The organism is Streptococcus sp. HF-2466 (assembly GCF_015594645.1).
GTDB classification, from domain to species: Bacteria; Bacillota; Bacilli; order Lactobacillales; family Streptococcaceae; genus Streptococcus; species Streptococcus anginosus.
In genome coordinates this window covers 1-57,671 of sequence record NZ_JADNQU010000010.1, presented here as the reverse complement: position 1 = coordinate 57,671, position 57,671 = coordinate 1, and the positions used below count along the sequence as shown (strand labels likewise).

53 protein-coding genes and 1 riboswitch (1 of these 54 running past the window's edge) are annotated in these 57,671 nt (G+C 40.4%); of the genes, 52 read left to right on the top strand and 1 reads right to left on the bottom strand.

Annotated elements, in window-relative coordinates:
- The 37 genes from pbp1b to IYQ91_RS07980 form a co-directional block, all read left to right on the top strand.
- Positions 1–2,044: the 3' portion of a penicillin-binding protein PBP1B gene (gene pbp1b / locus IYQ91_RS08160; RefSeq protein WP_195673569.1), read on the top strand. It extends 296 nt beyond the left edge of the window; the window shows 2,044 of its 2,340 coding nt (coding positions 297–2,340); its start codon lies beyond the left edge, outside the window; its stop codon occupies positions 2,042–2,044.
- Positions 2,045–2,341: 297 nt separating this feature from the next.
- Positions 2,342–5,908, top strand: coding sequence for a DNA-directed RNA polymerase subunit beta (gene rpoB, locus IYQ91_RS08155; protein ID WP_195673568.1), 3,567 nt, complete (start codon positions 2,342–2,344; stop codon positions 5,906–5,908).
- A 38-nt stretch (positions 5,909–5,946) separates the two neighbouring features.
- On the top strand, positions 5,947–9,585 hold the full coding sequence (gene rpoC / locus IYQ91_RS08150; protein ID WP_195673567.1) for a DNA-directed RNA polymerase subunit beta': 3,639 nt from the start codon (positions 5,947–5,949) through the stop codon (positions 9,583–9,585).
- Positions 9,586–9,716: 131 nt separating this feature from the next.
- Complete coding sequence (locus IYQ91_RS08145) at positions 9,717–10,916, top strand: phosphoglycerate kinase (RefSeq protein WP_195673566.1); 1,200 nt, start codon at positions 9,717–9,719, stop codon at positions 10,914–10,916.
- A 514-nt stretch (positions 10,917–11,430) separates the two neighbouring features.
- The gene (locus IYQ91_RS08140; protein ID WP_003032280.1) at positions 11,431–11,961 is read left to right on the top strand and encodes an FUSC family protein; all 531 of its coding nucleotides are present in this window, start codon (positions 11,431–11,433) and stop codon (positions 11,959–11,961) included.
- Between the two features lie 76 nt (positions 11,962–12,037).
- Positions 12,038–12,397 (top strand): MerR family transcriptional regulator, encoded by a 360-nt coding sequence (locus IYQ91_RS08135; protein WP_003028467.1) that lies wholly within the window; start codon positions 12,038–12,040, stop codon positions 12,395–12,397.
- A 38-nt stretch (positions 12,398–12,435) separates the two neighbouring features.
- Positions 12,436–13,782, top strand: a complete 1,347-nt coding sequence (glnA, locus tag IYQ91_RS08130) for a type I glutamate--ammonia ligase (RefSeq protein WP_106079126.1) — start codon at positions 12,436–12,438, stop codon at positions 13,780–13,782.
- Positions 13,783–13,969: 187 nt separating this feature from the next.
- A complete protein-coding gene (locus IYQ91_RS08125; RefSeq protein WP_195673565.1) occupies positions 13,970–14,335 on the top strand; it encodes a DUF1033 family protein in 366 nt (121 codons plus the stop codon).
- Positions 14,336–14,404: 69 nt separating this feature from the next.
- On the top strand, positions 14,405–15,346 hold the full coding sequence (gene comGA / locus IYQ91_RS08120; protein ID WP_195673564.1) for a competence type IV pilus ATPase ComGA: 942 nt from the start codon (positions 14,405–14,407) through the stop codon (positions 15,344–15,346).
- Positions 15,288–16,310, top strand: a complete 1,023-nt coding sequence (comGB, locus tag IYQ91_RS08115; RefSeq protein ID WP_195673578.1) for a competence type IV pilus assembly protein ComGB — start codon at positions 15,288–15,290, stop codon at positions 16,308–16,310. Before comGA ends, comGB begins: the two co-directional genes overlap by 59 nt.
- Positions 16,307–16,624 carry a competence type IV pilus major pilin ComGC gene (comGC, locus tag IYQ91_RS08110; protein WP_003028473.1) on the top strand — a complete coding sequence of 106 codons (318 nt, stop codon included), beginning with the start codon at positions 16,307–16,309 and terminating at the stop codon, positions 16,622–16,624. Before comGB ends, comGC begins: the two co-directional genes overlap by 4 nt.
- The gene (comGD, locus tag IYQ91_RS08105; RefSeq protein WP_024053128.1) at positions 16,584–17,012 is read left to right on the top strand and encodes a competence type IV pilus minor pilin ComGD; all 429 of its coding nucleotides are present in this window, start codon (positions 16,584–16,586) and stop codon (positions 17,010–17,012) included. The genes comGC and comGD overlap by 41 nt, the downstream gene beginning before the upstream one ends.
- Positions 16,984–17,277: a competence type IV pilus minor pilin ComGE gene (gene comGE / locus IYQ91_RS08100; RefSeq protein ID WP_195673563.1), complete on the top strand. Its 294-nt coding sequence runs from the start codon at positions 16,984–16,986 to the stop codon at positions 17,275–17,277. Before comGD ends, comGE begins: the two co-directional genes overlap by 29 nt.
- A complete protein-coding gene (gene comGF / locus IYQ91_RS08095; RefSeq protein ID WP_195673562.1) occupies positions 17,261–17,698 on the top strand; it encodes a competence type IV pilus minor pilin ComGF in 438 nt (145 codons plus the stop codon). Before comGE ends, comGF begins: the two co-directional genes overlap by 17 nt.
- The gene (comGG, locus tag IYQ91_RS08090) at positions 17,679–18,005 is read left to right on the top strand and encodes a competence type IV pilus minor pilin ComGG (RefSeq protein WP_022525970.1); all 327 of its coding nucleotides are present in this window, start codon (positions 17,679–17,681) and stop codon (positions 18,003–18,005) included. Before comGF ends, comGG begins: the two co-directional genes overlap by 20 nt.
- A gap of 71 nt (positions 18,006–18,076) precedes the next feature.
- Positions 18,077–19,030, top strand: a complete 954-nt coding sequence (locus tag IYQ91_RS08085; protein ID WP_195673561.1) for a class I SAM-dependent methyltransferase — start codon at positions 18,077–18,079, stop codon at positions 19,028–19,030.
- A 46-nt stretch (positions 19,031–19,076) separates the two neighbouring features.
- Positions 19,077–20,276 (top strand): acetate kinase, encoded by a 1,200-nt coding sequence (locus IYQ91_RS08080; RefSeq protein ID WP_022525968.1) that lies wholly within the window; start codon positions 19,077–19,079, stop codon positions 20,274–20,276.
- A 388-nt stretch (positions 20,277–20,664) separates the two neighbouring features.
- Positions 20,665–22,479: a glutamine--fructose-6-phosphate transaminase (isomerizing) gene (glmS, locus tag IYQ91_RS08075; RefSeq protein WP_195673560.1), complete on the top strand. Its 1,815-nt coding sequence runs from the start codon at positions 20,665–20,667 to the stop codon at positions 22,477–22,479.
- Between the two features lie 437 nt (positions 22,480–22,916).
- Positions 22,917–25,049, top strand: coding sequence for an ATP-dependent Clp protease ATP-binding subunit (locus tag IYQ91_RS08070; RefSeq protein WP_195673559.1), 2,133 nt, complete (start codon positions 22,917–22,919; stop codon positions 25,047–25,049).
- Between the two features lie 196 nt (positions 25,050–25,245).
- Positions 25,246–26,703: a PTS ascorbate transporter subunit IIC gene (locus IYQ91_RS08065; RefSeq protein ID WP_195673558.1), complete on the top strand. Its 1,458-nt coding sequence runs from the start codon at positions 25,246–25,248 to the stop codon at positions 26,701–26,703.
- 30 nt (positions 26,704–26,733) lie between these two features.
- Complete coding sequence (locus IYQ91_RS08060) at positions 26,734–27,015, top strand: PTS sugar transporter subunit IIB (protein WP_003032305.1); 282 nt, start codon at positions 26,734–26,736, stop codon at positions 27,013–27,015.
- A gap of 202 nt (positions 27,016–27,217) precedes the next feature.
- Positions 27,218–27,703, top strand: a complete 486-nt coding sequence (locus tag IYQ91_RS08055) for a PTS sugar transporter subunit IIA (protein WP_022525964.1) — start codon at positions 27,218–27,220, stop codon at positions 27,701–27,703.
- 50 nt (positions 27,704–27,753) lie between these two features.
- Complete coding sequence (locus IYQ91_RS08050) at positions 27,754–28,419, top strand: 3-keto-L-gulonate-6-phosphate decarboxylase UlaD (protein WP_049513200.1); 666 nt, start codon at positions 27,754–27,756, stop codon at positions 28,417–28,419.
- A gap of 3 nt (positions 28,420–28,422) precedes the next feature.
- Positions 28,423–29,283 carry an L-ribulose-5-phosphate 3-epimerase gene (locus tag IYQ91_RS08045; protein WP_039677615.1) on the top strand — a complete coding sequence of 287 codons (861 nt, stop codon included), beginning with the start codon at positions 28,423–28,425 and terminating at the stop codon, positions 29,281–29,283.
- 1 nt (position 29,284) lies between these two features.
- Positions 29,285–29,986, top strand: coding sequence for an L-ribulose-5-phosphate 4-epimerase (locus IYQ91_RS08040; protein ID WP_195673557.1), 702 nt, complete (start codon positions 29,285–29,287; stop codon positions 29,984–29,986).
- Between the two features lie 195 nt (positions 29,987–30,181).
- The gene (locus IYQ91_RS08035) at positions 30,182–31,852 is read left to right on the top strand and encodes a BglG family transcription antiterminator (protein WP_195673577.1); all 1,671 of its coding nucleotides are present in this window, start codon (positions 30,182–30,184) and stop codon (positions 31,850–31,852) included.
- Between the two features lie 161 nt (positions 31,853–32,013).
- Positions 32,014–33,105: an L-ascorbate 6-phosphate lactonase gene (ulaG, locus tag IYQ91_RS08030; RefSeq protein WP_195673556.1), complete on the top strand. Its 1,092-nt coding sequence runs from the start codon at positions 32,014–32,016 to the stop codon at positions 33,103–33,105.
- 110 nt (positions 33,106–33,215) lie between these two features.
- On the top strand, positions 33,216–35,192 hold the full coding sequence (gene tkt / locus IYQ91_RS08025; protein ID WP_195673555.1) for a transketolase: 1,977 nt from the start codon (positions 33,216–33,218) through the stop codon (positions 35,190–35,192).
- 95 nt (positions 35,193–35,287) lie between these two features.
- On the top strand, positions 35,288–35,776 hold the full coding sequence (locus IYQ91_RS08020) for a prolyl-tRNA synthetase associated domain-containing protein (protein WP_003026974.1): 489 nt from the start codon (positions 35,288–35,290) through the stop codon (positions 35,774–35,776).
- A 102-nt stretch (positions 35,777–35,878) separates the two neighbouring features.
- Positions 35,879–36,217, top strand: coding sequence for a preprotein translocase subunit YajC (gene yajC / locus IYQ91_RS08015; RefSeq protein ID WP_195673554.1), 339 nt, complete (start codon positions 35,879–35,881; stop codon positions 36,215–36,217).
- Between the two features lie 344 nt (positions 36,218–36,561).
- On the top strand, positions 36,562–37,311 hold the full coding sequence (locus IYQ91_RS08010; RefSeq protein ID WP_106101049.1) for an isoprenyl transferase: 750 nt from the start codon (positions 36,562–36,564) through the stop codon (positions 37,309–37,311).
- An 8-nt stretch (positions 37,312–37,319) separates the two neighbouring features.
- Positions 37,320–38,123 carry a phosphatidate cytidylyltransferase gene (locus IYQ91_RS08005; RefSeq protein ID WP_195673553.1) on the top strand — a complete coding sequence of 268 codons (804 nt, stop codon included), beginning with the start codon at positions 37,320–37,322 and terminating at the stop codon, positions 38,121–38,123.
- 440 nt (positions 38,124–38,563) lie between these two features.
- Positions 38,564–39,835, top strand: a complete 1,272-nt coding sequence (locus tag IYQ91_RS08000) for a M50 family metallopeptidase (protein ID WP_022526850.1) — start codon at positions 38,564–38,566, stop codon at positions 39,833–39,835.
- A gap of 37 nt (positions 39,836–39,872) precedes the next feature.
- Positions 39,873–41,732, top strand: a complete 1,860-nt coding sequence (locus tag IYQ91_RS07995; RefSeq protein WP_195673552.1) for a proline--tRNA ligase — start codon at positions 39,873–39,875, stop codon at positions 41,730–41,732.
- Positions 41,733–41,999: 267 nt separating this feature from the next.
- A complete protein-coding gene (locus IYQ91_RS07990) occupies positions 42,000–42,638 on the top strand; it encodes a CPBP family intramembrane metalloprotease (RefSeq protein ID WP_174721346.1) in 639 nt (212 codons plus the stop codon).
- 66 nt (positions 42,639–42,704) lie between these two features.
- Complete coding sequence (locus IYQ91_RS07985) at positions 42,705–44,006, top strand: bifunctional folylpolyglutamate synthase/dihydrofolate synthase (protein ID WP_195673551.1); 1,302 nt, start codon at positions 42,705–42,707, stop codon at positions 44,004–44,006.
- Between the two features lie 58 nt (positions 44,007–44,064).
- A riboswitch (THF riboswitch) is annotated at positions 44,065–44,154 on the top strand.
- Positions 44,155–44,187: 33 nt separating this feature from the next.
- Complete coding sequence (locus tag IYQ91_RS07980; RefSeq protein ID WP_195673550.1) at positions 44,188–44,757, top strand: folate family ECF transporter S component; 570 nt, start codon at positions 44,188–44,190, stop codon at positions 44,755–44,757.
- Positions 44,758–44,823: 66 nt separating this feature from the next.
- On the opposite strand, the gene pepA is transcribed toward IYQ91_RS07980, so the two are convergent.
- Complete coding sequence (gene pepA, locus IYQ91_RS07975; protein ID WP_195673576.1) at positions 44,824–45,888, bottom strand: glutamyl aminopeptidase; 1,065 nt, start codon at positions 45,886–45,888, stop codon at positions 44,824–44,826.
- A gap of 119 nt (positions 45,889–46,007) precedes the next feature.
- Between pepA and IYQ91_RS07970 the strand changes: the two genes are divergently transcribed.
- From IYQ91_RS07970 to groL, 15 genes are all read left to right on the top strand, one after another.
- Positions 46,008–46,295 carry a DUF4651 domain-containing protein gene (locus IYQ91_RS07970; protein WP_195673549.1) on the top strand — a complete coding sequence of 96 codons (288 nt, stop codon included), beginning with the start codon at positions 46,008–46,010 and terminating at the stop codon, positions 46,293–46,295.
- Complete coding sequence (locus IYQ91_RS07965; RefSeq protein WP_195673548.1) at positions 46,292–46,609, top strand: thioredoxin family protein; 318 nt, start codon at positions 46,292–46,294, stop codon at positions 46,607–46,609. The genes IYQ91_RS07970 and IYQ91_RS07965 overlap by 4 nt, the downstream gene beginning before the upstream one ends.
- A 16-nt stretch (positions 46,610–46,625) precedes the next feature.
- Positions 46,626–47,252: a YtpR family tRNA-binding protein gene (gene ytpR, locus IYQ91_RS07960; RefSeq protein ID WP_106383917.1), complete on the top strand. Its 627-nt coding sequence runs from the start codon at positions 46,626–46,628 to the stop codon at positions 47,250–47,252.
- A 79-nt stretch (positions 47,253–47,331) separates the two neighbouring features.
- A complete protein-coding gene (locus IYQ91_RS07955; RefSeq protein ID WP_195673547.1) occupies positions 47,332–47,727 on the top strand; it encodes a single-stranded DNA-binding protein in 396 nt (131 codons plus the stop codon).
- A gap of 295 nt (positions 47,728–48,022) precedes the next feature.
- Positions 48,023–49,009, top strand: a complete 987-nt coding sequence (locus IYQ91_RS07950; RefSeq protein ID WP_195673546.1) for a sugar ABC transporter substrate-binding protein — start codon at positions 48,023–48,025, stop codon at positions 49,007–49,009.
- The gene (locus tag IYQ91_RS07945; RefSeq protein WP_195673545.1) at positions 49,009–50,322 is read left to right on the top strand and encodes a sensor histidine kinase; all 1,314 of its coding nucleotides are present in this window, start codon (positions 49,009–49,011) and stop codon (positions 50,320–50,322) included. The genes IYQ91_RS07950 and IYQ91_RS07945 overlap by 1 nt, the downstream gene beginning before the upstream one ends.
- Positions 50,315–50,998: a response regulator transcription factor gene (locus IYQ91_RS07940; protein WP_151379934.1), complete on the top strand. Its 684-nt coding sequence runs from the start codon at positions 50,315–50,317 to the stop codon at positions 50,996–50,998. Before IYQ91_RS07945 ends, IYQ91_RS07940 begins: the two co-directional genes overlap by 8 nt.
- Entirely contained in the window at positions 50,995–52,281 is a 1,287-nt protein-coding gene (locus IYQ91_RS07935) for an ABC transporter substrate-binding protein (RefSeq protein WP_195673544.1), read from the top strand. The genes IYQ91_RS07940 and IYQ91_RS07935 overlap by 4 nt, the downstream gene beginning before the upstream one ends.
- A 198-nt stretch (positions 52,282–52,479) precedes the next feature.
- Positions 52,480–52,914 carry a PTS sugar transporter subunit IIA gene (locus tag IYQ91_RS07930; protein WP_049516995.1) on the top strand — a complete coding sequence of 145 codons (435 nt, stop codon included), beginning with the start codon at positions 52,480–52,482 and terminating at the stop codon, positions 52,912–52,914.
- A gap of 24 nt (positions 52,915–52,938) precedes the next feature.
- The gene (locus IYQ91_RS07925; RefSeq protein ID WP_049513158.1) at positions 52,939–53,433 is read left to right on the top strand and encodes a PTS system mannose/fructose/N-acetylgalactosamine-transporter subunit IIB; all 495 of its coding nucleotides are present in this window, start codon (positions 52,939–52,941) and stop codon (positions 53,431–53,433) included.
- Positions 53,434–53,465: 32 nt separating this feature from the next.
- The gene (locus IYQ91_RS07920) at positions 53,466–54,317 is read left to right on the top strand and encodes a PTS mannose/fructose/sorbose/N-acetylgalactosamine transporter subunit IIC (RefSeq protein ID WP_126466456.1); all 852 of its coding nucleotides are present in this window, start codon (positions 53,466–53,468) and stop codon (positions 54,315–54,317) included.
- A 1-nt stretch (position 54,318) separates the two neighbouring features.
- A complete protein-coding gene (locus tag IYQ91_RS07915; protein WP_021001249.1) occupies positions 54,319–55,149 on the top strand; it encodes a PTS system mannose/fructose/sorbose family transporter subunit IID in 831 nt (276 codons plus the stop codon).
- A 13-nt stretch (positions 55,150–55,162) separates the two neighbouring features.
- Entirely contained in the window at positions 55,163–55,453 is a 291-nt protein-coding gene (locus IYQ91_RS07910; RefSeq protein ID WP_106383925.1) for a PTS fructose transporter subunit IA, read from the top strand.
- Between the two features lie 144 nt (positions 55,454–55,597).
- A complete protein-coding gene (groES, locus tag IYQ91_RS07905) occupies positions 55,598–55,879 on the top strand; it encodes a co-chaperone GroES (protein WP_003030877.1) in 282 nt (93 codons plus the stop codon).
- 31 nt (positions 55,880–55,910) lie between these two features.
- The gene (gene groL / locus IYQ91_RS07900; RefSeq protein ID WP_003026907.1) at positions 55,911–57,533 is read left to right on the top strand and encodes a chaperonin GroEL; all 1,623 of its coding nucleotides are present in this window, start codon (positions 55,911–55,913) and stop codon (positions 57,531–57,533) included.
- Positions 57,534–57,671 lie beyond the last annotated feature (138 nt).

The following is a 57,671-nucleotide window of genomic DNA, read 5'->3' as shown; positions in this document are numbered from 1 at the left end:
TGCTGATGGCAGCTCCATTTCAGCCATTGATAGTGATTTGTTGCGAGTGCCAATTAAGAGTAAAGATATTTCTGACAATGTGAAAAAAGCAGTCATTGCGACAGAAGATGAGAATTTTCGGAAGCACAATGGGGTTGTCACAAAAGCTGTTTTGCGGGCGACGCTAGGCTCTGTTGCAGGGATTGGTTCCTCAAGTGGAGGTTCTACCTTAACTCAACAGTTAATCAAGCAACAAGTTGTTGGCGATGCTCCAACCTTTAGTCGTAAAGCATCAGAAATCATTGATGCGCTGGCTTTAGAACGCTACATGAGCAAAGACGATATTTTAACGACTTATTTGAATGTGGCACCGTTTGGGAGAAATAACAAAGGGCAAAATATTGCTGGTGTGGAAGAAGCTGCACAAGGAATTTTTGGAGTTCCTGCCAGCAAATTGACAATTCCTCAAGCAGCTTTTATTGCCGGTTTACCACAAAGTCCGATTGTTTACTCTCCTTATGCAGCTGATGGTAGCCTGAAAAGTGCTAAAGATATGACTTTTGGTCTCAATCGTGCGAAAAATGTTATTTACAATATGTACCGAACAGGTGCGATTAGTAAAAACGAGTACCAATTGTATAAAGATTATGATTTAAAACGAGACTTTTTACCAAGTGATACGACTTCAGCAAGAACACATGACTATCTATATTACGTTGCTATGAAAGAAGCTCAAAAAGCAATGTATGATTACTTAATCAAACGTGACAATGTTTCACAGCAAGAGTTGAAAAATGATGCAACAGTGAAAGCTTATAGAGAACTAGCTGCGAAAGAGTTGAGTGAAGGCGGCTACACTGTCACCACAACTATTAATAAGAATGTGCATAATGCAATGCAAAATGCAGTAGCTAATTTTGGTAGTGTCTTAGATGATGGAACAGGTGCAGTCGAAGCTGGAAATGTCCTCATGGATAATCGCACAGGAGCTATTTTGGGGTTTGTGGGAGGACGTGATTATGCTTCTAACCAGAACAACCATGCATTTGATACAGAGCGCTCACCAGGCTCAACCATTAAGCCGATTTTAGCCTATGGTATTGCCATAGACCAAGGGCTTATGGGAAGTGCCAGCATGCTGTCTAACTACCCTGCAAATTTCTCTAGCGGTGAGCCGATTATGCACGTAGATAGCCGTGGTACAGCCATGATAGACTTGCAGGAAGCTTTGAATACTTCTTGGAACATTCCAGCTTATTGGACCTATAAATTGCTTCGTGACAAAGGAGTTAATGTCCAAGGGTACATGGAGAAAATGGGCTATCAAATTGAAAATTATGATATTGAAAGTCTGCCAATGGGAGGAGGTATTGAAGTATCTGTCGCCCAACACACCAATGGTTTCCAAACTTTAGCCAATAATGGGGCATACCAAGAGCGCTATATGATTGAAAAGATTACGACAAAAAACGGGAAAGTTGTCTATGAACACAAAGCAAAACCTGTTCAGGTTTACTCTAAGGCAACGGCGACGATTATGCAAAGTCTTATGCGTGGGGTATTGAGTTCGGGTGCTACGACGACCTTCAAATCTCGTTTAACGCAGATTAATAGCGGTTTAGCTAGTGCTGATTGGATTGGTAAAACGGGTACGACTAACAGTAATGGTGACATGTGGCTCATGGTATCCACTCCTAAATTAACGTTAGGTGGTTGGATTGGTCATGACAATAATGCTTCAATGGCAGCTTTGACGGGTTACAATAATAATGCGCAGTATATGGCTCAACTAGTAAATGCAATTTATCAAGCCGACCCAAGTCTCTGGGGAGTTGGTGATAAGTTCAACCTAGATTCTAGTGTTATTAAGTCCAATGTTCTTAAAGCAACGGGTGAACGAGCTGGCACAGTAACAGTCAATGGTCGCAGTATGAACCTGACCGGACAGACAGTTACTAGTTACTGGGCAAAAAACGGTGCTCCGATGACCACCTATAAATTTGGAATCGGTGGTACAGATAGTGATTATCAAAAAGCTTGGGCAGCACTTTTAGGCGGACGCTAAATAAAGGTAAATAAAAACACTTTCATAAGTAAAAAACTTGAAAAGCAGAGTTAAATAAGGTATAATATTACTAATAATTTGTCGTCTGCTTTATTTGAAATATTGTCCATATAAAGCTTACAGCAGTTAAATCATACTTTTAGAGTCAGATTTAGCTGCTCTTTTTGTGCCTATTTTTAGGATTTTTGTGGTTTGTTATCAAAACTTAAAGATTCTGAAAATTGCTTACAAAGGACAAATGAAAATTGCTACTCTATCATGTAATAGAGAATGTAGAAAGAAGAAGGAGTAAAAAACTTGGCAGGACATGAAGTTCAATACGGGAAACACCGTACTCGTCGTAGTTTTTCAAGAATCAAGGAAGTTCTTGATTTACCAAATTTGATTGAAATCCAGACAGATTCATTCAAAGATTTTCTTGACCATGGTTTGAAAGAAGTATTTGAAGATGTACTTCCTATCTCAAACTTTACAGATACAATGGAGCTAGAGTTTGTTGGTTATGAAATTAAAGAATCTAAATACACTTTAGAAGAAGCACGTATCCATGATGCCAGCTATTCTGCACCTATTTTTGTGACTTTCCGTTTGATTAATAAAGAAACTGGTGAAATCAAAACCCAAGAAGTGTTCTTTGGCGATTTCCCAATCATGACAGAAATGGGAACTTTCATTATCAATGGTGGTGAGCGGATTATCGTATCTCAGCTCGTTCGTTCTCCAGGTGTTTACTTCAACGATAAAGTAGACAAAAATGGTAAAGTTGGTTATGGTTCAACTGTCATTCCTAACCGTGGAGCTTGGTTAGAGCTGGAAACAGACTCAAAAGATATTGCTTATACTCGGATTGACCGTACTCGTAAGATTCCGTTTACGACACTTGTTCGTGCGCTTGGTTTTTCTGGCGATGATGAAATCTTTGACATTTTCGGCGACAGCGATCTCGTTCGCAACACGATTGAAAAGGATATTCATAAAAATCCAATGGATTCACGTACGGATGAAGCGCTTAAAGAAATCTATGAACGTCTTCGTCCAGGTGAGCCTAAAACAGCTGATAGTTCACGTAGTCTATTGGTCGCTCGTTTCTTTGATCCACATCGTTACGACTTGGCGGCAGTTGGTCGTTATAAAATCAATAAAAAATTAAACATTAAAACACGTTTGTTAAATCAAACGATTGCAGAGCCTTTGGTAGATCCAGAAACAGGTGAAATCTTGGTTGAAGCTGGAACGGTTATGACGCGTAGTGTCATTGATAGCATTGCAGAATACTTGGACGGTGATTTGAATAAAATCACTTATATTCCAAATGATGCAGCTGTGTTAACAGAGCCAGTTGTTCTTCAAAAATTCAAAGTGGTGGCGCCAACTGATCCAGATCGTGTGGTGACTATTATTGGTAATGCCAACCCAGGAGATCGAGTTCATACGATTACGCCAGCAGATATTTTGGCTGAGATGAATTACTTCTTGAACCTCGCTGAAGGACTTGGTCGTGTGGACGATATTGACCACTTGGGAAATCGTCGGATTCGTGCCGTTGGTGAATTGCTTGCTAACCAAGTACGTCTTGGCTTGTCTCGTATGGAGCGAAACGTTCGGGAGCGCATGAGTGTGCAAGATAATGAAGTGTTGACACCGCAACAAATCATTAACATCCGCCCAGTCACAGCAGCTATCAAAGAATTCTTTGGTTCATCTCAATTGTCTCAATTTATGGACCAACATAATCCACTGTCTGAATTGTCTCACAAACGCCGTTTGTCAGCCTTGGGACCTGGTGGTTTGACTCGTGATCGTGCTGGATATGAAGTGCGTGACGTGCACTATACCCACTATGGTCGTATGTGTCCGATTGAAACGCCTGAAGGACCAAACATCGGTTTGATCAATAACTTGTCTTCTTATGGACACTTGAATAAATATGGCTTTATCCAAACGCCGTATCGTAAAGTGGATCGTGAAACAGGTCTGGTCACCAATGAAATCGTTTGGCTGACAGCGGACGAAGAAGATGAATTTATCGTAGCGCAAGCAAATTCTAAATTAACAGAAGATGGTCGTTTTGCAGAAGCGATTGTCATGGGGCGTCACCAAGGGAACAACCAAGAATTTCCTTCAGATCAAGTGGATTTCATGGATGTATCACCTAAGCAGGTAGTTGCGGTTGCGACAGCATGTATTCCGTTCCTTGAAAATGACGACTCAAACCGTGCTCTCATGGGTGCCAACATGCAACGTCAGGCGGTACCGTTGATTGATCCGCATGCACCATATGTTGGTACTGGTATGGAATACCAAGCAGCTCACGACTCTGGTGCGGCGATTATTGCACAACACGACGGTAAAGTTGTCTATTCTGATGCAGCCAAAGTTGAAGTTCGTCGTGAAGACGGTTCCCTTGATGTCTATCATATTACGAAATTCCGCCGTTCAAACTCTGGTACTTCTTACAACCAACGTACGCTGGTAAAAGTTGGCGATACAGTTGAAAAAGGTGACTTTATCGCAGACGGACCTTCGATGGAAAAAGGTGAAATGGCACTTGGACAAAATCCAATCGTTGCTTATATGACATGGGAAGGTTACAACTTTGAAGATGCCGTTATTATGAGTGAACGTTTAGTGAAAGACGATGTTTATACATCTGTTCACTTGGAAGAATTTGAATCAGAAACACGTGATACAAAGCTTGGACCTGAAGAAATTACGCGTGAAATTCCAAACGTCGGTGAAGATGCTTTGAGAGACCTTGACGAAATGGGAATTATCCGCATTGGTGCTGAGGTAAAAGAAGGCGACATTCTTGTCGGTAAAGTAACACCGAAAGGTGAAAAAGACTTATCTGCTGAAGAACGCCTGCTTCATGCAATCTTCGGTGATAAATCTCGTGAAGTACGTGATACCTCCCTTCGTGTACCACATGGTGGTGCAGGTGTTGTCCGTGATGTGAAAATCTTTACTCGTGCAAACGGTGATGAATTACAATCCGGTGTCAACATGTTGGTACGTGTTTACATCGCTCAAAAACGGAAAATCCGTGTTGGGGATAAGATGGCTGGACGCCACGGAAACAAAGGGGTTGTTTCCCGCATTGTTCCAGTTGAGGATATGCCGTATCTTCCAGACGGAACACCAGTTGATATCATGTTGAATCCTCTTGGGGTGCCGTCACGTATGAATATCGGACAAGTTATGGAACTGCACCTCGGTATGGCTGCTCGTAACCTTGGTATCCACATTGCAACGCCAGTCTTTGACGGGGCTAGCTCAGATGATCTTTGGGAAACCGTTCGTGAAGCAGGTATGGATAGCGATGCTAAGACAATCCTTTATGATGGACGTACTGGCGAACCGTTTGATAACCGTGTGTCCGTTGGTGTCATGTACATGATCAAACTCCACCACATGGTTGATGATAAGCTCCATGCCCGTTCCGTTGGTCCTTATTCAACCGTTACGCAACAACCTCTTGGTGGTAAAGCGCAGTTTGGTGGACAACGTTTTGGAGAAATGGAAGTTTGGGCTCTTGAAGCCTACGGTGCTTCTAACGTCCTTCAAGAAATCTTGACTTACAAGTCAGATGACATCAATGGTCGTTTGAGAGCTTATGAAGCCATTACCAAAGGTAAGCCAATTCCAAAACCAGGTGTTCCAGAATCCTTCCGTGTCCTTGTAAAAGAATTGCAATCACTTGGTCTTGACATGCGTGTCCTTGATGAAGACGACAATGAAGTCGAACTTCGTGACTTGGATGAAGGCATGGATGATGATGTGATTCATGTAGACGATCTTGAAAAAGCACGTGAAAAAGCAGCACAAGAAGCAAAAGCCGCTTTTGATGCTGAAGGGAAAGAATAAGAACTGATTCAATAGATAATAAAGAAAGGTAAGAAATAGTGGTTGATGTAAATCGTTTTCAAAGTATGCAAATCACCCTAGCTTCTCCTAGTAAAGTCCGCTCTTGGTCTTATGGAGAAGTGAAGAAACCTGAAACAATTAACTACCGCACACTAAAACCAGAACGCGAAGGACTTTTTGATGAAGTCATCTTTGGTCCTACGAAAGATTGGGAATGTGCATGTGGAAAATATAAACGGATTCGCTATAAAGGAATCATTTGTGATCGTTGTGGTGTTGAAGTAACTCGTACCAAAGTTCGTCGTGAACGCATGGGACATATTGAGTTGAAAGCCCCAGTCTCTCATATTTGGTATTTTAAAGGAATTCCAAGTCGCATGGGCTTGACCTTGGACATGAGCCCTCGTGCTCTTGAAGAAGTCATCTATTTTGCAGCTTATGTGGTGATTGATCCTAAAGATACACCACTTGAGCACAAATCCATTATGACGGAGCGGGAATATCGTGAACGCTTACGTGAATATGGTCAAGGTTCCTTTGTTGCAAAAATGGGTGCTGAAGCAATTCAAGATCTCTTGAAACAAGTAGATTTGGAAAAAGAAATTGCAGAGCTCAAAGATGAATTAAAAACGGCAACTGGTCAAAAACGTGTCAAGGCTATTCGTCGTTTGGATGTTTTAGATGCCTTCCAAAAATCTGGTAACAAGCCAGAATGGATGGTCTTAAACATCTTGCCAGTTATTCCGCCAGACTTACGTCCAATGCTTCAGTTGGACGGTGGACGTTTTGCCTCTTCTGACCTGAACGACCTTTACCGTCGTGTTATCAATCGGAATAATCGTTTGGCACGTCTTTTGGAACTAAATGCTCCTGGAATCATCGTGCAAAATGAAAAGCGGATGTTGCAAGAAGCGGTTGATGCTTTGATTGACAATGGTCGTCGTGGTCGTCCTATTACTGGACCAGGAAGCCGTCCGCTCAAATCATTGAGCCACATGCTCAAAGGGAAACAAGGACGTTTTCGTCAAAACTTGCTCGGAAAACGGGTTGACTTCTCGGGACGTTCGGTTATTGCGGTAGGTCCGACACTCAAGATGTACCAATGTGGTGTGCCACGTGAAATGGCTATTGAACTCTTCAAACCATTTGTCATGCGTGAAATTGTCGCGCGTGATATTGTGCAAAATGTCAAAGCTGCTAAGCGCTTGGTAGAACGGAATGATGAACGCATCTGGGATATTTTAGAAGATGTGATTAAAGAACACCCAGTGCTCCTTAACCGCGCACCGACGCTTCACAGATTAGGAATTCAAGCATTTGAGCCAGTCTTGATTGACGGGAAGGCTCTTCGTTTGCACCCACTTGTGTGTGAGGCTTATAATGCCGACTTTGACGGAGACCAAATGGCTATCCATGTGCCCTTGTCAGAAGAAGCTCAAGCAGAAGCACGGATTCTCATGCTGGCAGCCGAACACATCCTCAATCCAAAAGACGGGAAGCCAGTAGTAACCCCTTCACAGGATATGGTCTTGGGGAACTACTACCTGACTATGGAAGAAGCTGGTCGTGAAGGAGAAGGAATGGTCTTTAAAGACCGTGATGAAGCTGTAATGGCTCTCCGTAATGGCTATGTTCACTTACATACGCGTGTTGGGATTGCAACAGATAGTTTAAACAAACCATGGACAGAAAATCAAAAACACAAGATCCTCTTGACAACAGTGGGTAAGATTCTTTTTAATGATATCATGCCAGATGAATTGCCATATTTGCAAGAACCAAATGCTTCAAACATGGCAGAAGGTGTGCCAGCTGAGTATTTCTTAGAACCTGGTCAAGATGTCAAAGAAGCTATCAGTAAGCTAGAATTAAATGTACCATTCAAGAAGAAAAATCTTGGAAATATCATTGCTGAAATCTTCAAACGTTTCCGTACAACTGAAACATCTGCTTTCCTTGACCGTCTGAAAGATCTTGGCTATCATCATTCAACGTTAGCAGGCTTGACAGTAGGGATTGCTGATATTCCGGTCGTTGAAGATAAGGCAGAAATTATCGAAGAGTCTCACAAACGTGTGGAACAAATCACCAAACAATTCCGCCGTGGTATGATTACAGACGATGAACGCTACAATGCAGTTACTGCTGAATGGCGTGCAGCTCGTGAAAAATTGGAAAAACGTTTGGTTGCCAACCAAGATCCTAAGAATCCAATCGTTATGATGATGGATTCTGGAGCCCGTGGTAATATCTCTAACTTCTCGCAACTTGCTGGTATGCGTGGTTTGATGGCGGCTCCGAACGGACGCATCATGGAATTGCCTATTCTATCTAATTTCCGTGAAGGTTTGTCTGTTTTGGAAATGTTCTTCTCTACTCACGGTGCTCGTAAAGGGATGACTGATACAGCCCTTAAAACAGCTGACTCAGGTTATCTGACTCGCCGTTTGGTTGATGTGGCGCAAGATGTGATTATCCGTGAAGACGACTGTGGAACCGATCGTGGTCTTGTTATCCGCTCAATTACTGATGGTAAAGAAATGATTGAGCCATTAGAAGAACGCTTGATTGGTCGTTATACGAAGAAATCTGTTAAACATCCTGAAACAGGCGAAGTCATCGTTGGTCCAGACGTATTGATTACAGAAGATATGGCGCATGAGATTGTTAGCGCTGGTGTCGAAGAAGTCACTATTCGCTCTGTCTTTACATGTAATACACGTCATGGAGTTTGCCGTCGTTGTTACGGTATCAACTTGGCAACGGGTGATGCGGTTGAAGTCGGTGAGGCAGTCGGAACGATTGCTGCCCAATCTATCGGTGAACCTGGTACACAGCTTACAATGCGTACTTTCCACACGGGTGGTGTTGCCTCTAATACCGATATCACACAAGGTCTTCCTCGTGTCCAAGAAATCTTTGAAGCCCGCAATCCGAAAGGGGAAGCAGTTATTACTGAAGTTAAAGGCGAAGTGACTGCAATTGAAGAAGATGCTTCTACTCGGACTAAGAAAGTCTTTGTTAAGGGTGCAACTGGTGAAGGAGAATACGTTGTACCATTTACAGCTCGCATGAAAGTGGCTGTAGGAGATAAAATCTCTCGTGGTGCTGCTTTGACAGAAGGGTCTATTCAGCCTAAGCACTTGCTGGCTGTTCGTGATGTCTTGTCTGTTGAAACTTACTTGCTTGCTGAAGTACAAAAAGTTTACCGTAGCCAAGGGGTAGAAATCGGTGACAAACACATTGAGGTAATGGTTCGCCAGATGATTCGCAAAGTGCGTGTCATGGATCCAGGAGATACAGATCTTCTCATGGGTACACTCATGGATATCACAGACTTTACCGATGCTAACCGTGATGTGGTTATCTCTGGAGGAGTTCCTGCGACTGCTCGCCCAGTCCTCATGGGAATTACTAAAGCATCTCTTGAAACAAATAGTTTCTTGTCAGCGGCTTCCTTCCAAGAAACCACTCGTGTCCTTACAGACGCGGCTATCCGTGGTAAGAAAGACCACTTGCTTGGTCTCAAGGAAAATGTTATCATTGGTAAAATCATCCCAGCTGGTACAGGTATGGCTCGTTACCGTAACCTTGAACCACAAGCTGTCAATGAAGTCGAAATTATCGAAGATACAACTGTAACAGAACCTGTGGAAGAAACCACTCCAGTAGAATAATAAAGAGTCGAGTTTTCTCGGCTCTTTTCATATTCAAAATTATTTTGTGAAAACTTTCTTTATATCAAGAAAACTTTTAGAAAATATGATATAATAGTTTCGTATAAAATAGAAAAAGGAGTTTTTGTAACATGGCAAAACTTACTGTTAAAGACGTTGAATTGAAAGGCAAAAAAGTCCTTGTTCGCGTTGATTTCAATGTGCCGCTTAAAGACGGAGTTATCACAAATGACAACCGTATCTCAGCTGCTCTTCCAACAATCAAGTATATCCTTGAACATGGCGGACGTGCTATTCTTTTCTCTCACCTTGGACGTGTGAAAGAAGAAGCTGATAAAGAAGGAAAATCTCTTGCACCAGTTGCGGCTGATTTAGCTAAAAAATTAGGTCAAGATGTTGCTTTCCTTCCAGGAGTAACTCGTGGAGCAGAGCTTGAAGCAGCTATCAATGCCCTTAAAGACGGTGAAGTTCTTCTTGTTGAAAACACTCGTTTTGAAGATGTTGACGGCAAGAAAGAATCTAAAAACGATCCAGAACTTGGTAAATATTGGGCATCACTTGGAGATGGCATCTTCGTAAACGATGCATTCGGTACAGCTCACCGTGCACATGCATCTAACGTCGGTATCTCAGGCAACGTTGAAAAAGCAGTTGCTGGTTTCCTTCTTGAAAACGAAATTGCTTATATCAAAGAAGCGGTTGAAAATCCAGTTCGTCCATTCGTAGCAATCCTAGGTGGTTCTAAAGTATCAGACAAGATTGGTGTTATCGAAAATCTTCTTGAAAAAGCTGATAAAGTGCTTATCGGTGGTGGTATGACTTATACTTTCTACAAAGCACAAGGTATCGAAATCGGTAACTCACTTGTAGAAGAAGATAAATTAGACATTGCAAAAGCTCTCCTTGAAAAGTCAAACGGTAAACTCATTTTGCCAGTTGACTCAAAAGAAGCAAACGCATTTGCTGACTACACTGAAGTGAAAGATACTGAAGGTGAAGCAGTGGATCCAGGCTTCCTTGGTTTGGATATCGGTCCAAAATCTATCGCTAAATTTGATCAAGAATTGACTGGTGCGAAAACAGTTGTTTGGAACGGACCTATGGGTGTCTTTGAAAACCCTGACTTCCAAGCTGGTACAATTGGTGTGATGGACGCTATCGTGAAACAACCAGGCGTGAAATCAATCATCGGTGGTGGTGACTCTGCAGCAGCAGCTATCAACCTTGGCCGTGCAGATAAGTTCTCATGGATTTCTACAGGCGGAGGCGCAAGCATGGAGCTTCTTGAAGGTAAAGTATTGCCAGGATTGGCTGCTCTTACAGAAAAATAAGGCGGTCAGTCAGAAATCTATGATTTCGTTGATTGTCATTTCTGATTTTTAGGGAACAACTTCAACTCATCCACTGGAAGAGTTGAACCCTGCAAGGCTGAATAGGTTGGTCACGAGCTTAGCGAAGTGAACTGCCATTCAGCTATTGCGCTATAAGTAGATGAAAAGGGCTGGATGTCAGCTCTTTTCTAGTGCACACGCTAGATTTTCTGCGAAACGAAGTGAGCTAAGAAAATCAGTGGTGGTAAAGATAAAGTACTGCCAGCTCTTGCAGCACTTATGGAACAATAATTCTAAAGGAGACTGGAACAAAAAATTTCCAGTCTTAAATTTATGTAATCATAAATGATGACTGCAGTAGCTGATTGCTCACAGCAGTACTTTAAGGTTGCAGTTAGGATTTGTGGCACAAGCTTCAACTTTTTAGAATGAAAAGAAATTGTTTTCATTTCTTGTAATCATTATTATCTTTTCTCTAAAATATGTTAGAATAAAGGTAAAAGGAAATGCGTGAATGGGTTATTTTAAAAAGTATAAGTTTGATAAGTCGAAATTTAAATTAGGAATGCGAACCTTTAAAACGGGGGTCGCGGTTTTTATTGTTCTTCTTATCTTTGGGCTTTTTGGTTGGAAAGGATTGCAGATCGGTGCTCTGACAGCTGTTTTCAGTTTGCGTGAAGATTTTGATAAGAGCGTCCATTTTGGAACCTCTCGTATTTTAGGAAATAGCATTGGTGGTTTGTATGCCTTGCTCTTCTTTCTCATCAATAACCTGTTTCATGAGCAGTTTTGGGTGACCTTACTGGTCGTTCCTATTTGTACGATGTTAACGATTATGACAAATGTTGCTATGAACAACAAAGCGGGAGTGATTGGTGGTGTCTCTGCCATGCTGATTATTACTTTATCTATTCCAACAGGAGAGACAGTTTTGTATGTATTTGCACGTGTCTTTGAGACTTTCATGGGGGTTTTCGTTGCCATGCTGGTCAATTCTGATGTGGATCGCTTGCGGAAAGTATTGAAATTAAAAAACGAAGAATAATGTTAGAAAATATAACATGGGTTCTTGACATAGAAATTTTTTCAGATTATAATAGAGCATGAGAAAGGAATTTGCAATGAAGGAAAAAGAATTTCGTCGCAATATGGCTGTTTTTCCCATTGGTAGCGTTATGAAATTGACGGATTTGACAGCACGTCAGATTCGTTATTATGAAGATCAAGAATTGATCAAGCCTGATCGAAATGAAGGAAATCGCCGCATGTATTCATTAAATGATATGGATCGCTTGTTGGAGATTAAAGATTACATTTCAGAAGGTTACAATATTGCTGCGATTAAGCGAAAATATGCCGAGCGCGAAGCGAAATACAAGAAGCCGGTGAGTGAGAAAGACGTTCGTCGAGCCCTTCATAAAGACATTTTACAACAAGGTCGCTTTGCTTCTTCCCTTCCACCATTTGGTCGTATGCATTGACCAATATCAATTTTTTTAAATTTCATAAGGAGATACTCATGCCAATTACAGTAGCTGACATTCGTCGCGAAGTGAAAGAAAAAAATGTTACCTTTATCCGTTTGATGTTTTCAGACGTTTTGGGAACAATGAAAAACGTTGAAATTCCAGCGACCGATGAACAGCTGAATAAAGTTTTGTCAAATAAAGTAATGTTTGACGGATCTTCCATTGAAGGTTTTGTGCGTATCAATGAGTCAGATATGTACCTTTATCCTGACTTGGATACATGGACGGTTTTCCCTTGGGGAGACGAAAACGGAAGTGTCGCAGGACTGATTTGCGATGTCTATACGACGGAAGGAACGCCTTTTAAAGGGGATCCGCGTGGAAATTTGAAACGCGCTTTACGTCACATGGAAGAATTAGGATTCAAATCCTTTAATTTAGGTCCTGAGCCAGAATTTTTCTTATTTAAACTTGATGAGAATGGTGATCCAACTCTTGAGGTAAATGATAAGGGTGGCTATTTTGACCTTGCTCCGACTGACCTGGCTGACAATACTCGCCGTGAAATCGTTAATGTCCTTACAACAATGGGATTTGAAGTAGAAGCCAGTCACCATGAGGTAGCTATCGGTCAGCACGAAATTGACTTTAAATACGATGAAGTTCTCCGTGCCTGTGATAAGATTCAGTTGTTTAAGCTGGTTGTTAAGACAATTGCCCGCAAGCATGGTTTGTACGCTACTTTTATGGCAAAACCAAAATTTGGTATTGCTGGTTCAGGTATGCACTGTAACATGTCGCTCTTTAATCAAGACGGTCAGAATGCTTTCTTTGATCCAGAAGATCCAAAGGGCATGCAATTATCAAAAACTGCCTATTATTTCCTTGGTGGTCTGATTAAACATGCTTACAATTATACAGCTATCATGAATCCGACTGTCAATTCTTACAAACGTTTGGTTCCTGGCTATGAAGCTCCTGTGTATATTGCTTGGGCAGGACGGAACCGTTCTCCGCTTGTTCGTGTGCCAGCTTCACGCGGTATGGGAACACGTTTGGAATTGCGCTCTGTTGACCCAATGGCTAATCCTTATATTGCTATGGCTGTTCTTCTTGAAGTTGGACTTCATGGGATTGAAAATAAAATTGAAGCACCTGCTCCGATTGAAGAAAATATCTATGTCATGACAGCAGAAGAGCGCAAAGAAGCGGGTATTACAGACCTTCCTTCTACTCTACATAATGCGGTGAAAGCACTGACAGAAGATGAAGTTGTAAAAGCTGCACTTGGGAACCATATTTATACAAGTTTTGTAGAAGCAAAACGCATCGAATGGGCAAGCTATGCCACTTTTGTTTCCCAATGGGAAGTAGACAACTATCTTGATTTGTATTAATAAATTGGGAGCGAGGCTTAGAAAAAGTCTCGTTTTCGTATCTGATGAATGAAAAAGTACTAATCAAAATAATGCCACTTTTTCTACATTTTTGAGCAAATGGCGAAAAACTTGTATAATAGAGCATATCTGTTTAAAAAATTTAGCATTTCCGATATAATAAACAGAACAAAGGGAGGTGAAGCAGGTGTATTGTGTGATTGAAATGTATGGCAAAGATGAGCCTTGGTGGTTTTTCGACGGCTGGGAAGCTAATATCGTATCAGTACAGCATTTTGATAACTATTATGCTGCTTTAAAATATTATAAACGCCAATGGCTGAAGTTGGCAACTGCTTTTCCTTTCTATAAAAGTCGAAGTGATTTGATGTCTATTTTTTGGGATGCAGGAGATTTGCGCTGGTGCGAGGAATGTGGCGACTCTGTTCAGCAGTATCATTCTCTCGCTCTGTTAGAAAATGATACTGTTATTCCCAAAGAAAAAATGCAGCCGGGTTACAATAAACAAAATAGTGAAGAGGAACATCGTGCTTGCTCTCTAACGTTTAAATAATTTACAAAATGGTGATTTTTCATCATTTTTTTATTTTCTTCTGCGAATAATATAAAGTGAGGAGGAGATATGGTTCAAAACATTGCACAGGATATTATTTGTCGAGCTAAAAAAGAGCAGGCTCAGGACATTTATTTTGTTCCAAGGGAAAATATGTATGAGCTATACATGCGAATTGGCGATGAACGGCGCTTTATCCAACAGTATGCATTTGAAAAGATGGCAGCAGTAATTAGTCATTTCAAGTTTACCGCTGGGATGAATGTCGGCGAAAAACGTAGAAGCCAGCTAGGATCTTGTGATTATCAATATGGTGATAAGAAAACGTCATTACGACTGTCAACAGTGGGGGATTATCGTGGATACGAAAGTCTGGTGATTCGTTTATTGCATGATGAAGAGGCAGAGTTGAAGTTTTGGTTTGCTCAAATCCCAGAGCTCAAAGAACGATTCAAACAACGAGGGCTTTATCTTTTTTCGGGACCGGTAGGAAGTGGAAAAACGACTCTCATGCACCAACTCGCCCAAGAGCGCTTTGCTGGTCAGCAAATCATGTCCATTGAAGACCCTGTTGAAATCAAGCAGTCTGGCATGTTACAGTTGCAATTGAATGAAGCGATTGGTTTGACTTATGAAAGTTTGATTAAACTTTCTCTTCGGCATCGACCAGATTTATTGATTATCGGAGAGATTCGTGATGCGGAGACAGCACGGGCAGTTGTTCGAGCTAGCTTAACGGGAGTGACTGTCTTTTCAACTATCCATGCAAAAAGCGTACAAGGTGTTTATGAACGGTTGTTGGAATTGGGAGTGACAGAAACAGAGCTGAAAATTGTCTTGCAAGGGATTTGTTACCAACGTTTAATTGCGAAAGGAGGAATAGTGGATTTTGTCAGTGAAAAGTATCAAGAACACGAGCCAAGCAACTGGAATAGGCAGATTGATCAGCTTCATGCAGCAGGACATATCAATCTTGAACAAGCAGAAGCGGAAAAAATTATCCACGGTTAAGCAGAAAAAGGTCGTAGAGTTACTGAATAATCTTTTTTCTAGTGGCTTTCATTTGGCAGAAATTATTGACTTTTTGAAGCGAAGTGCCTTGTTAGAAGAAGTCTATGTGGACAGGATGAAAGAGGGTTTGTCAACAGGAAAGCCTTTTTCGGACATTATGGCTAGTTTAGGTTTTTCAGATAATGTGGTAACACAACTTTCGCTGGCAGAATTACACGGAAATCTCTCACTCAGTCTGAGTAAGATTGAGGAATACTTGGAAAATGTCTCAAAAATTAAGAAAAAGTTGGTTGAAGTGGCGACTTATCCCTTTATTTTGTTTGTTTTTTTGATATTCATTATGCTGGGATTACGTAATTATTTACTCCCGCAACTCGATCGTCAAAATGTAGCAACGCAGATTATCAGTAATTTGCCGCAACTTTTTCTGGGTTCATTAGGGGTAGTCTTTGTTTTGTTAGCGATAGGTTTTTATTGGTTTCAAAAAAGCTCAAAAATAACAACATTTGGTTTGTTGGCTCGACTTCCTTTTTTTGGCACTTTTATTCAAACCTATTTGACAGCTTATTATGCGAGAGAATGGGGAAATATGATTGGTCAAGGTTTAGAACTCAGTCAGATTTTTCAGATGATGCAAGGGCAACGCTCTGCTATGTTTCAAGAAATTGGAAAAGATTTAGAAGTTGCGCTGCAAAATGGTCAGGAATTTTCACAAGTAGTGAAATATTATCCATTTTTTAAAAAGGAATTAGGCTTGATAATTGAATACGGTGAAGTGAAATCCAAATTGGGACGTGAATTAGAAGTTTATGCTCAAAAAACATGGGAGACATTTTTTAAACGTGTTCATCAGGCGATGAATGTTATTCAGCCACTAGTGTTTGTCTTTGTGGCTTTAATGATTGTATTGTTGTATGCAGCCATGTTGCTGCCAATTTATCAAAATATGGAGGTTCAATTATGAAAAAATTAAAAAGTTTGAAGGTTAAAGGTTTTACTTTAGTAGAAATGTTAGTCGTGCTTCTTATCATCAGTGTTTTGATGCTCTTATTTGTACCGAATTTGACCAAGCAAAAAGAAGCTGTAACGGAAAAAGGAAATGCAGCGGTGGTAAAAGTTGTGGAAAGCCAGGCAGAGCTGTTTGAGGTCAATCACACCAATGAAAAAGCGACACTCTCAAAATTAGTCAACGAAGGCACGATTACAGACAAGCAGGCAGCATCTTATAAGGCTTACTATGCGAAACATACAAAAGAAGCTCGTTCTGTTGCAGATTAAGGGATTTACGCTTTTGGAAAGTTTGCTGACATTATTTATAACGAGTTTCTTATTGCTTGCGGTGTCGGGCTCTGTTCGTTCTTCTTTTGAACAGGTGGAAGAGCAGATTTTCTTTCTGGAGTTTGAGCATTTTTATCGGGAAAGTCAGAAGTTGAGTAGCTCAGCTCAAAGTCAGCTGGACATGAATTTTTCTCGTGAGAGGATTTCCAATGGTTACAACCATTTGGTAGTTCCTCGCTCGATTCAAGCGCCAGAAGATTTGACGCTTCATTTTGATAAGGCTGGTGGCAATTCATCGCTCGGAAAGATTGTCTTTCAGACGAAAAAGCAGACAATTACGTATCAATTATATCTAGGAAATGGGAAATTTAAGAAAACAACACGTTAAAGGAACGATTTTATTAGAGTCGCTGCTGGCTTTGGCTGTTTTTGCGACAATTGTGACCCTGTTGTTGGGACAAATTCACCAGTCTCGAAAAGCAGAAAATGACTTGCTTAGAGAAGAAGAAGTTTTAAGGGTAGCTAAAATGGCTTTGCAGACAAAGCAAAGCCATTTGACAATGAACGGTATTAAAGTGCGTGTTGAAACAAGTCAACAAGGTATTCAAATTTATCATGGGAAGGAGCTGATTCTCGGTGTTCAAGGCAAATAAAGTGAAAGCTTTTACCCTTTTAGAGGCTCTGATTGCCTTATTTGTACTCAGCGGAAGTGTGCTGCTTTTTCAGTCAATGACGCGTCTTCTGGCTTTTGAAGTTCAAGCCCGGCAACATAGTGAACAACGAGAATGGCTTTTGTTTGCTGATCAACTAGAAGCAGAGTTGGCTCGTTCTTCATTTGAAAAGGTGGAGAATAATCGTTTATATATGAAACAGGACGGCAAGGCAATTGCATTTGGAAAGTCAAGTGGACAGGATTTCAGAAAAACCAATGCGAATGGGAAAGGTTACCAGCCGATGGTTTATGATGTAAAAAAAGCAGAAATCTCACAGAAAAATGAGCTGATTTATGTTAGACTGACGTTTAGGCGAGGATTGGAAAGGGAGTTTATCTATCGTGTGGAAACAGAAAGTTAAAGCGGGCATTATGCTCTATGCACTCTTTATGGCGGCAGTTTTTAGCTTGCTTTTGCAATTTTACCTTCATCGTCAAACTGCTAATCATAGAAATTTCACCCTAAACCGAGAACGAACACAGGCTTATGCAATGGCTCTTCTAGCCAACGAAAATTCTAAGCAAAGGGAATTTGATAAAGGGTATGTCCAAGACCAAAAGAGTGAGAAAGAGCTCATCCTGACAGTAACAATGAAGACTGGTCGCCGTTATCAATTTTCTTTTTCGGCTAAAAAAGAAAAGCAGATGGATAAAAAATTGAATAAATAAATGATGTACGTGCAACAGAGTACACTCGCAAAAAAAGCTAAATTTTGGTATGATAGGGAGCGGAGGATGCTATGAATTTTGAAAAAATTGAACAGGCCTATACGCTCTTGTTAGAAAATGTCCAAGAAATCCAAAATGATCTTTTAACGAGCTTTTATGATGCTTTGATAGAGCAAAATGGCAGCTATATGGACGGGGATATTGAACTAGATAGTGTTCGGCAGAACAATGAAAAACTGAAAGCGTTGAAATTAAGTAAAGAGGAATGGCGCCGAGCCTACCAATTTTTGCTGATGAAAGCAGCTCAAACAGAGCCTTTGCAAGCCAATCATCAATTTACTCCAGATTCTATCGGGTTTATCTTAACTTTTCTCATTGACCAATTGAGTAAAAAAGGATACATTGATATTTTGGAAATTGGTAGCGGAATGGGGAATTTAGCTGAGACGATTCTCAATAATACACAAAAAAATGTGGATTATCTAGGGCTAGAATTGGACGATCTGTTAATTGATATATCAGCCAGTATCGCAGATGTGATGGATGCAAAAGTTAGTTTTGTGCAAGGTGATGCAGTGCGTCCGCAAGTATTGAAAGAAAGCGATGTGATTATCAGTGATTTACCAGTTGGCTTTTATCCTGATGATAGCATTGCGGCGCGCTATGAAGTGGCTAGTACACAGGATCATACCTATGCTCATCATTTGTTAATGGAACAATCGCTCAAGTATCTCAAATCAGGCGGTTATGCTATTTTCCTTGCACCAAATGATTTATTGACTAGTTCGCAAAGTGATTTATTGAAGAAATGGCTACAAAAGCATGCACAAATAGTTGCAATGATTGCGTTACCAGAGTCTCTTTTTGGAAATGCAGCATACGCTAAAACAATTTTTGTACTGAAAAAGCAAGATGAACAAGCTGTCAAACCATTTGTTTATGCTTTATCTGATTTGCAGAATCAAGCGGATTTATTGACATTTAGCGAAAAGTTTCAAAATTGGAGCCAAGAAAGTGAAATTTAAACAAGTTTTTGATATAATAAATGAAAACGCTTAAAAGAGGTAGTTTATGTCAAAAACAATTTCAATCAATGCTGGAAGTTCAAGTCTAAAATGGCAATTATACGAAATGCCAGCTGAAAAGGTTATTGCCAAAGGGCTGATTGAACGGATTGGTCTCAAGGACTCCATTTCAACAGTAAAATTTGATGGTCGTGCAGAAAAGCAAATTTTAGATATTGATGATCATACGCAAGCTGTAAAAATTTTGTTAGATGACTTGATGCGCTTTGGTATTATCAAATCCTATGAAGAAATCACAGGTGTCGGTCATCGTGTTGTTGCAGGTGGTGAATACTTTAAAGAATCTGCACTTGTTGATAGCGAAGAAGTGATTCAAAAAGTAGAAGAATTAGCGCTTCTTGCACCACTTCATAACAAAGCAAATGCAGCAGGAATTCGTGCCTTTAAAGAATTGTTGCCAGACATTATAAGTGTCGTTGTGTTTGATACATCTTTCCATACAACAATGCCAGAAAAAGCCTATCGTTATCCATTACCGACTAAGTACTATACGGAGAACAAGGTTCGCAAATATGGCGCTCATGGTACAAGTCATCAGTATGTTGCCAAGGAAGCCGCCAAAACGCTTGGTAAGCCACTTGAAGAGTTGAAGCTAATTACTTGTCATATTGGGAATGGCGCTTCTATTACAGCGGTTGATAAAGGAATTTCTGTAGATACTTCAATGGGCTTTACTCCGCTAGGTGGCGTGATGATGGGAACTCGCACAGGGGATATTGATCCGGCGATTATTCCTTATTTGATAGAGCATACAGAAGATTTTAATACACCAGAAGACATCAATTATATTTTAAACAAACAGTCTGGGCTTCTAGGAGTATCTGAAACATCAAGTGATATGCGCGACATTATTGCAGGAATGCATGAGGGTAATCATAATTGTAAACTGGCTTTTGACATTTTTGTTGATCGCATTCAAAAACATATCGGTCAATATTTTGCTGTTTTAAATGGTGCGGATGCGATTATTTTCACAGCTGGCATCGGAGAAAATTCTGATGAGGTGCGCGAAGCTGTTATTTCAGGTCTATCTTGGTTTGGTTGCGATATTTTACCGGAAAAAAATGTACGTGGAGCTGAAGGGATCATCTCAAGTGATGCTGCTAAGGTGAAAGTGCTTGTCATTCCTACAGATGAAGAATTAGTTATTGCACGTGATGTTGAGCGATTCAAAAACCAAAAATAAAACTTGGAATTTACAAGTCATAATATTTAAGAAGAGAAGCTGAGACAGACAGCCATGAGTGCGCAGCAATCATGGCTGTCTGTCTCACTCTCTTTCATTTTTAGTTTGAAAAAAGATTGTTGAAGTGATTACCTAATGCTCCTGGAACATAAAATGTGAATAAAAATGTCTGAATCAACCGTACAGGTAGGAGAATGAGCTGTTTAAAAGTCTTTTGATTTCCTCTATACTTTCTTTTTGAACTATACCAATTTTCTTGTTGACAAATTCACAATAAAATTATATACTGATTTCGCTTGTTTTGGATAGCTAGGATTAGACTATACCAATTTATAAAACGAAGGAGGAGATAGCAGACTTCTGAAAGTTGTTTGCTATAAATAATAGTATGTGTGGAATCGTTGGAGTTGTTGGAAATCGAAATGCAACAGATATTTTAATGCAAGGTCTAGAAAAATTAGAATACCGGGGTTATGATTCGGCTGGGATTTTTGTGACCAATGGGAAAACATCTAGTTTGGTGAAATCAGTTGGTCGCATAGCTGATCTTCGTGCAAAAATCGGGATTGACGTGGCTGGAACTGCTGGTATTGGCCATACACGTTGGGCAACGCATGGAAAACCAAGCGAAAGCAATGCGCATCCGCATACTTCTCAAACGGGACGCTTTGTTTTGGTGCATAATGGTGTGATTGAAAATTACCTAGACATCAAGAACACTTATCTTGCTGGACATGATTTGAAAGGTCAAACGGATACAGAAATTGCGGTTCACTTGATTGGAAAATTCGTTGAGGAAGAGAATTTATCAGTTCTTGAAGCATTCAAAAAAGCTCTTCATATTATTGAAGGCTCTTATGCCTTTGCTTTGATGGATGCTGAAGATGCAGATACAGTTTATGTTGCCAAAAATAAATCCCCTCTTTTGGTTGGCTTAGGAGAAGGCTACAATATGGTCTGCTCGGATGCTATGGCAATGATCCGTGAAACAAGTGAATTTATGGAAATTCACGACAAAGAATTGGTTATTGTGACAAAAGACGGTGTCCAAGTGCAAGATTATGATGGCAATCCTGTTGAGCGTGAAAGTTACACAGCAGAGCTTGATTTGTCTGACATTGGTAAAGGCACTTATCCTTACTACATGTTGAAGGAAATTGATGAGCAGCCAACTGTGATGCGCAAACTCATTCAAGCTTACACCGATGAAAATGATCAAGTTTCAGTAGATCCAGCCATTATCAAAGCTGTTCAAGAAGCGGACCGTTTGTATATTCTTGCGGCTGGGACATCTTACCATGCTGGTTTTGCGACCAAGCGCATGCTAGAAGAATTGACAGACACGCCGGTTGAATTGGGGATTTCTTCTGAATGGGGCTACAGATGGCCATTGCTTAGCAAGAAACCAATGTTTATCTTGATCAGCCAATCTGGCGAAACAGCCGACAGCCGTCAGGTTTTGGTCAAAGCCAATGCTATGGGAATTCCAAGTTTGACGGTGACCAATGTACCGGGTTCAACTTTGTCTCGTGAAGCGACTCACACGATGTTACTTCATGCAGGGCCAGAGATTGCAGTTGCTTCTACAAAAGCTTACACAGCACAAATTGCGACTCTAGCATTCCTTGCGAAAGCAGTTGGAGATGCCAATGGCAATGAAAAAGCGAAGCAGTTTGATTTAGTGCATGAATTATCCATTGTAGCGCAAGCGATTGAGGCGACGCTATCTGAAAAAGATAGCATTGACGAAAAAGTGCGTGATCTGCTTGCTACAACACGCAATGCTTTCTATATTGGTCGAGGGCAAGACTATTATGTTGCCATGGAAGCCAGCTTGAAATTAAAAGAAATTTCCTATATCCAGTGTGAAGGATTTGCTGCGGGAGAGTTAAAACATGGAACGATTTCCTTGATTGAAGACGGTACGCCAGTAATCGCCTTAATTTCGTCCGATGAGCAATTGGCCAGTCATACTCGTGGGAATGTATCAGAAGTGGTGGCGCGTGGTGCAAATGTTTTGACCGTTGTAGAAGAAAATGTAGCAAAAGAAGGAGACGATATTGTTTTAATGTCTGTTCATCCATATTTGTCACCAATTTCTATGGTCGTGCCCACACAGTTGATTGCCTATTTTGCAACATTGCATCGTGGACTTGACGTAGATAAACCACGGAATTTAGCTAAGTCTGTGACAGTTGAATAATACCTATGAAGAATCATCAAGTGTTGACTTGGTGATTTTTTGTTCCATTGAGATAAAGTAGAAGTCTGATTTTAAAAAATTATGTAAAATATAAAATTTTAAACTAGAAAGACTAATATTAAAGTAAAGCCAGTCAGAAAAGAAAAACAAAAATTATGTAAATTTTTTCTAAAAATCTATTGACTTTTTTATTTTTATAGTATATAATTACATTTGTAAACGGAAAGGAATAAAATCCGTTACACTCATCCAAACAAGATGAAATTCTTAGCTGCGCTCAGTTAAAGGGATTTCATCTCTATTTTGGGAGAGGATTAAAATTATGTAAAATATTAACTGCCTTTTATAAATATAAATCCAAAAGATAGAGTTGCTCACTTTGTCTTATATTTTAAGCAGTTGCAAAAATTATGTAAAATAACAAGTGAGGTACAGATATGAACAACAACTACAACAACTTTGATAACATGGATGATCTTTTCAACCAATTGATGGGAAGAATGGGCGGTTTTAATAGTGAAAATCGACGTTATCTCATCAATGGACGTGAAGTAACACCAGAAGAATTTGCACAATACCGAGCAACGGGAAAACTGCCGAAACAAGCAGTAGAGGGTCAAAACCCGCAAATGCAAGGGCAAGCAGGTGCTCCAAAGCAAGATGACATTTTAGCAAAATTGGGTCGCAATTTGACAGAAGAAGCGCGCCAAGATATGCTCGATCCCGTTATTGGGCGCAATAAGGAAATTCAGGAAACAGCAGAAATTCTGTCTCGTCGGACGAAGAATAATCCAGTGCTAGTCGGAGATGCTGGGGTTGGTAAGACCGCAGTTGTCGAAGGTTTGGCACAAGCGATTGTCAACGGCGATGTCCCTGCTGCTATTAAAAATAAGGAAATTATTTCTGTAGATATTTCTGGCTTAGAAGCAGGTACGCAATATCGCGGCAGTTTTGAAGAGAATATTCAAAATCTGGTATCTGAAGTGAAAGAAGCGGGTAATGTCATTCTCTTCTTTGATGAAATTCATCAAATCCTTGGTGCTGGAAGCACAGGCGGTGATAGTGGATCAAAAGGTCTAGCAGATATTTTGAAACCAGCTTTATCTCGTGGGGATTTAACAGTGATTGGTGCGACGACGCAAGATGAATACCGCAATACCATTTTGAAAAATGCGGCTTTGGCTCGCCGTTTCAATGAAGTAAAAGTAAATGCTCCGTCTGCAGAAGATACTTATAAGATTTTGCAAGGAATTCGTGATTTGTACGAAAAACACCACAATGTTATCTTGCCAGATGAAGTGTTAAAAGCAGCTGTGGATTATTCGATTCAATATATTCCGCAACGCAGTTTGCCAGATAAAGCGATTGACCTAGTGGATGTGACAGCAGCTCACTTGGCAGCTCAACACCCTGTTACAGACGTACACGCCGTGGAACGTGAAATCGCAGAGCAAAAGGCCAAACAAGAAGCTGCAGTTGAAAAAGAAGATTTTGAAACGGCTTTGAATGCTAAGATGCGCATTGAAGAGCTGGAAAAGAAAATTGAAAATCATACAGAAGACATGAAAGTGACAGCAACTGTCAATGATGTGGCAGAGTCTGTAGAGCGCATGACGGGTATTCCTGTTTCTCAAATGGGCAGCAGCGATATTGAGCGCTTGAAAGAAATGAATGCGCGCTTGAAAACAAAAGTCATTGGACAAAATGAAGCAGTTGAAGCGGTGGCGCGTGCTATTCGGAGAAATCGTGCAGGTTTTGATGAAGGCAATCGTCCGATTGGTAGCTTCCTCTTTGTCGGACCAACTGGTGTCGGAAAAACAGAGCTAGCTAAGCAATTAGCGCTTGATATGTTTGGTACAAAAGATGCGATTATTCGTTTGGATATGTCTGAATACTCTGACCGTACAGCCGTGTCGAAGCTGATTGGTACAACAGCTGGTTATGTGGGATATGATGACAATAGCAATACGTTGACAGAACGTGTTCGTCGCAATCCTTACTCAATCATTCTGCTAGATGAAATCGAAAAAGCAGACCCACAAGTCATCACGCTGTTACTGCAAGTCTTAGATGATGGTCGTTTGACAGATGGACAAGGAAATACTGTCAACTTTAAGAATACGGTTATTATCGCTACTTCTAACGCAGGATTTGGTTATGAAAGCTTTACAGGCGACGAAGAAAAGGATATGAAAATTATGGATCGGTTGAAACCATACTTCCGTCCAGAATTCTTGAACCGGTTCAATGCGGTTATTGAATTCTCACATCTTGGTAAGGAAGACTTGGCTGAAATTGTAGAATTGATGCTGGATGAAGTCAACCAAACGCTTGCTAAGAAAGACATCACTCTGACGGTAACAGATGCCGCAAAAGCTTATCTAGCAGAAGAAGGTTACGATGAAGTCATGGGTGTTCGTCCGCTGCGCCGTGTGATTGAACAACAAATCCGTGACAAAGTAACAGATTATCATCTGGATCATTTGGATGTGAAACATCTCTTAGCTGATCTGAAAGATGGTGAATTAGTCATTGAGGAAGCAACAGATGATTCAGCTACAAAAGCATAATTCTCCAGAGAAGTGGGCAGTTTCCTATGATTGTAGAACAATCGTAGAAGCTGTTCAGCTTCTTTTTTTATTCCCCATATTTTTCACAGTCCAAGAGTGAACAGTTGCTTGTGTAATTCTTGGTCTTTTTGTTACCGCTTACATGGTTTATAATAGGCTTATAAAGAACAAATAAAATAGAAAAAGGAGAGTTAAAATGAACATCATTTTAAACATTCTGAACTGGTTCTCGCAAAACATTTTGCAGAATCCGGCCTTCTTTGTAGGTCTCTTGGTTCTAATTGGCTATGCTCTGTTGAAAAAGCCAGCGCATGATGTCTATGCCGGTTTCATCAAAGCGACAGTTGGTTATATGCTGTTGAACGTTGGTGCTGGAGGTTTGGTAACAACTTTCCGTCCGATTTTGGCGGCTTTGAACTTTAAGTTTAAGATTGGTGCGGCGGTTATTGACCCATACTTTGGACTAACAGCGGCAAATACAAAGATTTCAGAAGAATTTCCAAACTTTGTCGGAGCAGCAACAACAGCACTTTTGATTGGTTTTGGTGTCAATATCCTGCTCGTTGCTCTTCGGAAAATTACGAAAGTGCGGACGCTGTTCATTACAGGTCATATCATGGTGCAACAAGCAGCAACCGTTTCATTGATGGTTCTTCTCCTTGTTCCTCAATTGCGTAATAGCTGGGGCGTGCTGGCAATCGGTGTCATCTGTGGACTTTACTGGGCAGTCAGCTCTAATATGACAGTAGAAGCAACACAACGTCTGACAGGTGGTGGCGGTTTTGCGATTGGTCACCAACAACAATTTGCGATTTGGTTTGTGGATAAAGTTGCAGACAAATTTGGCAAGAAAGAAGAAAATCTTGACAATTTGAAGTTGCCAAAATTCTTGTCTATTTTCCATGATACAGTGGTTGCTTCGGCGACATTGATGTTGGTTTTCTTTGGAGCCATTCTCTTAATCTTGGGTCCAGATATCATGTCCAATGCAAAAGTCATTACATCAGGTACAGTTTACAATCCTGCTAAGCAAGACTTTTACATGTATATCATTCAAACAGCCTTCACTTTCTCCGTTTATCTCTTTGTCTTGATGCAAGGTGTACGGATGTTCGTAGCAGAATTGACCAATGCCTTCCAAGGTATCTCTAACAAATTGCTTCCTGGTTCATTCCCAGCTGTGGACGTTGCAGCTTCTTACGGTTTTGGTTCACCAAATGCAGTGCTTTCAGGATTTGCTTTTGGTTTAATTGGTCAATTGATTACGATTATGCTCTTGATTGTCTTTAAGAATCCAATTCTCATTATCACCGGTTTCGTTCCAGTATTCTTTGACAATGCAGCGATTGCAGTTTATGCGGATAAACGTGGTGGCTGGAAAGCAGCGGTTATCCTGTCCTTTATTTCAGGTGTGCTGCAAGTGGCACTCGGTGCTCTCTGTGTAGCGCTTCTCGGTCTTGCTTCTTACGGCGGTTACCATGGAAATATTGACTTTGAATTCCCATGGCTTGGATTTGGCTATCTTTTCAAATATCTTGGCATTGTAGGTTACATTCTTGTTTGTGTATTCTTGCTGATTATTCCACAACTACAATTTGCCAAAGCAAAAGACAAGGAAGCCTACTATCGTGGTGATGTTCAAGCAGAAGAATAAAAATAGATTTAAATATTGGAGGAAAATAATATGGTTAAGGTATTAACAGCGTGCGGAAATGGCATGGGCTCATCTATGGTGATTAAGATGAAAGTAGAAAATGCTCTGCGAAAATTAGGACAAACAGATTTTACCGTCAATTCTTGCAGTGTTGGAGAAGCAAAAAGCCTTGCTTCTGGTTATGATATTGTCATTGCTTCTCTTCATTTGATTCATGAATTGGATGGACGGACAAATGGTAAATTGATTGGTCTGGATAATCTGATGGATGACAAAGAAATCACTGAAAAACTATCACAAGTACTGGAATGATGCGGCTAGAGGTTTGTCTCAGCCTCGTCGCTTAAGAAATTGATATAGAGGCTTTGGACGTTTGTCCAAGCCTCATTCGCTTAAAAGGATAGGTGAAACTGAAAACATAGGGAAGCTCAAGTCTATTGTGTTTTTAAAGAAGCAGAAGATTTCTCTTTGCCAATCCGTTTTGAGTTTCCATTTTCTACGAAAGGAAGAAGCCATGAATTTAAAGCAAGCATTGATTGAAAACAAATCCATTCGTTTAGGGCTTTCTGCTTCGACTTGGCAAGAAGCGGTCAAACTTTCTGTTGACCCTTTGATTGAAAGCGGAGCTGTTAAGCCTGAATATTATGATGCAATCATCAAATCCACAGAAGGATATGGTCCTTATTATATTTTGATGCCGGGTATGGCGATGCCACATGCTCGTCCAGAAGCTGGTGTACAAAAAGATGCCTTCTCTTTGGTGACTTTGAAAGAGCCTGTAACTTTCTCAGACGGGAAAGGCGTGAGTGTCTTGTTAGCTCTTGCAGCAACGAGTTCAAAAATTCATACGAGTGTTGCCATTCCGCAGATTATTGCCCTCTTTGAATTGGAAAATTCTATTGACCGTTTGCTGGCATGTCAAACAGAAGCAGAAGTTTTAGCCTTAATTGATGAATCAAAAGATAGTCCTTATTTAGAAGGATTGGATTTAGATAGTTAGTAAATGGTTGTGTTTCAATCCATTAGAAAAGAATAGAAAGAGAGAAAATTATGTCAAAACGTCTTCCAAATTTACAAGTTGCACTAGATCATTCAGACTTGCAAGGAGCCATTAAAGCGGCTGTGTCGGTCGGGCATGAAGTAGATGTTATTGAAGCAGGAACAGTTTGCCTCCTGCAAGTAGGCAGTGAGTTGGTAGAAGTGCTGCGTAGTTTATTTCCTGATAAAATCATCGTAGCCGACACTAAATGTGCTGACGCTGGTGGGACAGTTGCTAAAAATAATGCCGTACGCGGTGCGGATTGGATGACCTGCATTTGCTGTGCAACGATTCCAACTATGAAAGCCGCTCTAAAAGCGATTCAAGAAGAACGTGGCGAGCGAGGTGAGATTCAAATTGAACTTTACGGAGACTGGACTTATGAGCAAGCTCAGACTTGGCTTGATGCTGGCATTTCACAGGCTATTTATCACCAATCACGCGATGCACTTCTTGCTGGTGAAACTTGGGGTGAAAAAGATCTCAATAAAGTTAAGAAATTGATTGAAATGGGCTTCCGTGTGTCTGTGACGGGTGGTTTGAATGTGGACACGCTCAAACTTTTTGAAGGAGTGGATGTCTTTACCTTTATTGCTGGACGTGGCATTACAGAAGCTGAAAATCCAGCAGCAGCTGCGCGTGCTTTCAAAGACGAAATCAAACGAATCTGGGGGTAAGTCATGGCACGTTCGATTGGAATTTATGAAAAGGCGACGCCGAAGCATTTTTCTTGGCGGGAACGGTTAGAATTTGCTAAGGAAATGGGATTTGACTTTGTGGAAATGTCGGTTGATGAAAGCGATGCTCGGCTGGCACGTCTCACTTGGTCCAAAGAAGAACGTCTAGAACTTATCAAAGCCATCTATGATACAGGTGTGCGGATTCCAAGCATTTGCTTTAGCGGTCATCGGCGCTATCCTTTGGGCTCAAATGATCCTGAGCTAGAAGCCAAATCGCTTGAAACGATGAAACAATGTATCGAATTAGCACAGGATTTAGGCGTGCGGGTCATTCAATTAGCCGGCTATGATGTTTATTATGAAGAAAAATCACCCGAAACACGCGCCCGTTTTTTAAAAAATCTACGACGAGCATGTGATTGGGCTGAGCAGGCGCAGGTCATGCTGGCAATTGAAATTATGGATGACCCATTTATCAACAGCATTGAAAAATATCTGGCTGTGGCAAAAGGAATCAATTCACCTTATCTCTTTGCCTATCCAGATACAGGCAATGTTTCTGCTTGGCATAATGACCTCTGGAGTGAATTTTACCTTGGTCATCAGGCAATTGCTGCGCTGCACTTAAAAGATACCTATGCCGTGACAGAGCATTCTAAAGGGCAATTTCGCGATGTACCTTTTGGTGAAGGCTGTGTCAATTGGGAAGAAATGTTTGCCGTTTTGAAGAAAACCAATTACCAAGGTCCGTTTTTGATTGAAATGTGGTCTGAAAATTGTGAAACGGTGGAAGAAACCAAAGCTGCTATCAAAGAAGCGCAAGATTTCCTTTATCCACTCATTGAGAAAGCGGGGTTATGAAATGTTAGTACCAGAATTACGAGAACGTGTCTATAAAGCCAATATGGAACTTCCAGAGCATGGTTTGGTGAAATTTACCTGGGGCAATGTCTCGGCGATTGACCGCGAAAAGGGCTTGATTGCCATTAAACCTTCCGGTGTGGCGTATGAAAATCTATCTCCAGAAAATATGGTTGTGACAGATTTGGATGGCAATATTGTCGAAGGTGATCTCAATCCGTCATCAGATTTGCCGACGCATATTGAGTTGTACAAAGCATTTCCAGAAGTGGGTGGCATTGTTCATACGCACTCGACAGAAGGCGTGGCTTGGGCGCAGGCGGGTCGCGATATTCCTTGTTATGGTACGACGCATGCTGACACTTTCTACGGTGCTATTCCTTGCGCTCGTGCTTTGACAACTGAAGAAATCAATGGCGAGTATGAAAAAGAAACTGGTAAAGTCATTGTTGAAGAATTTGCCAAGCGTGGCTTAGATCCGCTCGCAGTAGCGGGTGTGACTGTCCGCAACCATGGACCATTTGCTTGGGGCAAGGACGAAAAGTCTGCTGTTTATAATGCAGTTGTCCTTGAAGAAGCTGCTCGTATGGCACGCTATACGGAAGCTATCAATCCAACTGTTGCAGAAGTACCGCAAGATCTCAAAGATAAGCATTACTTGCGGAAACACGGAAAGAACGCTTACTACGGACAGAAAAAGTAATTATGAAAAATCAAGGAGGAGGACGACTACCATGATTGAGAATAGTCATGATGTTGGTTCCTCGCCTTGCTTTTCTCATTTTGCTATGAAAAAGCGCTAAAAATGACCAAAATAACGAATAAATTTTTTCAGTCTCATGTGAATGATATGTGAAAAATGTTATAATGGTTTGCAATCCCTTTCAAGGAGTAAATGATGATATTATTGGATCAAACAAGTTGTGACTTACTAAGATACCTCATTCAGTTGGAAGAGCCAGAAACGATTATGACCATTTCACGGGCGACGAATCAATCGCGGAGGAAAATTTATTATCATTTAGAAAAAATCAATGATGCCTTAGCAGAGGCTGGTGAGGTGATTAGCAGTAGTCCGAGAGTAGGGATTGTCTTAACTGCACAGCAAAAGGAATTATGCCAATCCTTGCTGGAAGGAGTCGATTCTTATAGTTATGTCATGAGCATGACCGAGCGCATGCAGCTGACTGTGCTTTATATCTGTATTGCTAAGGAGCGTGTGACTATTGAAAAACTGATGGAATTGACAGAGGTATCTCGGAATACGGTTCTCAATGATTTGAATGAAATCCGCAATCAGCTAGCTTCGGAGCAGTATCAAGTTAATCTCACTTCCACGAAAGCGCAAGGATATTTTTTAAAATGTCATCCGCTCAATAAAATCCAATATGTTCATTCTCTTTTGTACCACATTTTTGCAGAGGGAAACCATAGTTTTGTAACGATTTTAACGGAGAAGATAAAAAACTTTGTCGGTGAAGAAATTCTTCTGTCCGATGATTTACAGGATTTTCTCAATCAAAGAGTGCAAGATGTGGAGCAGGATTTAGGCAAGAAAATCAATCGCCATGAAATCAAATTCATGCTGCAAGTTTTGCCCTATCTGCTGTTGAGCTGTCGCAATATGGCTTTAAATGAGGAAGAACAGGAAGACTTGAAGCGTGAGTTTACTTTGATTCGCAAGCGGATAGAATACCAAGCTGCTAAGCATTTGAATAGCAATTTACATGTAACATTTGGCTTGCAATTAAATGACATTGAGATTTCTCTCTTAGCCGTTCTGTTGCTTTCTTACCGAAAGGACAGGGATATTCATGCAACCAGTCAAGATTTTGTCCAATTAAAAGAAGCGATTGATGAGTTTATCTGGCGTTTTGAAGTTAGTTCGCACTTTGAAATTGAAAATAAAGAAGATTTGTTGCGAAATCTCTTGACACATTGCAAGGCTCTATTATTTCGTAAAACTTACGGCATTTTGTCTAAAAATCCGCTGACGAGACAAATCAAGGAAAAATATGCGGAGTTGTTTGCAGTCACCAAGTCTTGCTCTGTGATTTTGGAGGAAGCATGGCTCATTTCACTAACCGATGATGAAGTTGCTTACCTTGCCTTACACATGGGTGGATTTTTAAAGCACAATCATGCTGAAAAACAAGATGCCAAACGAATTTATTTAGTGTGTGATGAGGGAGTCGCTGTGCAGAAATTGCTACTCAAACAGTGCTTGTATCATTTGCCAAATGAAAATTTAGGCGCTGTTTTTACGACAGAGCAATTCAAAAGCGTCGAAGATATTTTAGATGTGGATTTATTGATTACGACAAATGACGGGTTGGAAACCACTCTGCCAACGATACAAGTTCAGCCTATTTTGGATTATGAAGATGTATTAAATATTACTTCTTTTGTCAAAGATCAAACTCTTTCAACTAAAGGAGTACGATTTAGTCAAGAGTTAGAGCACCTCTTAGCGTCTTACATCAAAGATTCAGCTCGGACACAAGAGCTGAAAAATAAAATTCAAAAACTTGTCAACGAAGAATTATTATCAACTTCAACGGAAGAATGAAAGAATGGATGACTAGCTAGGGATAGAATTCCCGGCTTTTTTAAGTACTAAAAATAGTCCAATCTTGAACACAGCCTTGTGTTTTATTTGGTCTTTTTTTCTCTCTTAGAGCAGATTATACTAAAGATAGAAATATAACATTATCTTGAGGAGGAACAATCATGCCAAATGTAAAAGAAATTACAAGAGAATCTTGGATTTTATCCACTTTCCCAGAATGGGGAACCTGGCTCAATGAAGAAATTGAAGAAGAAGTTGTGCCAGAAGGCAACTTTGCTATGTGGTGGCTAGGCAACTGTGGTGTCTGGATTAAGACGCCAGGCGGAGCTAATGTTGTTATGGATCTTTGGTCTAACCGCGGAAAATCAACTAAAAAGGTCAAAGATATGGTGCGGGGACATCAAATGGCAAATATGGCAGGCGTCCGTAAATTGCAGCCAAATCTCCGTGTGCAACCAATGGTGATTGACCCATTTGCGATTAATGAACTGGACTATTATCTGGTATCGCATTTCCACAGCGACCATATTGACATCAATACTGCTGCAGCTATCGTCAATAATCCAAAATTAAATCATGTGAAATTTGTCGGTCCTTACGAATGTGGCGAAATTTGGAAAAAATGGGGTGTTCCAGAAGAACGCATTATGATTATCAAACCGGGTGAAAGCTTTGAGTTTAAAGATATAAAGGTTACAGCTGTGGAATCCTTTGACCGAACCTGCTTAGTGACACTTCCAGTTGACGGTGCGGATGCTCGAGACGGTGAGCTGAAAGGGCTTGCTGTAACTGACGAAGAAATGGCGCGTAAGGCAGTCAACTACGTCTTTGAAACGCCGGGCGGTACGATTTATCATGGCGCAGATTCTCACTTCTCAAACTATTTTGCCAAACATGGAAAAGATTTCAATATTGATGTAGCGATTAACAACTACGGTGACAACCCAATCGGTATTCAAGACAAGATGACTTCGATTGATTTGCTTCGTATGGCTGAAAATCTGCGTGCCAAAGTCATTATTCCAGTTCACTACGACATCTGGTCTAATTTCATGGCTTCAACAGATGAGATTCTTGCCCTCTGGAAAATGCGCAAAGAGCGCTTGCAATATCAATTCCATCCATTCATTTGGGAAGTTGGCGGTAAATACACTTATCCGCAAGACAAAGACAGAATTGAATACCACCATCCACGTGGTTTTGATGATTGCTTCGAGCACGATTCAAATATTCAATTTAAGGCTTTACTATAAAAAATTAAGTGGGAATTATCCGTATACATTGCGATATGCGGATAATTTTCATATAATGATAGTGTAGAATAATTGCTACTGAAAGGGTAGTATTATAAAAGGAGAATTCAATGTCAAATTTATCTGTCAATGCCATTCGTTTTTTGGGAATTGATGCTATTGAAAAATCAAAATCTGGTCACCCAGGTGTTGTCATGGGCGCAGCTCCGATGGCTTATGACTTGTTTACCAAGCAAATGCGTGTGAATCCAGAAGTACCAAATTGGGTCAATCGCGATCGTTTTGTATTATCAGCAGGCCACGGCTCTATGCTGCTCTATGCACTTCTTCACTTGTCTGGTTTTCAAGATGTCACAATGGACGAAATCAAGAACTTCCGTCAATGGGGTTCTAAGACGCCTGGACATCCAGAATTTGGACACACGGCTGGTGTAGATGCGACAACTGGACCCCTTGGTCAAGGAATTTCGATGGCAACTGGTTTTGCGCAAGCAGAACGTTTCCTAGCTGCTAAGTACAACCGTGAAGGCTATACTATCTTTGACCACTATACCTATGTCATCTGTGGTGACGGGGACTTAATGGAAGGTGTGTCTGCTGAAGCGGCTTCTTATGCTGGACTGCAAAAGCTAGATAAGCTCATCGTTCTTTATGATTCAAACGACATCAATTTGGACGGAGAAACGAAAGATTCCTTTACAGAAAGTGTTCGTGACCGTTACAATGCTTACGGTTGGCACACAGCTTTGGTTAAAGATGGAACAGACTTAGAAGCGATCAATGCGGCGATTGAAGCTGCAAAAATTTCTGGCAAACCTTCCTTGATTGAAGTCAAAACGGTCATTGGTTATGGCTCACCAAATAAACAAGGGACAAATGCTGTTCATGGAGCACCTCTTGGTGCAGAAGAAGCAGCCGCTACTCGCAAAGCTCTTTCTTGGGATTACGCACCATTTGAAATTCCAGAAGAGGTGTACGAAGATTATCGGGTTAATGTTGCAGAACGCGGCAAAGCTGCTTATGATGCTTGGGCAAAACTCGTTGAAGAATACAAACAAGCCTATCCTGATTTAGCTGATGAAGTTGCTGCCATTATTGCGGGACAAGACCCAGTTGAGATTCAGCCAGAAGATTTCCCAGTAGTAGAAACAGGTTTCTCACAAGCCACTCGTAATTCTAGCCAAGATGCTTTAAATGCTGCTGCAAAAGTTCTCCCAACTTTCCTTGGTGGCTCTGCTGACCTTGCTCATTCTAATATGACTTATATCAAAGAAGACGGTTTGCAAGATGATGCCCACCGTCTTAACCGCAATATTCAATTCGGTGTGCGTGAATTTGCTATGGGAACTATTTTGAATGGTATGGCGCTTCACGGGGGACTTCGTGTTTATGGCGGTACGTTCTTTGTCTTCTCAGACTATGTTAAAGCGGCTGTTCGCTTGTCAGCTCTGCAAGGTTTGCCTGTGACCTATGTCTTTACACATGACTCAATCGCAGTTGGTGAAGACGGTCCAACTCATGAGCCGATTGAGCATTTAGCAGGACTTCGTGCCATTCCAAACCTCAATGTTTTGCGTCCAGCAGATGCGCGTGAAACACAGGCGGCTTGGTACTTGGCACTCAAGAGTCAATCAACCCCGACAGCTCTTGTTCTCACCCGTCAAAACTTGACAGTTGAAGCTGGAACTGACTTTGACAAGGTGGCGAAAGGAGCTTATGTTGTATATGAAACAGCAAATGGTTTTGATACAATTCTTCTGGCATCTGGTTCTGAAGTTAACTTAGCTGTTGCAACTGCTAAAGAGTTGGAAGTACAAGGAGAAAAGGTTCGTGTTGTCAGCGTACCGTCAACAGACATCTTTGATGCACAAGACGCTGCTTACAAAGAAGAAATTTTACCAAATGCAGTTCGTCGCCGTGTTGCTATCGAAATGGCTGCAACCCAGTCTTGGTACAAATATGTCGGACTTGACGGAGCTGTTATCGGTATTGACAAATTCGGTGCTTCTGCTCCAGCTGCTAAGGTAATGGAAGAATATGGTTTCACCGTTGCTCATGTCGTAGAAGTTGTGAAAAATTTGAAATAGTAACTATCAAGAAGAACCGAGGCTTGCTTTGCTTCGGTTTTTCTAACTAGAAATGCTATAATGAAAATAGGAAATTTTATCTCGGAGGTGTGAAGATGACAAAGGAAAGTATGATTTATCAGCTGTTGGATGAATTGAAAATTTCTTATAATCGTCTGGATCATGAACCAATTTCTTCCGTTATTGAGGCGGCTGAAAAAGGAATTGTCTTACCGGGGCAACAGGTCAAAAATCTCTTTTTGAAAAATAAAAAGGGACGTCAATTTTATTTGGTCATTTTGCGGGACGAAAAAACGGCAGATATCAAGCATTTGGCAGAAATCCTTGATGAAAAACGATTATCATTTGCCAATGATAAGGAGCTGGAGGAGCTTTTACAGGTAGAGCCAGGTGCGGTTACACCCTTTGGGCTGCTTTTTGATAAGGAAAAGAAAGTCCAGCTGATTGTGGACGAGGAGGTTGATCCGAACTTGACCGTGGGTTTTCATCCTTTTGTCAATACAACAACGCTCAATATCGCTTATGCTGACTTTTTACGCTTTTTGGAAAAAGCAGAGCATACTGTCAAAAGAATTCGCTGCTAGTCAGGCTTAAGGAGGAATCCTTTTAGAAATTTCAGCCCCTCCTTGTAAATTCTCTAGGAATCTGCTATAGTAGATAATATATGAAATCTAAAGGAGACTAAAATGGGTAACGGTTTTTCAATTTTAATCATGTTGGTTGTGATGATGGGCTTGATGTTCTTCATGCAACGTTCTCAAAAGAAACAAGCAGACAAACGGATGGAAAGCTTGAACAAACTACAAAAAGGATATGAAGTCATTACGATTGGTGGCTTGTATGGTACGGTTGATGAAGTTGATACTGAAAAGAAAATGGTTGTTCTCGATGTAGATGGTGTTTACTTGACATTTGAATTAACAGCTATTAAGACCGTATTGCCTCTCACAGAGGGAATCACAGCAGTTGCTGGTGCAGACGGAAGTGTTGATATGTCAGAAGATACAGCTATTGAAGAAGAATAGTAGTGTTTTAAGCTAGAAAAAGGGATTGGAGTTTCTCCAGTTCTTTTATTTTTGCTTGAAAGGTTTCTTTTACAATTTATAAGAATAATTCTTTTTCTACTTTGACGTCGCCAATTAGCTATTTTGATGCCAAAGCCCAACCAAGTAACAAATATTCCCTTAGCAGAATAGGAATTTTAAAAAGATAAAGCATTTAATTTTTATCGTAAAATAATGTGAAAAAGAAGTTGGAGCCAAAAATTTCTATGTTTCGGCTTCTTTTTTATCTGAAATTTATCATAAATCCCATTTTTAGAGGATTTATGATATAATGAAATGTAAAACTTTATTAGGAAAACAAGCAGATGTTTAGTTTTAAGAAAAAAGAAAAAATTGAAGTTCCATTACAAATCCCAAGACATATCGGTATTATTATGGACGGGAATGGTCGTTGGGCTAAAAAGAGAATGCAGCCACGCGTTTTCGGACACAAGTCTGGAATGGAAGCTTTGCAAAACGTTACCATTGCAGCTAAAGAGTTGGGTGTCCAAGTATTGACGGTTTACGCTTTCTCCACAGAAAATTGGTCGCGTCCTGAAAAAGAAGTCAGCTTTATCATGAACTTGCCGGTTGAATTTTACGACCGTTATGTGCCTGAGTTGCATAGAAATAACGTAAAAATTCAAATGATTGGGGATACGGAGCGGCTACCTAAGGCAACGTATGATGCGCTTTGCAAAGCAGAAGAATTAACGCGGCTCAACACAGGCTTGATTCTGAATTTTGCCTTGAATTATGGTGGTCGTGCTGAGATTGTTCAGGCGGTTAAAATGATTGCTCAAGATGTGTTAGATGCCAAGTTCAGTCCGGGCGAGATTGATGAAGAGATAATTGCCAATTATCTACAAACCAGCAATCTACCTCGATTATTGCGCGATCCGGATTTGGTCATTCGAACGAGCGGAGAATTGCGTTTGAGTAATTTCTTACCTTGGCAAAGTGCATATAGTGAGCTGTATTTTACAGACATTTTATGGCCGGATTTTGATGAGAAAGCTTTGAAAGCAGCTATTGAAGAATATAGTAAACGAAATCGTCGATTTGGCGGCGTGTAGGAGAATTTATGGATAAGGATTTACAAAGACGTGTTATTTTTGGCGGAGTGGCACTTGCTATCTTCATTCCAGTTTTGATGATAGGAGGCGCTCTTCTGCAAATTGGAATGGGGCTTCTAGCCATGTTGGGTGTTCATGAATTGCTGCAAATGAAAGGGCTGAGAAGTACCACACTAGAAGGTGTCTTAGCCATGTTAGCAGGTTTTGTGCTGACGATTCCACTCGAAAACTATTTGAAATTTTTGCCGGTAGACGGAAATGTTGTGGCCTATAGTTTAGTTGTTTTTCTTCTATTAGGCTCAACTGTTCTAGGGAAAAATTACAGTTTTGAAGATGCGGCTTATCCAATCGCTGCGAGTTTTTACGTGGGAATTGGCTTCAATGCTTTGCTAGATGCACGGGTGGCTGGTTTTGACAAAGTGCTCTTAGCCTTGTTTATCGTCTGGGCAACGGATAGCGGAGCTTACTTGGTCGGACGGAGATATGGCGTACGTCGCTTGGCTCCTCATGTTTCACCAAATAAAACTGTTGAGGGCAGCCTAGGTGGGATTGCTTCAGCAGTCCTTGTAACATTTATTTTTATGTTGTTTGATAGAAACGTTGCCGCACCTCATCATATGTTTGTTATGCTTCTTTTCACAGTATTCTTTAGTATTGCAGGTCAGTTTGGGGACTTGGTAGAAAGTGCAATTAAGCGCCATTTTGGAGTCAAAGATTCTGGTAAATTTATACCCGGACATGGTGGTGTGTTAGATCGTTTTGACAGCATGCTGTTTGTCTTTCCCTTGATGCATTTCTTTGGATTGTTCTAATGAGAATGGTGAAATGAAGTGGGACAGACTAATGTGATTGTTTTGTAATCACTCACAGAAAAATGAAATCTGAGAAGATGACATAAAAAATCAATATTTCGCAAGAAATTGATTTTGTCATTTTACTTTGTGCAGTTGACTAGGGTTTGGTCGTCATGCCTTGCGTAGCAAGGGATTAGAACTGCCACTCAACAGTGATTGATTGGCACTAAAGTATCTAATCAATTGTGCATAGGAACTCTAAATTGACTAAAGTCAACAGAGTTTCTCATTACTGCGTTTTGTTGTAAAAATAATTATTGTAAGAGTCTGGGAAACGTTCCTTCCAGCCTCTTTGTGAATGAACTTTATAAGGAAATCTTAAGCCGAGTGAAGTAATTTTGATTTGCTGGGTACAATTCAGTAAGATGATCATGTCAGAAAGTAGAAAGGTTGGTGTAATGCAGTCTGGTATTATAGGAATTATCACCTTTATCATTGTTTTTGGAATTATTGTAGTTGTTCATGAGTTTGGACATTTCTATTTTGCGAAAAAATCGGGCATTTTGGTGCGGGAGTTTGCTATTGGAATGGGCCCGAAAATTTTTGCTCATATCGGAAAAGACGGCACGGCCTATACTATTCGGATGTTACCGCTGGGTGGCTATGTTCGTATGGCTGGTTGGGGTGAAGATTCGACTGAGATTAAAACCGGAACACCTGCTAGTTTGACTTTAAATGAGGCAGGCAAGGTCGTCCGAATCAACCTTTCGGGCAAGAAAATTGATCAAACTGCTCTGCCGATGAATGTGACGGGCTTTGATTTAGAAAACAAGCTTGAAATCACTGGTTTGGTACTAGATGAACAAAAGACCTATGCGGTTGACCATGATGCAACAATCGTAGAAGAAGACGGCACAGAGGTTCGGATTGCTCCGCTTGATGTGCAGTATCAAAATGCTAGTTTAGGCGGGCGCCTCATTACCAACTTTGCAGGACCGATGAACAATTTCATTTTGGGGATTGTAGCTTTTCTGTTGTTGATTTTCATGCAGGGTGGCGTTGCCAATCCCAATACAAATCACATTCGTGTCTTACAGGACGGTGCCTTGGCACAAGCTGGTGTAAAAAATAACGACCAGATTTTAAAAGTTGGTCAAGCCGAAATTAAGAATTGGTCGGATTTGACCCAAGCTGTTCAGTCTGAGACGAAAAACAGTAAAGGGCAATCAGAACTAAATGTGACGGTTAAAAGCGGAAATAAAGTTCGAGAGCTGACAGTTAAGCCTAAAAAAGAGCAAGGAAGATATCTATTAGGAGTGATGCCGGGCTTGAAATCAGATTTTCCGTCTATGATCGCGGGTGGGTTTAGCATGGCTTGGAACGCTAGTTTCCGCATCTTTGACGCTTTAAAAAATTTAATTTTCCACCCAGACATCAATAAACTAGGCGGTCCTGTGGCGATTTACAAAGCCAGTAGTGACGCTGCTAAAGGCGGTCTTGAAAGTGTTATCGCTTTATTAGCTATGCTATCTCTAAATATTGGTATTTTTAATCTCATTCCTATCCCAGCGCTTGACGGTGGAAAGATTGTGCTCAATCTTCTTGAAGCCATTCGGCGCAAGCCATTAAAACAGGAAACAGAAACCTATGTCACTTTAGCAGGTGTCGCCATTATGGTGGTGTTGCTGATTGCGGTGACTTGGAATGATATTATGAGAACCTTCTTTTAAAAGGTGAATTCTAAATAATAAATAAAAGGAAGAATTTATGAAACAAAGTAAAATGTTAATCCCAACACTACGTGAAATGCCTAGTGATGCACAAGTCATCAGTCATGCACTTATGCTGCGTGCGGGCTATGTCCGCCAAATTTCAGCAGGTGTTTACTCTTACTTACCATTGGCTAATCGCGTGATTGAAAAAGTAAAAAAAATCATGCGAGAAGAATTTGAAAAAATCGGTGCGGTCGAAATGTTAGCTCCAGCCCTCCTTAGTGCTGACCTTTGGCGTGAATCAGGTCGTTATGATACCTACGGTGAAGATCTCTATAAGTTAAAAAATCGCGAAGGTTCAGATTTTATCTTGGGGCCCACTCATGAAGAAACATTCACCGCAATTGTACGGGATTCTGTAAAATCTTATAAGCAATTACCGCTTAATCTTTATCAGATTCAGGCTAAATATCGTGATGAAAAGCGTCCTCGAAATGGCTTATTGCGGACACGTGAGTTTATCATGAAAGACGGTTATAGCTTCCATGCTAATTATGATAGCCTAGATGTGACTTACGATGAGTATAAGACGGCCTACGAGAATATTTTTACACGAAGTGAGGTTGATTTCAAAGGGATTATCGGTGACGGTGGTGCTATGGGTGGAAAGGATAGCCAAGAATTTATGGCCATTACACCTGACCGTACCAATCTTACTCGCTGGGTTGTCTTGGACAAGTCAGTCTCTAGCTTTGATGAAATTCCAGCAGACGTACAAGAAGCTATCAAGGAAGAATTGACAGGCTGGTTGGTGTCTGGTGAAGATACTGTTGTTTATTCGAGTGAGTCAGGATATGCTGCAAACCTTGAAATGGCAACAAATGAATACAAACCAAGCAATCGTGTTGTGGCCGAAGACGAATTAACTCGTGTAGAGACTCCGGATTGCAAGTCGATTGATGAAGTTGCTGCCTTTCTTCATATGGATGAAAGCCAGACAATCAAAACGTTGGTTTATATTGCTGATGAAAAACCGATTGTGGCTCTGCTTGTTGGAAATGATCAACTGAATGAAGTGAAGTTGAAAAATTATTTGGGTGCTGATTTCTTTGAACCGGCAAGCGAAGAAGAAGTTCGTGAACTGTTTGGTGCAAACTTTGGTTCTCTTGGACCTGTTCATCTTCCAGAAGATGTTCAAATCATCGCAGATCGCAAGGTGGAGGACGTTCGCAATGCAGTTGTTGGTGCGAATGAAGACGGTTATCATTTGACAGGTGTCAATCCAGGGCGAGACTTCACAGCAGAATATGTAGATATTCGCGAGGTGCGTGAAGGAGAAGTTTCACCAGACGGACAAGGCGTTTTGAAATTTGCACGCGGCATTGAAATTGGACATATCTTTAAATTAGGAACTCGTTATTCAGAAAGCATGAATGCGACTGTTTTAGATGAAAATGGTCGTGCAGTTCCTGTCGTAATGGGCTGCTATGGTATTGGTGTCAGTCGCCTTTTATCAGCTGTTATGGAGCAACACGCTCGTCTCTTTGTCAATAAGACACCAAAGGGAGACTATCGCTATGCTTGGGGAATCAATTTTCCAAAAGAATTGGCACCGTTTGATGTGCATCTAATCCCTGTAAATGTCAAAGACGAGGGAGCTCTTTCATTGACAGAACAACTAGAAGCAGAGCTGCTCAAAGCTGGCTACGAAGTTTTGACAGATGACCGCAATGAACGCGCAGGTGTGAAATTCAGCGATAGTGACTTGATTGGCCTACCAATCCGTGTGACGATCGGGAAAAAAGCAGCTGACCGCATCGTTGAAGTCAAAATTAAAGCGACAGGTGATACCATTGAAGTGCATGTTGACAATCTTCTTGAAACACTTGCAATTTTAACGAAGAAAGATAAATAAATAGGTCTAAAACAAGAGCTAAATTATCATTCAAAAAACAGGAAAAATCTTAATTGGAGACAATCCGAAAGAGATTTTGCCTGTTTTTTTTTGAGTTGATACTTTGCGTCGACTTGTTGGCGTGGGACAAAGAAGGACTGTTGAGGGAAATGTGTTTTACTTTGCTTTCATTTTTTACTATTTGAAGATAAAAAATAACTTTTTAGGGCATCTTCTGAGGAAACCTTTGAAATATTTTATACTAAAAAGGTAGAAAAAGGAGTTGAAATGAGAAAGATAAAAAATATTCTTCAAATGAGTTTGCTAATCGTTCTGACACAGATTGCTTTGGTATTGTTGACGATGCCGTTGTCCAAATCATTGACCTTTCAGCAGTCCAGTTTTGTATTTTTGTTCATTCTATTTTCTTGTGGCTTGCTTTATTTTCGCTATTTTTCCAGAGAATTAACAGATTTTAAATCAGAGATCTTAACGGCTCGTTACTGGCCCCTCCTGCGATTATCCTATCTCATGATGGTATTTATCAATGCCATAGGAGTTTATCTGATGATTTTAGAGGGGACGGCAGCTGTTTCAGAAAGTCAACAATTGTTTATGAGCCTGTTCATCCACTCCTCTCTTTTTTTGCTGGGTGTTGATGTGATAGCTCTGGTGCCTGAGGTTCGGTCATCTATTATTCATCTTTTTGTTTCAAAAGATCAAGCAAGAATGAGTTTTGTGATAGGGAGTTTGTTATTTATCCTTTTACGAAATCCAGCTGACTTGGCTTGTTTTATCGTTTATACGGGCTTAGGATTTCTGTTTTCGCTCTTTATTCCCAAGCCACTTCCTCGTTTAGAGTTCTCCATTTTCAGTCATTTGGTGCGCAATAGCTTTTCTCTTCTTTTCCTGCTCATTTTTTGGTAAATTCCTTTTGTAGAAATCTCACTTCTATGATAAAATGAGAGCATTATAGATTGGATGAGAAGGACAATGATACAAAAGGAAGAACAGTTAGAATGGTTGCACCAACACCAAACAAAAGAGCCGCATTTAGGCTTAGAACGAGTGAGACGACTATTAGCATTGCGAGGTAATCCGCATTTACAAATCTCGGTCATTCACATTGCAGGTACCAATGGAAAAGGATCAACGATTGCGCATTTACGTCAGCTATTGCAAGTAAAGAAGTTGTGTATTGGAACGTTTACATCGCCTTATCTTCTTAACTATAATGAGCAAATTGCAATCAATGGTTTACCTATTTCAGACGAAGACTTTTATTCTTTGTTGCAATCTTATCAAGAGTTATTAAAAAAGCAGGTAGATGATACGGTATTGCAGGCAATAACAGAGTTTGAGATTATCACGGCGTTGGCTTATGATTATTTCTGCCAGCAAGAGGTAGATGTGGTCATAATGGAAGTAGGTCTGGGTGGTTTATTGGACAGTACTAATGTGTGTCGACCGGATTTGACAGCTATTACGACAATCGGACTAGATCACATGGCTATTTTAGGTACCACACTGGCAGACATTGCAGTGCAAAAGGCAGGTATTATCAAAGAGAGGGTACCAGTGGTGACAGGCAAGATTTCTTCAGAAGCACTGGCAGTTATTCACACTATTGCTCAGCAACGTCAGGCTTCTCATGTCCGCTATGGGAAAGATTATCAGGTAGAGTCTGTGCAACGCTTGGCAGAAGGAGAAAAATTTCGTTTTTCAAATGCATTTCGGCAGAAAGAAGACTATCAAAGTGTTCTTTTGGGCGTTCATCAAGTTGAGAATGCAGGACTTGCACTTGAATTATGCGATCAATATTGCAGCTTGAAAGGTTTACCATTGTTGAGTGAAAATGAGGTGCGACGAGCATTGAAACAAACGTATTGGCCTGCTCGCTTGGAGAAAATTACAAATGCACCGTTGATTTTGCTAGATGGTGCGCACAATCCTCATGCAATGAAAGCTCTGATAGCTTCCCTAGAAAGCTATTTCCCAGATTATCAAAAGCACATTTTATTTTCTTGTATTCAGACCAAGGCATTGGATGAAATGGTTGCTTTGTTAAAAACTGTTTCCAAATCTCAGTTATTTCTCACTACATTTGAGGATTCACGGAGTTTTTCAACAGAAGAAATGCAAGGTTTGGCAAAGCGAGAAAAGTTAGCATATGTAGAGTGGTTACCTTATTTGGAGCAATACAAAAAAGTCAAGCATGGAGAGAAAGAGCTGCTGCTCATCACAGGCTCTCTCTATTTCCTTGCAAATGTGAGAAAATATCTAATAAGCGATTAGGTAAAAGGAGGTTTTCTAAATAGTTAAAATGTGATAGAATGAAAGAGCAATTCATTTGCACAGAGTAAGTGGTCTGCGTTAAGTGTGTATGGATGGGATGTTGCCATACAACGAAACATTTGTGCGGTAGACCATTGCATCCGCTGTCATTTTGACGGCTCCCGAAAGAAAAGGAGCGAATATGAGAAAAAACTCGCCTAAGTTGTCGGTGCAACTTTTGGTTGCCCTTGCTATGATTGTAGCTCTCTGCTTTGTCTTAGAGAAGTTTTCAATCTTTGTCATCCCTCGTTTGTTGAAGCTGAGCCCAGCTTTCATTGGTTATACCCTTATGGGAAGTGTCGCTGGTCCGATTTTATCTGGTCTGGTTTCTGCCGTATATGATATGTTGTCTTTTTTCTTTTTGAGTCAAGGTCAACCGTTCATTATCTGGTTTACATTAATTGAGGGCTTGCAAGGTATTCTCTATGGTTATTTCTTTTATGGCAAAGAATTACGATTTGAACGGAAGAAAGACTGGTTTTGGGTGACACTAGCAACTGTCGCTGTTATGGGAGTGGGGACCTTTACCTTAACGCCCTTAGCTCTCCATTTACAATATGGAGTACCCTTTGTTGCACTATACGCTACTCGGGCATGGTCTGTTTTTGAAATTCCTTTACGAGTATTTGTGACAATGCTCATTGTCCCACAGTTGCAACGAATCCCCGAATTACGTAAATTGATGGGATTAAGCAATAAGCAAAAAAGATAAAAGCAGAAAAAAGGCTGAGACATTCTGTCCACAGCCTTTTCAAATACGAATTTTTAATCTAACGTATTAATAGTTTTTTATCAAATCAACGGTTGAACGATCCAACTTCTTAACAAGAGCTTGTAAGAAAGCTTGTGCTTGCAAAAAGTCGTCCATTGCGTAGAGCGTTTGATGAGAATGAATGTAACGTGCACAAACACCAATAGTTGTAGAAGGCACACCACCGTTTTTGAGATGAGCAGCGCCTGCATCGGTTCCGCCTTTGCCACAGTAGTATTGATACTTGATGCCTGCTTCTTCTGCCGTTGTTAGAAGGAAATCTTTCATATTTGGCAACATGAGGTGACCTGGGTCAAAGAAACGAATCAGAGTACCCTCTCCGATAGCTCCTTGGTCTCCATAAATGTCGCCAGCAGGCGAACAGTCCACTGCAAGGAAAACTTCTGGGTCAAACTTGGTCGTTGAAACATGAGCGCCACGCAAGCCGACTTCTTCTTGGACATTGGCTCCAACATAGAGTTCATTGCCAAGCTTTTGTCCAGATAGAGCTTGAACGAGTTCACTCACCATGAGCACGCCATAACGATTGTCCCAAGCTTTTGAGATAACGCTTTTCCCATTAGCTGTGAGAATGGCAGAACTGTCTGGTGCAATCGTATCGCCCGGACGAATGCCGTAGCTTTCAGCTTCTGCTTTATCAGCAAATCCACCGTCAAAAACAATATCTTCAATCCTTGGTAGACTTGGTCCACCTGTTCCACGAGTCAAATGTGGAGGAACAGATCCTGAAATAACAGGAATTTCATCTCCTGTACGATTAGACAATTTAAACCGTTGGCTGCTAACGACGAGTGGATTCCAGCCACCAATTTGTACCACACGAAATGTTCCGTCGGGTTTGATTTCACTCACCATGAAGCCAACTTCATCCATGTGGGCAGCTACTAAGACACGCGGTGCATCAACAGTTTCTGAATGTTTCACTCCAAAAATGCCTCCTAAGCCGTCAGTTATGACTTCGTCTACATGAGGAGTGATTTTTTTACGCAAATAATTGCGAACAGGCGCTTCATGCCCTGAAACGGCAGCAATTTCTGTTACTTCTTTGATTTTTGAAAATAATTCTGACATCATTAACCTTCTTTCTGTTCTTATTTTATCATTTTCTATCATAGTTGGGTAGCATTCAAAGATAAAAAACAGTAGTGTTTCGATTTGTCCCAATTTATCTTTTGTGTTAAAATATTGTCATGAAAGCTAAAAAGATTCTATTAACAACGGCTGCACTTGCGGGAGTAGGGATTGCAGCTTATGCGACTAAAAAAACGTTGGACGAACGAAAAGAAGCTGAGTGGCGTGAGCAATTAGTTGCTGAAATTCGGAAAAGTTTGTCTGAGCTAGGCGATATTGCCACACTATATGTGCAATTATACAAGTCAGATGAGCATCAATTGGTTGGTGGTGTAGTGTATGAAGATGCTCGGCACATCACATTTGTATATGAAAATGGGGAATTGACCTATGAGGAAGAACAATGATTATTCCAGCAAATATAGAAGAATTGGCATCATTTGTGAAACGCGAAGGAAAGACTGTGTTCTTTTTCACAGCCGAGTGGTGTGGAGATTGTCGTTTTATTAAACCTTTTTTGCCTGAGATTGAAGCAGAAAATCCTGATTTTACCTTTGTTGAGGTCAATCGTGACGATTATATGGAAGTTGCCAAAAAGTGGGATGTGTATGGGATTCCTAGCCTAGTAGTCCTAGAAAATGGACAAGAAATTGGTCGTTTTGTTAATCGCGAGCGAAAAACGAAGACGCAAATCAATGAATTTTTAGCCCAGTTAAACTGAACATATAGGAGAAATAATGATTTTTACATATAATAAAGAGCACGTTGGAGACGTGCTGATGGTGATTGTTGCAGACGGTCAAGGAGTTAAGTTAGCTGCTGAGCGCAAGGGAAACGTAGCGCGTATTTATCGTTTGGACAATGGAGAAACAGTTGCTTGGAATATTTTTCAGGTTTCTAATCTTTTTAATATTACCGAACGTGGGCAAGTTTTTCTGACAGATGAAGAAATTTCAATTCTGAATCAAGAATTAAGCCAAGCAGGTTTTGAACCAGAATTAGTCAATGATCTTTCCCCAAAATTTGTAGTAGGTGAAATTGTGAAAATGGTAGCTCATCCAGATAGTGATCACCTTAATATTTGTCAAGTAAAAGTAGCAGCAGATAAAGTGGTTCAAATCATAGCAGGTGCGCCTAATGCTAAAGTAGGTCTCAAGACGATTGTGGCGCTTCCGGGTGCTATGATGCCAAAAGGAAACTTGATTTTCCCTGGTGAGCTGCGTGGAGAAAAGAGTTTTGGTATGATGTGCAGCCCTCGTGAATTACAATTGCCCAATGCTCCGCAAAAACGTGGGATTATTGAATTAGCAAGTTCAGAAGTGGTAGGAACAGCATTTGATCCAACTAAGCATTGGCAAGGGTAAAATAGAAATTAAGTTTTAATCGTGAATTTTCACGATTTTTTCTTTTCTCTTACGAATAAATAGTTAGGAGGAAAAGAAAATGTATAATAAAGTAATTTTAATTGGTCGCTTGGTGAATACACCAGAGTTAAACAAAACAGCTAATGATAAATCTGTGGCGCGTGCAACCCTTGCTGTCAATCGTCGCTACAAAGGGCAAAATGGTGAACGAGAAGCGGACTTTGTAAATGTCGTTGTCTGGGGTAAGTTAGCCGAAACTTTGGCAAGTTATGCAAGTAAAGGCAGCTTGATTTCGCTAGACGGTGAACTTCGCACTCGCCGCTATGAGAAGGACAATGTTACCCACTATGTCACAGAAGTACTTTGCAACGGCTTCCAGCTATTAGAAAGTCGTGCACAGCGAGCTCTTCGTGAAAATAATGCAGGTGTAGACTTGGCAGATTTGCTTCTGGAAGAAGAGGAATTGCCATTTTAATAAAGATAAGCTAGGCTGGATAAAATTCAGTCTATTTGTCTCTAGTCAGCGAAAAAGTCAACATTTTATGCTTTCAACAAAGTACGAATAACATGCGCAAGATAGAAGTCAACAGTCTGAGAAGGTGTTGTATTTGATTTCAACTTGAGTTTAAAAACAAGGAAGTTAGGGGGATTTTTCAAGTTTTCACACTTCTTTTTTTTGGCGAGGTTTTGCTTTTTTGTATAAATATAATATAATAAACCTAGATAAAACAAAGTTTTCTGTTTAAGATTGCTGTTGATAAGGAGAAAAAATGGGAGCAGGTAAAGGAAAAAAGCAATATCGCTATTATCGTAAATATCTATTATTTTTTCTGTTTGTCTTCGTCTTGGCTGGCTTAGTTTTCCTCTATGTAAAAGGGAATTCATCAGATAGCAAGCAGGTCAAGATAGGAGTGACCTATATGACGATGAACAATGATTTTTATAAAACCTTGAATGCTGAAATTGAGAAAAAAACCAATCAGCAGGGAAGTCGACTTTATGTGCGGGACCCAGAATTAGACGAAGATAAGCAAAGTCAGCAGATTGATTATTTTGTTCAAGAAAAAGTGAATGTGATTGTTATAAATCCGGTTAAGAGTGACAGTCCAAAGATTCTGACTTCTTTAAATAAAGCCAGAAAAGCGGGAATCAAGATCATTGTCGTGGATGCACCTGTTAGCAAAGATGCTAAAGTTGATACTACTATTGTGTCAGACAATTATCAGGCTGGTGTGTTGATAGCTAAAGACATGATGAAACGTTTGTCTAGTGCGAATATTTTGCTGTTGGAGCACCATAACGCAGTATCTGCTATGGATCGGATTCAAGGATTTTTAGATACGATTAAAGGGTATCCTGCTTATCAGGTAGTTTCTAAGCGGGAAACATTGGGGCAGACGGAAGAAAGTATGCCACAAGTAAAAAAAGCATTGAACGAAGGAATGCAATTTAATGTGGTCATGTCTTTAAATGATCGTGCTGCAATCGGAGCTCTCGCAGCCATAAAAGATCAAGGTGTGACAGACAAGATTGCAATTTATGGCGTAGATGGCTCGCCTGATATTAAGAATTTCCTTGCCAATACCAATGATATTCAAGGAACGGTTGCCCAGTCTCCAATTCAAATGGGCAGAAAGGTGACAGAAGTGATTGAGCGCATGATGAAGCATCAATCTTACAAAAAGGAGTACCTGATTCCTGTTCATTTGGTGAATAAAGATAACATCGGGCAATATACAATTACAGGGTGGCAATAATGAGACGAAATAAAAGTATTTTTTATAGCAAAATTGCTTTAATGGTCATCAATTTTATTGCCATTGTTTATAATGCCTCTATTTATCTTTTTGCGACGAATTACGTGGTCGCAAGAGGTTATGCTCATTCACTATTGGGGCGTTTGGATGCTATCCCAGGCTCGCCGAGCTTTAGTTTTTGGATGTCGATTGCCTTTTATGCTTGCTTATTATTGGTTTTTTATTACCGTGAGAAGCATCCAAATCAGCTATCTGTTTATGATAAAGTAACTATTATTGAGATTTTGCTGATGTTAGTTATCTTTTCTGTCTTGCATTCTTCTTATAATGGTCTGATTCTCTTAGTTTTTGCAGATATTTTTTATGGTTCCAAAGAATTTAACACCTCAAAAGATCGGAAATACTGGTTTTCCTTTATCATTTTGAGTTTTACCATGTTGCTCTTATCCAACTATGATTTAATGTCGCTTTTTGTCAAATTGCCTTCGTTAGATACTTATATTCGCTTTTGTCCAGAATCGATTCGCATGGCACTCCTTTTTGGAAAGAATTTTCTCTTTTCACTAAATCTGGTTGTGTTTATGATTTCTTTGCTCTTTTATATTTTATCTGCAATGACCGAAAAGCACCATATTGAAGAAGAACTGCGGATGGCGGCACAAGCCAATCGCGAGTTGAATAGTTATTTAGCCTTATCTGAAAAAATTGCGGAAGACCGTGAAAGAAAACGGATTGCCAGAGAAATCCATGATACATTAGGGCATGCTTTGACAGGAATTTCAGCTGGGATTGATGCGGTTAAAGTACTGGTGGATATTGACAAAAATCGTGCTAAGGAGCAGTTGGAAAATGTTTCTGTGGTTGTGCGAGACGGTATCCGCGATGTGCGAGGCTCGCTCAATAAAATGCGTCCCGGCGCTCTAGAAAACAATAGTTTAAAAGAAGCACTGCTTAAAATTATTCGAGAGTACGAAGCCATTTCTAATTTAGAAATTCATTTTCTCTATGAATGGGACACGATTGATCTGGATGTTGCAAAAGAAGATATTGTCTTTCGGGTGATTCAAGAATCCATTACAAATTCGGTGCGGCATGGACACGCCAAGACGATTTGGATTGAATTATTGGAAAAAGAAAATTATATCATGACCATTCAAGATGACGGGGTCGGCTTTGACGAGCTTCACTATGGTTATGGTCTCAAACAAATGCAGGAGCGTTTGGCGATTATTGGTGGGAGTGTTCATTTTGAAAATCGCAACGGTTTCTATACTCATATTGAAATTCCGAAAATAGGAGGAAAAAATGATTAAAGTTTTAATAGCAGATGATCAAGCCTTGATTCGTGAGTCTTTACAGATTATTTTATCAGCTCATGCAGATATTGAAGTGGTGGGAACAGTCGGTGACGGCAAGGAAGTGCTCGAAAAACTTCACCATGTACATCCAGATGTGATTTTAATGGACATTCGAATGCCTGTTATGGACGGTGTTCTCTGTACAAAGGCAGTCAAAGAACACTATCCAGATATCAAAATTATTATTCTAACAACTTTCGATGACGATGATTTCATTTTTTCAGCATTGAAATACGGAGCTTCTGGTTACATTTTAAAAGGAGTTTCTACTGACGAACTGCACCAAGCCATTCAAACGGTTCACAAAGGCGGTGCTATGATTAACCCCAACATTGCTACCAAAGTGTTTAAAATTTTTTCACAAATGGCGCAGTCCAATTTTGCTATTTCTGTTGCGGAAGAAAATGTGGAAGACATGAGTCAGACTGAGTGGAAGATTATTCAGCAGATTGGTTTTGGAGTTTCAAACAAGGAAATTGCAGCGAAGTTATTCTTGTCTGAAGGGACAGTGCGGAATTACTTGTCAGGCATTCTGACGAAATTAAATTTGCGAGATCGCACGCAATTAGCTATTTGGGCTGTGCAGACAGGTGTTACCCAACGTGATTTTAGTAAGGACAATGACAAATGAAGTGGCGGATGAGGTATTTGACGATGTTCATCTCGGCTCTCCTTTTAGTGACCCTTAGCTTTGTTTTATGGACTTCCAATCAAAAAAAGATTTTGCGAATTGGAGTGTATGCAGGCAGTAGCTGGGACGTTCCGAATAGTCGTGAGAATAGAGTGTTAGACAATATTATTCACCAATTTGAAAAGTCACATCCCAACGTCAAAGTTGTCTATGAGAGCGGCATTCCTAAAAAGGACTATGATAATTGGCTAGCAGAAAAGATTCTAAAAGGTGAACAACCAGATATATTTATGGTGCCTGAAAATGATTTTTCTATGTTAGCGGCTTCTGGAGCATTCAAATCCCTAGACTCTTTGCTTAGTAAAGAAGAAGTTGAAGCTTACTATCCAGTTGCCTACCAAGCCGGGCAATATCAGGGGCACAGTTATGCTTTGCCGATTGAAAGCAATCCTATCATGATGTGTGTCAATAAGGATTTGTTGGAAAAAGAAGGTATTTCAATTCCTGACTCCAATTGGACTTTAGAGGATTTATATGCGATTTGTCAAAAAGTAACAAAGGATACAGATGGTGACGGTCTGATTGACCAGTATGGCATTACGGATTATACTTGGAAGCAAGCCTTGGTGGCGTATAACGGGCATTTAAGAAATCAAAATGGTGTTAATATTGATAGTGTCGAAATGCATCAGGCACTCTCCTTTATCAGTAAATTGGATTCATTAAATCAACGGTACAAGGTAACGTCAAATGATTTTGATGAAGGTAAGGTCGCCTTTTATCCAATGAGTTTGGCTCAATATCGAACCTACAAACCCTATCCCTACCATGTGGCAAAATATTCTAGATTTTCTTGGACCTGCATTCCTATGCCGGCCGCTAAAGCGGGCATTCCTGCGACCCAAGTGAAAACATCTCTTTTTGCTATGTCTTCAAAGACAAAACAGGACAAATTAGCTTGGGAGTTTATGAAATTGCTGTGTCAAAATCATAAAAATCAGCAAGAGCTATTTGCAAAATCACAAGGGACCTCTGTCTTGACTTCCGTAGTTAAAAGCAGTCAGACGAAAAAGATTTTACAGGCAGATGACTTTGGACTGGATTCGCTGACATCGCAACGACTGGATCATATGATGAAGCATTCGGTGTTAGATATTAGCAGAGACTTGGATTATCATTCTTTGGAACGACTGGATTATTTACTAGGAAATGCTCTCAAAAACAATGAAATAGACAGTATCTTACCAAGTATTCAAAGGGAAATGGAAGAAACAGGCAAATAGAGGTTTAACGAAGAATAAATATCAAAATAGTCAGATGAGAGATTTTTGAGCTCAAAGCTGGCTATTTTTCTTTTTGAAAACTATATGACATTTGTCATATTTTAACTAACAAATGTCATCTTTACAAAGTGACATTTGACAATGTGAAACCGGTTTCAGATTTAGTAAAATAAAGACAGAAATGAAGGAGGAAAGAACATGAAATATCTAGTACTAGTCAGTCATGGTGGACTAGCAGAAGGCGTGCAAAGCTCATTGAGGATGTTCGCTGGGGATAAGACCGACCAAGTTATTGCAGTAGGTCTAAAAGAAGGCAAGTCTGTTGAAGATTTCGCTCTTGACTTTCGTCAAGCGTTAGCAAATCTGGGAACAGAAGATACGGTTTTGGTGTTGGCAGACATTGTCGGAGGAAGCCCTTTGACGACAGCTTGCAATGTTTTATCAGAACTTGGCAAGTTAAACACTGCAGTCGTACTTGGTGGTCTCAATTTGACAATGGCACTCACAGGCTTAGTGATGAAAGATATGTTGGAAGGAAAAGAATTGGCACAAGCCATTCTCTCAGAAGCATCCGCAGCGCTGCAAGAATTTGATGTAGTTGCTAGTGATGAAGAGGATGAAGACGATATTTAAAAAAGATTAAAAAGGAGATTTATCATGACAATTTCATTTGTACGTATTGATGACCGTATGATTCACGGTCAAACAGTAACTCGTTGGGCAAAAGAATATCCTTGTGACGGCTTAGTTGCTGTCAATAATGCTGCAGCAGGAAATACAGTTTTGAAACAAGCCTATAAAGCAGCTTCTGATAAAAAAACATTTGTTTGGACAAAAGAAGCATGGAAAGAAAAATCACAAAAGGTATTGGATTCCGATAGTCGCTATTTCTTGATTACTAAAAATCCAATTGATATGAAAGAAATACTAGTTGATCAAGGTTTTGTGCCTAGTGATATCAAAGAAATCATCGTTGGTCCAGCCAATGACCGTCCAGGAGCTATTAAATTAGGAAACAACCAATCCATCACACAAGAGGAAGCGGAAGCACTTGAAGCGATTCAAAAAGCTGGCTATAAAGTGAAATTCCAACTCTTGCCAGATGTGTCTATTGGCTACTGGGACGATTTCAAATCTAAATTTGGTTTTTAACAAAATATAATAAGCATTAAGGAGGCTTTATTATGACAATTTCGTGGTTTCAAGCCGCTTTACTAGGGTTATTTGCCTGTCTATCATCTATGCCTGGTCTAGGTGGTACTTCCATTGGTAACTATACTCTTGGGCGCCCGCTTGTAGGTGGTTTAGTTTCAGGACTGATCTTAGGAGATGTGAAATTAGGTATTATCTGTGGGGTTGCTATGCAACTCGTTTATATCGCTTTGGTAACACCTGGTGGTACGGTTTCAGCTGACGTGCGTGCGGTTTCTTATATTGGGATTCCTCTGGCAATGGTTGCCATTCAATCGCAAGGACTATCACTTGACTCTGCAGACGCTGCTAACTTGGCTAAATCAATGGGAACACTCGTTGGTACAGTCGGTACAGTTCTTTTCTATGGTACCGCTACTATGAACTTGCTTTGGCAACATATTGGTTGGAAAGCTGTTGAAAAAGGTGAATTTAAACGCCTGTACATGGTAGACTGGGGCTTCCCTTGGATTTCACACTTGGTATTCTCATTCTTGCCAACCCTCATTATGTGTAAATTGGGTGCAGATGCAGTTACGGCCTTGAAAACGGCACTTCCATTGGACGGTATTCCAATGAAAACCCTCTTTACAGTCGGTTCTCTCCTTCCATGTGTCGGAATTGCAATCCTCTTGAAACAAATTGTTGAAAAAGCTGTCGATTTCATTCCATTCTTTGTTGGATTTACTTTAGCAGCTTCACTAGGACTTAACCTTGTATCTTGTGCAGTAATTTCATTGATTTTCGCAGTATTATTCTATGAAATTCAAATGGCTAAAAATGTAAGAGCACAAGCAGCTTCAAGTGCAAGTTTTGATGATGACGACGATGAGGAGGATATTTAAAATGGTTAAATTAACGAAAAAAACATTAGGAAAATCTTTCCATCATTGGTATTATGGGAACTTAACTTGCTTCTCACAAGAACACATGCAAACCTTTGGTTACCTAGCTTCAATGCTGCCAATCGTGGAAGAATTATATTCTAAAAAAGAAGATCAAGCAAAAGCAATGCACACCTACACAGCATTCTTCAACACAGAACCTCAATTAGGTGCTTTGATTGTAGGGATTACAGCTGGTCTAGAAGAGGCGCGTGCTAACGGTGCTGATGGAGTAGACGACGAAACGATTAACGGTCTTCGTGCGGGGCTGATGGGACCTGTTGCAGGGATTGGTGATTCACTGATTGTTGGTACCTTGATTCCGATTATACTAGGTATTGCTCTTGGTTTGTCAAATGGTGGTTCGCCACTTGGTGCAATTTTCTATATCGTTGTTTGGAACTTGCTCGCTTACTTCGGTATGAAATTTGCCTACTTTAAAGGCTATGAACTTGGTGACAAAGCAGTTGAATTTCTTGTCGGACCTCAAGGACAAGCTATCCGTAAGTCTGTTTCTATCATTGGTGGTATGGTTATCGGTGCTGTTGCAGCGACATGGGTACCTGTTAAGACAGCTTTCAAATTGAAAGACTCTTCAGGAAAAGCTTTCTTGGTACTACAAGATCAATTAGACGGTGTCTATCCAGGTCTATTGACAGCTTTGTTTATCGTCTTTTGCTGGTGGTTGATGGCGAAGAAAAACCTTTCACCAATTAAAGTAATGTTGCTTCTCGTTGTAGTAGCTTTCCTTGGTGTATTGGTTGGCTTCTTCAACCCAGGATTGAAATACTAAATAGGAGAAAAATATGACAGAACAAGAATTGATTCAAGGATATGAAACGGAAATTCAATACCAAAAACACATGATTGAAAATCTAGGGCGTTGGTTTAGTCTCTTCTTTACTATTGCTAGTATCGGTCTTGTTCTAATCTATTTCTTCCGTCAAACCAATCTCATTGCCTTTGTTCTTGGAATAATCCTAGCAGTGTTGGGAATATTAGCCATGCTTGTCTTTGGTTATGGTATTTACAAAGGACGACTGAATCTTCAAAGAGTCATTGATGATTTTGAAGAAAAATTAAGATTGGTTCGATAAAAATTTATTTGCTTTCCCCCTAAAAACTTTGTCGTTTGACAGAGTTTTTTTCTTGACTATTTCTGACCAAGTGATACAATAGAAAATGTAAATATTAGCACTCGCACTTGTAGAGTGCTAAAACAAGATATTGGAGGTAAACAAATGCTTAAACCATTAGGCGACCGTGTGGTCTTAAAAGTAGAAGAAAAAGAACAAAAAGTTGGTGGTTTTGTCATTGCAGGTGCAGGACAAGACGCAACAAAGACAGCAAAAGTTGTAGCTGCCGGGGATGGAATTCGTACACTCAACGGTGAACTCGTTGCGCCAAGCGTAAAAGCTGGTGATACCGTTCTCGTTGAAAGCCATGCGGGAATTGAAGTTAAAGACGGCGAAGAAAAGTACCTCGTTGTCAATGAAGCAAATATTTTAGCGATTGTTGAATAAATAAAAATTTATAGAAAGAGGAATTGTAAAAATGGCAAAAGATATTAAATTTTCAGCAGATGCAAGAAGCGCCATGGTGCGTGGCGTCGATATTTTGGCAGATACCGTTAAAGTAACCTTAGGCCCTAAAGGACGCAATGTTGTTCTTGAAAAATCATTTGGCTCACCACTCATCACAAACGACGGTGTAACCATTGCAAAAGAAATCGAACTCGAAGATCATTTTGAAAATATGGGAGCTAAGTTGGTGTCAGAAGTTGCTTCAAAAACCAATGATATTGCTGGTGACGGAACAACCACTGCGACTGTCTTGACGCAAGCAATTGTCCGCGAAGGAATCAAAAATGTAACTGCTGGTGCAAACCCAATTGGCATTCGTCGTGGTATTGAAACAGCTGTTGCAACAGCTGTTGAAGCCTTAAAAGCAAATTCTGTTCCGGTTTCTAATAAAGAAGCGATTGCGCAAGTTGCGGCTGTCTCATCACGTTCTGAAAAAGTCGGAGAATACATCTCTGAAGCTATGGAAAAAGTTGGCAATGACGGTGTTATTACTATTGAAGAATCAAAAGGTATGGAAACGGAGCTAGATGTGGTTGAAGGAATGCAATTTGACCGCGGTTACCTTTCCCAATACATGGTGACAGACAATGAAAAAATGGTTGCTGACTTAGATAATCCATATATCTTGATTACAGATAAGAAGATTTCTAATATCCAAGAAATTCTTCCTTTGCTGGAAAATATTTTGAAAACAAGCCGTCCGCTTTTGATTATCGCAGATGATGTAGACGGTGAAGCTCTTCCAACTCTTGTGTTGAATAAAATCCGCGGTACTTTCAATGTAGTCGCTGTGAAGGCACCAGGATTTGGTGACCGTCGTAAAGCAATGTTAGAAGATATTGCTATCTTGACTGGTGGTACAGTAATTACAGAAGATCTTGGTCTGGAATTGAAAGATGCAACGATTGAAGCGCTTGGACAAGCCTCAAAAGTGACTGTGGACAAAGATAGCACTGTTATCGTTGAAGGCTCTGGTGATGCCGAAGCGATTGCCAACCGTGTGGCTGTTATCAAATCCCAAATCGAAAGTTCTACGTCTGACTTTGACCGTGAAAAGCTCCAAGAACGCTTAGCGAAATTGTCAGGCGGTGTGGCTGTCATCAAAGTTGGTGCTGCAACAGAAACAGAACTTAAAGAAATGAAACTCCGCATCGAAGATGCCCTCAATGCAACTCGCGCAGCTGTAGAAGAAGGAATTGTTTCAGGTGGTGGAACAGCCTTTGTCAATGTTTTAAGTGCCGTTGAAGCGCTAGACTTGTCAGGTGACGAAGCAACTGGTCGCAACATCGTTCTTCGTGCGTTAGAAGAACCTGTTCGCCAAATCGCTTTGAATGCAGGATTTGAAGGTTCTATCGTTATTGACCGCTTGAAAAATTCGGAAGCTGGAACTGGTTTTAATGCCGCTACCGGTGAATGGGTGAACATGATTGATGCTGGGATTATTGACCCAGTCAAGGTTACTCGTTCTGCCCTTCAAAATGCAGCTTCAGTAGCGAGCCTCATCTTAACAACTGAAGCAGTTGTTGCTAACCAACCAGAACCAGCCAGTCCAACTCCAGCAATGGATCCAAGTATGATGGGCGGGATGATGTAATATATAACTAAGAGTCTGAGACAAAATAGTTCTCAGTCACAAAAAAGCTAGAGATTCCCAATTATGGAACTCTAGCTTTTTAAGTTTGAGTCGTTCTCTTATTGTATTTAAGGAGATTATTGGCCATGAGCACTAAAC

Excerpts from the sequence above, each read along its gene's own strand:
- IYQ91_RS08145 (WP_195673566.1), top strand. The coding sequence starts at position 9,717 with ATGGCAAAACTTACTGTTAAAGACGTTGAATTGAAAGGCAAAAAAGTC.
- IYQ91_RS08140 (WP_003032280.1), top strand. The coding sequence starts at position 11,431 with ATGGGTTATTTTAAAAAGTATAAGTTTGATAAGTCGAAATTTAAATTA.
- IYQ91_RS08135 (WP_003028467.1), top strand. The coding sequence starts at position 12,038 with ATGAAGGAAAAAGAATTTCGTCGCAATATGGCTGTTTTTCCCATTGGT.
- glnA (WP_106079126.1), top strand. The coding sequence starts at position 12,436 with ATGCCAATTACAGTAGCTGACATTCGTCGCGAAGTGAAAGAAAAAAAT.
- comGA (WP_195673564.1), top strand. The coding sequence starts at position 14,405 with ATGGTTCAAAACATTGCACAGGATATTATTTGTCGAGCTAAAAAAGAG.
- comGB (WP_195673578.1), top strand. The coding sequence starts at position 15,288 with ATGCAGCAGGACATATCAATCTTGAACAAGCAGAAGCGGAAAAAATTA.
- comGC (WP_003028473.1), top strand. The coding sequence starts at position 16,307 with ATGAAAAAATTAAAAAGTTTGAAGGTTAAAGGTTTTACTTTAGTAGAA.
- comGD (WP_024053128.1), top strand. The coding sequence starts at position 16,584 with ATGCGAAACATACAAAAGAAGCTCGTTCTGTTGCAGATTAAGGGATTT.
- comGE (WP_195673563.1), top strand. The coding sequence starts at position 16,984 with ATGGGAAATTTAAGAAAACAACACGTTAAAGGAACGATTTTATTAGAG.
- IYQ91_RS08085 (WP_195673561.1), top strand. The coding sequence starts at position 18,077 with ATGAATTTTGAAAAAATTGAACAGGCCTATACGCTCTTGTTAGAAAAT.
- IYQ91_RS08080 (WP_022525968.1), top strand. The coding sequence starts at position 19,077 with ATGTCAAAAACAATTTCAATCAATGCTGGAAGTTCAAGTCTAAAATGG.
- glmS (WP_195673560.1), top strand. The coding sequence starts at position 20,665 with ATGTGTGGAATCGTTGGAGTTGTTGGAAATCGAAATGCAACAGATATT.
- IYQ91_RS08070 (WP_195673559.1), top strand. The coding sequence starts at position 22,917 with ATGAACAACAACTACAACAACTTTGATAACATGGATGATCTTTTCAAC.
- IYQ91_RS08065 (WP_195673558.1), top strand. The coding sequence starts at position 25,246 with ATGAACATCATTTTAAACATTCTGAACTGGTTCTCGCAAAACATTTTG.
- IYQ91_RS08060 (WP_003032305.1), top strand. The coding sequence starts at position 26,734 with ATGGTTAAGGTATTAACAGCGTGCGGAAATGGCATGGGCTCATCTATG.
- IYQ91_RS08055 (WP_022525964.1), top strand. The coding sequence starts at position 27,218 with ATGAATTTAAAGCAAGCATTGATTGAAAACAAATCCATTCGTTTAGGG.
- IYQ91_RS08050 (WP_049513200.1), top strand. The coding sequence starts at position 27,754 with ATGTCAAAACGTCTTCCAAATTTACAAGTTGCACTAGATCATTCAGAC.
- IYQ91_RS08045 (WP_039677615.1), top strand. The coding sequence starts at position 28,423 with ATGGCACGTTCGATTGGAATTTATGAAAAGGCGACGCCGAAGCATTTT.
- IYQ91_RS08040 (WP_195673557.1), top strand. The coding sequence starts at position 29,285 with ATGTTAGTACCAGAATTACGAGAACGTGTCTATAAAGCCAATATGGAA.
- IYQ91_RS08035 (WP_195673577.1), top strand. The coding sequence starts at position 30,182 with ATGATATTATTGGATCAAACAAGTTGTGACTTACTAAGATACCTCATT.
- ulaG (WP_195673556.1), top strand. The coding sequence starts at position 32,014 with ATGCCAAATGTAAAAGAAATTACAAGAGAATCTTGGATTTTATCCACT.
- tkt (WP_195673555.1), top strand. The coding sequence starts at position 33,216 with ATGTCAAATTTATCTGTCAATGCCATTCGTTTTTTGGGAATTGATGCT.
- IYQ91_RS08020 (WP_003026974.1), top strand. The coding sequence starts at position 35,288 with ATGACAAAGGAAAGTATGATTTATCAGCTGTTGGATGAATTGAAAATT.
- yajC (WP_195673554.1), top strand. The coding sequence starts at position 35,879 with ATGGGTAACGGTTTTTCAATTTTAATCATGTTGGTTGTGATGATGGGC.
- IYQ91_RS08010 (WP_106101049.1), top strand. The coding sequence starts at position 36,562 with ATGTTTAGTTTTAAGAAAAAAGAAAAAATTGAAGTTCCATTACAAATC.
- IYQ91_RS08005 (WP_195673553.1), top strand. The coding sequence starts at position 37,320 with ATGGATAAGGATTTACAAAGACGTGTTATTTTTGGCGGAGTGGCACTT.
- IYQ91_RS08000 (WP_022526850.1), top strand. The coding sequence starts at position 38,564 with ATGCAGTCTGGTATTATAGGAATTATCACCTTTATCATTGTTTTTGGA.
- IYQ91_RS07995 (WP_195673552.1), top strand. The coding sequence starts at position 39,873 with ATGAAACAAAGTAAAATGTTAATCCCAACACTACGTGAAATGCCTAGT.
- IYQ91_RS07990 (WP_174721346.1), top strand. The coding sequence starts at position 42,000 with ATGAGAAAGATAAAAAATATTCTTCAAATGAGTTTGCTAATCGTTCTG.
- IYQ91_RS07985 (WP_195673551.1), top strand. The coding sequence starts at position 42,705 with ATGATACAAAAGGAAGAACAGTTAGAATGGTTGCACCAACACCAAACA.
- IYQ91_RS07980 (WP_195673550.1), top strand. The coding sequence starts at position 44,188 with ATGAGAAAAAACTCGCCTAAGTTGTCGGTGCAACTTTTGGTTGCCCTT.
- pepA (WP_195673576.1), bottom strand. The coding sequence starts at position 45,888 with ATGTCAGAATTATTTTCAAAAATCAAAGAAGTAACAGAAATTGCTGCC.
- IYQ91_RS07970 (WP_195673549.1), top strand. The coding sequence starts at position 46,008 with ATGAAAGCTAAAAAGATTCTATTAACAACGGCTGCACTTGCGGGAGTA.
- IYQ91_RS07965 (WP_195673548.1), top strand. The coding sequence starts at position 46,292 with ATGATTATTCCAGCAAATATAGAAGAATTGGCATCATTTGTGAAACGC.
- ytpR (WP_106383917.1), top strand. The coding sequence starts at position 46,626 with ATGATTTTTACATATAATAAAGAGCACGTTGGAGACGTGCTGATGGTG.
- IYQ91_RS07955 (WP_195673547.1), top strand. The coding sequence starts at position 47,332 with ATGTATAATAAAGTAATTTTAATTGGTCGCTTGGTGAATACACCAGAG.
- IYQ91_RS07950 (WP_195673546.1), top strand. The coding sequence starts at position 48,023 with ATGGGAGCAGGTAAAGGAAAAAAGCAATATCGCTATTATCGTAAATAT.
- IYQ91_RS07945 (WP_195673545.1), top strand. The coding sequence starts at position 49,009 with ATGAGACGAAATAAAAGTATTTTTTATAGCAAAATTGCTTTAATGGTC.
- IYQ91_RS07940 (WP_151379934.1), top strand. The coding sequence starts at position 50,315 with ATGATTAAAGTTTTAATAGCAGATGATCAAGCCTTGATTCGTGAGTCT.
- IYQ91_RS07935 (WP_195673544.1), top strand. The coding sequence starts at position 50,995 with ATGAAGTGGCGGATGAGGTATTTGACGATGTTCATCTCGGCTCTCCTT.
- IYQ91_RS07930 (WP_049516995.1), top strand. The coding sequence starts at position 52,480 with ATGAAATATCTAGTACTAGTCAGTCATGGTGGACTAGCAGAAGGCGTG.
- IYQ91_RS07925 (WP_049513158.1), top strand. The coding sequence starts at position 52,939 with ATGACAATTTCATTTGTACGTATTGATGACCGTATGATTCACGGTCAA.
- IYQ91_RS07920 (WP_126466456.1), top strand. The coding sequence starts at position 53,466 with ATGACAATTTCGTGGTTTCAAGCCGCTTTACTAGGGTTATTTGCCTGT.
- IYQ91_RS07915 (WP_021001249.1), top strand. The coding sequence starts at position 54,319 with ATGGTTAAATTAACGAAAAAAACATTAGGAAAATCTTTCCATCATTGG.
- IYQ91_RS07910 (WP_106383925.1), top strand. The coding sequence starts at position 55,163 with ATGACAGAACAAGAATTGATTCAAGGATATGAAACGGAAATTCAATAC.
- groES (WP_003030877.1), top strand. The coding sequence starts at position 55,598 with ATGCTTAAACCATTAGGCGACCGTGTGGTCTTAAAAGTAGAAGAAAAA.
- groL (WP_003026907.1), top strand. The coding sequence starts at position 55,911 with ATGGCAAAAGATATTAAATTTTCAGCAGATGCAAGAAGCGCCATGGTG.